Annotated in this window: 46 protein-coding genes, 1 tRNA gene and 2 pseudogenes; 10 read left to right on the forward strand and 39 right to left on the reverse strand. The window is 69.3% G+C overall.

Annotated features, from left to right (window positions below; genetic code table 11):
- Nucleotides 1-85 precede the first annotated feature (85 nt).
- A complete protein-coding gene (locus JK364_RS38470) occupies nucleotides 86-979 on the reverse strand; it encodes an RNA polymerase sigma factor SigF (RefSeq protein ID WP_230993171.1) in 894 nt (297 codons plus the stop codon).
- A 98-nt stretch (nucleotides 980-1,077) separates the two neighbouring features.
- Nucleotides 1,078-2,403, reverse strand: a complete 1,326-nt coding sequence (locus JK364_RS38475) for an MFS transporter (RefSeq protein ID WP_443732270.1) — start codon at nucleotides 2,401-2,403, stop codon at nucleotides 1,078-1,080.
- 119 nt (nucleotides 2,404-2,522) lie between these two features.
- On the opposite strand from JK364_RS38475, the gene JK364_RS38480 reads away from it, so the two are divergent.
- The 4 genes from JK364_RS38480 to JK364_RS57715 all read left to right on the forward strand — a co-directional run bounded on the left by JK364_RS38480 (nucleotide 2,523) and on the right by JK364_RS57715 (nucleotide 8,948).
- Nucleotides 2,523-2,912 carry an ArsR/SmtB family transcription factor gene (locus JK364_RS38480; protein ID WP_201856060.1) on the forward strand — a complete coding sequence of 130 codons (390 nt, stop codon included), beginning with the start codon at nucleotides 2,523-2,525 and terminating at the stop codon, nucleotides 2,910-2,912.
- Between the two features lie 123 nt (nucleotides 2,913-3,035).
- On the forward strand, nucleotides 3,036-3,698 hold the full coding sequence (locus JK364_RS38485) for a DUF4232 domain-containing protein (protein WP_201856061.1): 663 nt from the start codon (nucleotides 3,036-3,038) through the stop codon (nucleotides 3,696-3,698).
- 1,133 nt (nucleotides 3,699-4,831) lie between these two features.
- Entirely contained in the window at nucleotides 4,832-7,273 is a 2,442-nt protein-coding gene (locus JK364_RS38490) for a tetratricopeptide repeat protein (protein ID WP_201856062.1), read from the forward strand.
- A gap of 373 nt (nucleotides 7,274-7,646) precedes the next feature.
- Complete coding sequence (locus tag JK364_RS57715; protein ID WP_201856063.1) at nucleotides 7,647-8,948, forward strand: GNAT family N-acetyltransferase; 1,302 nt, start codon at nucleotides 7,647-7,649, stop codon at nucleotides 8,946-8,948.
- A gap of 144 nt (nucleotides 8,949-9,092) precedes the next feature.
- Here JK364_RS57715 and JK364_RS57180 read toward each other — a convergent pair whose 3' ends face one another.
- From JK364_RS57180 to JK364_RS38570, 16 genes are all read right to left on the reverse strand, one after another.
- Entirely contained in the window at nucleotides 9,093-9,221 is a 129-nt protein-coding gene (locus JK364_RS57180) for a hypothetical protein (RefSeq protein WP_269146353.1), read from the reverse strand.
- Nucleotides 9,222-9,535: 314 nt separating this feature from the next.
- The gene (locus tag JK364_RS38500; RefSeq protein WP_307841505.1) at nucleotides 9,536-10,465 is read right to left on the reverse strand and encodes a 3-deoxy-manno-octulosonate cytidylyltransferase; all 930 of its coding nucleotides are present in this window, start codon (nucleotides 10,463-10,465) and stop codon (nucleotides 9,536-9,538) included.
- Between the two features lie 35 nt (nucleotides 10,466-10,500).
- Entirely contained in the window at nucleotides 10,501-11,052 is a 552-nt protein-coding gene (locus JK364_RS38505) for an NUDIX hydrolase (protein WP_201856064.1), read from the reverse strand.
- 5 nt (nucleotides 11,053-11,057) lie between these two features.
- Nucleotides 11,058-12,179, reverse strand: a complete 1,122-nt coding sequence (locus JK364_RS38510; protein WP_201856065.1) for an adenosylhomocysteinase — start codon at nucleotides 12,177-12,179, stop codon at nucleotides 11,058-11,060.
- Between the two features lie 31 nt (nucleotides 12,180-12,210).
- Complete coding sequence (locus JK364_RS38515) at nucleotides 12,211-13,209, reverse strand: NAD-dependent epimerase/dehydratase family protein (RefSeq protein ID WP_307841506.1); 999 nt, start codon at nucleotides 13,207-13,209, stop codon at nucleotides 12,211-12,213.
- Between the two features lie 35 nt (nucleotides 13,210-13,244).
- Nucleotides 13,245-14,081: an aminoglycoside phosphotransferase/kinase family protein gene (locus tag JK364_RS38520; RefSeq protein WP_201856066.1), complete on the reverse strand. Its 837-nt coding sequence runs from the start codon at nucleotides 14,079-14,081 to the stop codon at nucleotides 13,245-13,247.
- Complete coding sequence (locus JK364_RS38525) at nucleotides 14,078-14,734, reverse strand: histidine phosphatase family protein (RefSeq protein WP_201856067.1); 657 nt, start codon at nucleotides 14,732-14,734, stop codon at nucleotides 14,078-14,080. Before JK364_RS38525 ends, JK364_RS38520 begins: the two co-directional genes overlap by 4 nt.
- The gene (locus JK364_RS38530; protein ID WP_201856068.1) at nucleotides 14,731-15,492 is read right to left on the reverse strand and encodes a phosphotransferase; all 762 of its coding nucleotides are present in this window, start codon (nucleotides 15,490-15,492) and stop codon (nucleotides 14,731-14,733) included. Before JK364_RS38530 ends, JK364_RS38525 begins: the two co-directional genes overlap by 4 nt.
- Complete coding sequence (locus JK364_RS38535) at nucleotides 15,489-16,340, reverse strand: class I SAM-dependent methyltransferase (protein ID WP_201856069.1); 852 nt, start codon at nucleotides 16,338-16,340, stop codon at nucleotides 15,489-15,491. The genes JK364_RS38530 and JK364_RS38535 overlap by 4 nt, the downstream gene beginning before the upstream one ends.
- Before the next feature lie 31 nt (nucleotides 16,341-16,371).
- The gene (locus JK364_RS38540; RefSeq protein ID WP_201856070.1) at nucleotides 16,372-16,881 is read right to left on the reverse strand and encodes a P-loop NTPase family protein; all 510 of its coding nucleotides are present in this window, start codon (nucleotides 16,879-16,881) and stop codon (nucleotides 16,372-16,374) included.
- Between the two features lie 96 nt (nucleotides 16,882-16,977).
- The gene (locus JK364_RS38545) at nucleotides 16,978-18,030 is read right to left on the reverse strand and encodes a glycosyltransferase family protein (RefSeq protein WP_201856071.1); all 1,053 of its coding nucleotides are present in this window, start codon (nucleotides 18,028-18,030) and stop codon (nucleotides 16,978-16,980) included.
- A complete protein-coding gene (locus tag JK364_RS38550) occupies nucleotides 18,027-19,745 on the reverse strand; it encodes a carbamoyltransferase family protein (RefSeq protein WP_201856072.1) in 1,719 nt (572 codons plus the stop codon). The genes JK364_RS38545 and JK364_RS38550 overlap by 4 nt, the downstream gene beginning before the upstream one ends.
- Before the next feature lie 8 nt (nucleotides 19,746-19,753).
- Nucleotides 19,754-20,704, reverse strand: coding sequence for a thymidylate synthase (locus JK364_RS38555; RefSeq protein WP_201856073.1), 951 nt, complete (start codon nucleotides 20,702-20,704; stop codon nucleotides 19,754-19,756).
- The gene (locus JK364_RS38560; RefSeq protein WP_201856074.1) at nucleotides 20,701-22,548 is read right to left on the reverse strand and encodes a CDP-glycerol glycerophosphotransferase family protein; all 1,848 of its coding nucleotides are present in this window, start codon (nucleotides 22,546-22,548) and stop codon (nucleotides 20,701-20,703) included. Before JK364_RS38560 ends, JK364_RS38555 begins: the two co-directional genes overlap by 4 nt.
- Complete coding sequence (locus tag JK364_RS38565) at nucleotides 22,545-23,252, reverse strand: HAD family hydrolase (protein ID WP_201856075.1); 708 nt, start codon at nucleotides 23,250-23,252, stop codon at nucleotides 22,545-22,547. The genes JK364_RS38560 and JK364_RS38565 overlap by 4 nt, the downstream gene beginning before the upstream one ends.
- Before the next feature lie 174 nt (nucleotides 23,253-23,426).
- On the reverse strand, nucleotides 23,427-23,945 hold the full coding sequence (locus JK364_RS38570; RefSeq protein WP_201856076.1) for an ATP-binding protein: 519 nt from the start codon (nucleotides 23,943-23,945) through the stop codon (nucleotides 23,427-23,429).
- Nucleotides 23,946-24,076: 131 nt separating this feature from the next.
- On the opposite strand from JK364_RS38570, the gene JK364_RS38575 reads away from it, so the two are divergent.
- On the forward strand, nucleotides 24,077-25,324 hold the full coding sequence (locus JK364_RS38575; RefSeq protein WP_201856077.1) for a helix-turn-helix domain-containing protein: 1,248 nt from the start codon (nucleotides 24,077-24,079) through the stop codon (nucleotides 25,322-25,324).
- Between the two features lie 50 nt (nucleotides 25,325-25,374).
- On the opposite strand, the gene cutA is transcribed toward JK364_RS38575, so the two are convergent.
- Complete coding sequence (cutA, locus tag JK364_RS38580) at nucleotides 25,375-25,701, reverse strand: divalent-cation tolerance protein CutA (RefSeq protein WP_201856078.1); 327 nt, start codon at nucleotides 25,699-25,701, stop codon at nucleotides 25,375-25,377.
- 229 nt (nucleotides 25,702-25,930) lie between these two features.
- Between cutA and JK364_RS38585 the strand changes: the two are divergent.
- A pseudogene (locus JK364_RS38585) lies at nucleotides 25,931-26,325 on the forward strand (NUDIX hydrolase); the annotation flags it as partial.
- The gene (locus JK364_RS38590; protein WP_201856079.1) at nucleotides 26,322-26,735 is read left to right on the forward strand and encodes an NUDIX hydrolase; all 414 of its coding nucleotides are present in this window, start codon (nucleotides 26,322-26,324) and stop codon (nucleotides 26,733-26,735) included. The pseudogene JK364_RS38585 and the gene JK364_RS38590, both read left to right, overlap by 4 nt.
- A gap of 99 nt (nucleotides 26,736-26,834) precedes the next feature.
- Here JK364_RS38590 and JK364_RS38595 read toward each other — a convergent pair whose 3' ends face one another.
- From JK364_RS38595 to JK364_RS38620, 6 genes are all read right to left on the reverse strand, one after another.
- The gene (locus JK364_RS38595) at nucleotides 26,835-27,356 is read right to left on the reverse strand and encodes a hypothetical protein (RefSeq protein WP_201856080.1); all 522 of its coding nucleotides are present in this window, start codon (nucleotides 27,354-27,356) and stop codon (nucleotides 26,835-26,837) included.
- A gap of 155 nt (nucleotides 27,357-27,511) precedes the next feature.
- Nucleotides 27,512-29,221, reverse strand: a complete 1,710-nt coding sequence (locus JK364_RS38600) for a relaxase/mobilization nuclease domain-containing protein (RefSeq protein ID WP_230993163.1) — start codon at nucleotides 29,219-29,221, stop codon at nucleotides 27,512-27,514.
- Nucleotides 29,218-29,646, reverse strand: a complete 429-nt coding sequence (locus tag JK364_RS57185; protein ID WP_307841507.1) for a MobC family plasmid mobilization relaxosome protein — start codon at nucleotides 29,644-29,646, stop codon at nucleotides 29,218-29,220. Before JK364_RS57185 ends, JK364_RS38600 begins: the two co-directional genes overlap by 4 nt.
- 422 nt (nucleotides 29,647-30,068) lie before the next feature.
- Nucleotides 30,069-30,884 carry a DUF2637 domain-containing protein gene (locus JK364_RS38610; RefSeq protein ID WP_201856082.1) on the reverse strand — a complete coding sequence of 272 codons (816 nt, stop codon included), beginning with the start codon at nucleotides 30,882-30,884 and terminating at the stop codon, nucleotides 30,069-30,071.
- A gap of 402 nt (nucleotides 30,885-31,286) precedes the next feature.
- Nucleotides 31,287-32,573 carry a DUF3631 domain-containing protein gene (locus JK364_RS38615; RefSeq protein ID WP_201856083.1) on the reverse strand — a complete coding sequence of 429 codons (1,287 nt, stop codon included), beginning with the start codon at nucleotides 32,571-32,573 and terminating at the stop codon, nucleotides 31,287-31,289.
- Nucleotides 32,574-32,806: 233 nt separating this feature from the next.
- Complete coding sequence (locus tag JK364_RS38620; protein WP_201856084.1) at nucleotides 32,807-33,046, reverse strand: hypothetical protein; 240 nt, start codon at nucleotides 33,044-33,046, stop codon at nucleotides 32,807-32,809.
- 97 nt (nucleotides 33,047-33,143) lie between these two features.
- On the opposite strand from JK364_RS38620, the gene JK364_RS38625 reads away from it, so the two are divergent.
- Nucleotides 33,144-33,824 carry a helix-turn-helix domain-containing protein gene (locus JK364_RS38625; RefSeq protein WP_201856085.1) on the forward strand — a complete coding sequence of 227 codons (681 nt, stop codon included), beginning with the start codon at nucleotides 33,144-33,146 and terminating at the stop codon, nucleotides 33,822-33,824.
- Nucleotides 33,821-35,443: a tyrosine-type recombinase/integrase gene (locus JK364_RS38630; protein ID WP_201856086.1), complete on the forward strand. Its 1,623-nt coding sequence runs from the start codon at nucleotides 33,821-33,823 to the stop codon at nucleotides 35,441-35,443. The genes JK364_RS38625 and JK364_RS38630 overlap by 4 nt, the downstream gene beginning before the upstream one ends.
- 93 nt (nucleotides 35,444-35,536) lie before the next feature.
- Here the strand turns inward: JK364_RS38630 and JK364_RS38635 are convergent, their stop codons facing one another.
- From JK364_RS38635 to bldG, 12 genes are all read right to left on the reverse strand, one after another.
- The gene (locus JK364_RS38635; RefSeq protein ID WP_201856087.1) at nucleotides 35,537-36,910 is read right to left on the reverse strand and encodes a hypothetical protein; all 1,374 of its coding nucleotides are present in this window, start codon (nucleotides 36,908-36,910) and stop codon (nucleotides 35,537-35,539) included.
- A 284-nt stretch (nucleotides 36,911-37,194) separates the two neighbouring features.
- A tRNA-Thr gene (locus JK364_RS38640) sits at nucleotides 37,195-37,268 on the reverse strand.
- Nucleotides 37,269-37,371: 103 nt separating this feature from the next.
- On the reverse strand, nucleotides 37,372-38,916 hold the full coding sequence (locus tag JK364_RS38645) for an alpha/beta hydrolase (RefSeq protein WP_201856088.1): 1,545 nt from the start codon (nucleotides 38,914-38,916) through the stop codon (nucleotides 37,372-37,374).
- Between the two features lie 178 nt (nucleotides 38,917-39,094).
- Nucleotides 39,095-40,321, reverse strand: coding sequence for a DNA polymerase III subunit delta' (locus JK364_RS38650; RefSeq protein WP_201856089.1), 1,227 nt, complete (start codon nucleotides 40,319-40,321; stop codon nucleotides 39,095-39,097).
- Nucleotides 40,322-40,567: 246 nt separating this feature from the next.
- Nucleotides 40,568-43,912 (reverse strand): dTMP kinase, encoded by a 3,345-nt coding sequence (gene tmk, locus JK364_RS38655; protein WP_201856090.1) that lies wholly within the window; start codon nucleotides 43,910-43,912, stop codon nucleotides 40,568-40,570.
- Nucleotides 43,913-44,033: 121 nt separating this feature from the next.
- Entirely contained in the window at nucleotides 44,034-46,931 is a 2,898-nt protein-coding gene (topA, locus tag JK364_RS38660; protein WP_201856091.1) for a type I DNA topoisomerase, read from the reverse strand.
- A 209-nt stretch (nucleotides 46,932-47,140) separates the two neighbouring features.
- Nucleotides 47,141-47,338, reverse strand: coding sequence for a hypothetical protein (locus JK364_RS38665; protein ID WP_201856092.1), 198 nt, complete (start codon nucleotides 47,336-47,338; stop codon nucleotides 47,141-47,143).
- A gap of 219 nt (nucleotides 47,339-47,557) precedes the next feature.
- Nucleotides 47,558-49,192: a DUF7059 domain-containing protein gene (locus tag JK364_RS38670; protein ID WP_230993164.1), complete on the reverse strand. Its 1,635-nt coding sequence runs from the start codon at nucleotides 49,190-49,192 to the stop codon at nucleotides 47,558-47,560.
- Between the two features lie 152 nt (nucleotides 49,193-49,344).
- Nucleotides 49,345-49,917: a small secreted protein gene (locus JK364_RS38675; RefSeq protein WP_244202836.1), complete on the reverse strand. Its 573-nt coding sequence runs from the start codon at nucleotides 49,915-49,917 to the stop codon at nucleotides 49,345-49,347.
- Between the two features lie 249 nt (nucleotides 49,918-50,166).
- Nucleotides 50,167-52,605, reverse strand: a complete 2,439-nt coding sequence (locus JK364_RS38680; protein ID WP_201856094.1) for a sodium-translocating pyrophosphatase — start codon at nucleotides 52,603-52,605, stop codon at nucleotides 50,167-50,169.
- A 727-nt stretch (nucleotides 52,606-53,332) separates the two neighbouring features.
- Nucleotides 53,333-53,761 carry an ATP-binding protein gene (locus JK364_RS38685; RefSeq protein WP_020870239.1) on the reverse strand — a complete coding sequence of 143 codons (429 nt, stop codon included), beginning with the start codon at nucleotides 53,759-53,761 and terminating at the stop codon, nucleotides 53,333-53,335.
- A gap of 92 nt (nucleotides 53,762-53,853) precedes the next feature.
- Nucleotides 53,854-54,195 carry an anti-sigma factor antagonist BldG gene (gene bldG / locus JK364_RS38690; RefSeq protein ID WP_014061729.1) on the reverse strand — a complete coding sequence of 114 codons (342 nt, stop codon included), beginning with the start codon at nucleotides 54,193-54,195 and terminating at the stop codon, nucleotides 53,854-53,856.
- 54 nt (nucleotides 54,196-54,249) lie between these two features.
- Between bldG and sftH the strand changes: the two genes are divergently transcribed.
- Nucleotides 54,250-56,706 (forward strand): DEAD/DEAH box helicase, encoded by a 2,457-nt coding sequence (gene sftH, locus JK364_RS38695; protein ID WP_201856095.1) that lies wholly within the window; start codon nucleotides 54,250-54,252, stop codon nucleotides 56,704-56,706.
- 111 nt (nucleotides 56,707-56,817) lie between these two features.
- Here sftH and JK364_RS38700 read toward each other — a convergent pair.
- Both JK364_RS38700 and JK364_RS38705 read right to left on the reverse strand, forming a co-directional pair.
- Nucleotides 56,818-57,144 (reverse strand): annotated as a pseudogene (locus JK364_RS38700) (Rv3654c family TadE-like protein); the annotation flags it as partial.
- The gene (locus JK364_RS38705; protein ID WP_201856096.1) at nucleotides 57,141-57,617 is read right to left on the reverse strand and encodes a TadE family type IV pilus minor pilin; all 477 of its coding nucleotides are present in this window, start codon (nucleotides 57,615-57,617) and stop codon (nucleotides 57,141-57,143) included. The gene JK364_RS38705 and the pseudogene JK364_RS38700, both read right to left, overlap by 4 nt.
- Nucleotides 57,618-57,671: the final 54 nt, after the last annotated feature.

Raw genomic sequence — 57,671 nt, forward strand, 5'->3', positions numbered from 1 at the left:
GAGAATTCTCCGGCCGGGCCCCTTCGGTCGTGTTCTGTGCAGTGCGGCGGCAGTGCCCTCTCGTACGCGGGCCTGCCTCGCGGGCCTACTCCTCGGTGAGCATTCCGCGCCGCAGTCGGCCGAGCGCGCGGCTGAGCAGCCGGGAGACATGCATCTGGGAGACGCCGAGCTCGGTGCCGATCTCCGACTGCGTCATCTCCTCGCCGAACCGCATCTGCAGAATGCGGCGGTCCCGCTCACCGAGCTGCTCCACCAGCGGCTTGAGCGCGTGCAGGTTCTCCACGGCCTCCATGGCCGGGTCGACGTCGCCGAACCGGTCCGCGTACGTGGTCACGCGGGTGGCGCCGCCCTCCTGGTCCGCGGGCGCGTCCAGCGAGGTGGTGAGATAGCCGTTGCTGGCCACCAGTCCGTCGACGACCTCGTCCTCGCTCAGCCGCAGATGCTCCGCGAGCTCGGCCGTGGTGGGCGACCGGTCCAGCCGCTGGAAAAGCTCCTCGTTCGCCTTGGCGAGGTCGATCCGCAACTCCTGGAGCCGGCGGGGGACATGCACCGCCCAGCTGGTGTCGCGGAAGAACCGCTTGATCTCGCCGACGATATACGGAACGGCGAAGGTCGTGAACTCCACCTCACGGCTCAGGTCGAACCGGTCGATCGCCTTGATCAGCCCTATGGTGCCGACCTGGACGATGTCCTCCATCTCCACCGAGCGGTTGTGGAACCGCCGGGCGGCGTACCGGACCAGCGACAGATTGAGCTCGATGAGGGTGTTCCGCACGTACTGGTACTCGTGCGTCCCCTCCTCCAGCTCCGTCAGCCGGTCCAGAAACGTCTTGGTCAGCACCCGCGCGTCCTTGGGCGCCACCTTCGCCGGATCGTCCACCGTGGGCAGATCGACGGGGCCGGCGGTCTGAACTCCATCAACTGCAATGTCATTTACGCGAACGTCATGTGCCTGCTCAGCTTCCGCTGTTGTCAGCATCGACATCGTCGCGGGTGCCGTGTCGTTCACCGTCGCACTCCCTGTATCGGCTGCATGCTTAGGCTGATTGGGGTCCCGCCTACCCACCCTCCATGTCCTCATGCCTCTTTCCTCTGGACGGACGGCAGGCCGATGAGCACCACCAGGCCTCCGACGAGGGCCAACGCCATGAGCACGGCTCCGAAGACGGTCGCCCCCGCCGTCAGCCCCACCGCGTCGCTGAGGTAACCCACCGTTACCGGCAGTACGCCCGCGGGCACATAGCCGCCGACGTTGAGCGCCGCGTTGGCCTCCGCCAGACGGCTCGGCGGAACACTGGAGTTGAGCAGCGACAACCCGCCGAGCTGCCCCATCCCCTGCCCCGCCCCGGCCAGCAGCGCGGCGGCGACGAGCAGCGGCACGGAGGAGGCGCGGACGGCGGCGATGAGCGCGCCCATGCCGATCGTCGTACTGACGGCACCGGCGAGGAGGATCGTCCGCCGGTCCAGCCGCTGGACCGCGAACTGCGCACCGGTCGCGGTGAGGAACATCACGAAGGCCATGGCCCCCGCGACCACGGGGCTGGTGGTGTCCAGCAACCCCGAGAGCAGCGACGGCCCGAGGGAGAGCACGAACGAGGTGGCGGTGATGCCGGGCGCGAAGACGGCGATCCCCATGAGGAGTTCCCCGCCGCTCCCCCGAGGCACCCCGGGAATCCGCACCCAGGCGCCACCCGCGGACGCGGACCGTGCGGGCGCGACGGACCGTGCGGGCGCGACGGACCGCGGAGACGCGACGGACCGTGCAGGCGCGACGGACGAACCACGCACCGGCACCGGCATCCGCACCACGACCAGGACCGCCGCCACCAGCAGCACCGCCTCCAGGGCGAACACCCCCTCGCCCAACACCCCCGCGAGCAACGGCCCAAGACCGGCCCCGAACACCATCGCGCAGGAGGCCAGCAGCGCCGCCAGCCGCCGCCGCGCCGGCCCGGCCACATCGGTCACCGCCGCCATTCCGGCGGAGACGACGGCACCGACCGCGATCCCGCTGAACAGCCGCGCCACGATCAGCGCCGCCACGCTCGACGCACTCGACGTGCTCGACGCGCTCGACGCGCTCGCGAAGATCGCGCACGCCGCCAGCGCGAGCCCGAGCGCGGGCAGCAGCACGGGCTTCCGCCCCACCCGGTCCGAGACCACGCCCGAGACCAGCAGCGAACCGATCAGCCCGACGATGTAGCAGGCGAAGATCACCGTCAGGGTGCCCTTGGAGAACCCGATCTCGCGCTGCCACCGCACATACAGCGGCGTGGCCGCGTTCGACAGGACGAACACCGCGGTCACCGGCCACGCGGCGGTCCACACCCACCGGGTGGCGACGCCGCCCGCCCCTCCGTCGGCCTCCCGCTCACCCGAGACCGCCCCCGCCCGACTCCCCACCACGACAGCTCCTCCCGACAAACACGCAGTACGACTTGAGTCGAACTTAGCATGCAGTACGATTGGACTCGTACAAAGAGCCGCGCACCGAGGACCCACAGCACCTACAGGACCCACCCATGACCCCCCAAACCACCGAAGAAGACACACGCCCCGCCATCAAGGCACTCCCCGAACCCCCCGACCTCCCGCCCCCGCTCCCGGAGCCGGCCGTGGAGGAAATCCGCCTGGAGACGGTCCTGGCGGCGCTGAGCGATCCCCTCCGCCTCCGCATCGTGTGCAAACTCCTCCTCGAATCGGAGCAGTTCGATCACACCTGCGGCTGGTTCGGCCTCGACCGCCCCAAGTCCTCCCTCACCCACCACTTCAAGGCCCTCCGCGAGGCAGGCATCACCCGTCAGCGCCAATACGGCCTGGAGCGCCGCAGCCACGTCCGCGTCGCCGACCTCAACACCCGCTTCCCCGGCCTCCTGGACCTCGTGGCCGACTGGACCCCACCCGAGCGGTGACGGCGGGCGTTAGCCGGGCGTTAGCGGATCGGCAGCGGTCGTTAAGAGAACGCCAGCAGCGGCCGACACCATGGATGGTGCGTGAGCAGGAACCGCACACACCAGAAGCCCATGGGGGTCGTCATGTCGCACCACATTCTCAACCGCCGTATCCGTAAGGCCGGTGCGGCCGCGCTGATCGCCGCCGCCTCGGCCGTCGCCCTCACCGCCTGCGGGAGCAACGACTCCTCGTCCGACGCCAAGGGGAGCTCCTCCTCGAAGTCGTCGCAGTCGGACGCCTCCATCCACAGCCAGGCGGGCAACAAGACCGACAAGCAGGCAACGACCCTGGGCTCGGGCGCCAACAAGGCCCAGGCGACCTCCGAATGCCAGCCGGGCACACTGCGCGGAACCCTGGACGACGCCGGCACCTCCCAGGCGGGGATGAACCACCGGGGCACCTTCCTGAAGGTGACGAACACCGGCGACGAGACCTGCGTGATCAGCGGCTACGCCGGGGTCGCCCTGGAGGGCGCCGGCCACACCGCCATCAAGACCACCGCCCGCCACGGCAGCACCTACTTCGCCACCGACCCGGGCACCCACCCGATCACCCTCGCCCCGGGCAAGAGCGCCTGGGCCGACCTGGTGTGGACCACCACCGGCGCCGGAACCGCCCACGCGAAGTACCTGCAGATCTCCCCGACCGGCAGCAACTCCCACAGCACGGTCGCCTTCAACCAGGACCTCGACAACGGCACCCTCTCCCTGACCGCCTGGTCCACCAAGCCCCCCATCAACAGCTGAACCCCCGAAAACCCAAAGAAGCCCAGCCCGGACACGGTCCGGGCTGGGCTTCTCACTGAGCCGCCTAAGGGAATCGAACCCTTGACCTACGCATTACGAGGGCCTGCAAGATCGTGACGGGTGGTGCCGAGTGATCACGGCAGGTCCTGTTTTATCTGGTCAGAGGCTTGCCGGTCTGGCTGGCGTGACGCCCCATCCAGCGGGCGCTGCGCCGTCCGCTCACGTATCGCTCACGCAATCCTGCCCTTCGCAAAGCTGGGAGTCGCGCTGCGCTGCTTCTGCATCTTCTCGATCCGGCGGCATGGAGTCTCCGCCTTGTGCTTTTCGCGCCGCAGTTCCTCTTACGCGTAGGCCAACTGCCCCGCGAGGCGATCTTGGTCCGCCACCGCACCTTCCGCCTTGCCGACCTGGCTCCAGCGCCGCGTACAGTTCCCGCCTCGACATACTGAACGTGACGTACCTGGACCGGATGTTCGATGGCCGTAGCAAGCCAACTTTCCTCAAACGCCAGCGCCCCGTGATGCGCACCCTGTAGAACGCAGGTCGAGTGCCCAAAACTCGCCTTCAGGGGACAGCGTGACGGATATGACACGGCGTGCATTTGCAGCAGCCCTCACTGTGGTCATCGCAGCAGGAGTTGGAGTAGTCACCAACATTGCGACAGACCAAGCAGCTTGGGGGTGGTGGACAGCCCTGACCGTGCTCGTGGCCCTAGGAGCGGGGCTCCAGCTCTACCTGAATGCCGTATCCCCACCTGGTGACGATCGTGCCGTACGGGCACAAGGCGCAGGCTCCGTCGCCGTCGGAGGCTCAACGCAAGGGCCAATCAGCACGCAGGCAACCGGCTACAGCTCCAACTCCGGACAGAGAGACCTTCAGCAGTCGGGCACTGTGGCTGCGGGACCTGGCGCAGTGGCCATCGGGGGCGACGCCGGCGACTCCATCAACACGAACGTGAGCGAAGACTGATGAGGAATGGGGGACGCCGCCGTCCAGCAGAAGCAAGCGGAGAAGCAGCGGTGGCAGTGGCGGGAGATAATTCGGGGCCAATAGTAACGAATCCAACATTCATCATAACCGCGCCAGACAGAGAAGGTAATTCTCCCGGTAGACCCCGCTTGCTGCCGCCTGCAGTGAGTGATTTCACCGGGCGCGAGGAGGAGCTGCGCCTCCTGGTAAGAGTCAAAGGGAACCAGGAGGCGCAAGCTACAGTTTTGATTACAGGAAAGCCTGGTGTCGGAAAAACCACCCTGGCAGTTCAGAGCGCCTATCAGCAATGGGCATCTTACGGCGACGGTGATCTATATGCGGATCTCCGCGGAGCAGACAAGAATCCTGCATCACCCAAGGAGATAATGGGTCGCTTCCTCGGAGCATTAGGTGTACCAGAGGAAGAAATCCCGGGGGATCACAATTTACGACAGGACACCTATCGAAGAGTACTTGCAGACAGACCCCTCATTATAATTCTCGACAATGCAGTCGACGAGAGCCAAGTGCGCCCTCTAATACCTCCAGGAGGATCTGCACTTGTATTCATTACCAGTCGAAGTCAACTGAGCGGGCTGGAATCCGTGCAGCGCATGGATCTAGAGGTGTTCCAAACTCCAACTTCACTCGACTTCTTCCAGAAAATAGCCGGTAAGGCCGCCATCGACAAAGACGAGAAGAGCGCAAAAGAGATTGTGCAGGCATGTGGGCACTTGCCACTCGCTTTGCGTATCGCCGCGAACAGAATAGCCTGCAGCAAGGGCATGTCTTTGGCTAACCTTGCCACCGAACTGCGAGACCAACATGAACTACTTGAAGCGCTTGAGGTAGGAGACCTCGCGGTGCGAGCGGCATTCAACCTTTCTTACAGGAGGTTGGGGAAAGGCGCAAAGAATGCCTTCAAGCGACTCTCCGGTGTGCCAGCAGAAGATTTTGGTGCAGGAATATGTTCAGCACTCTTGGATGTTACCGAGCGGCAAGCATCAAAGACGCTGCGAAAGCTTTCTGAGGCGAATCTCATCGAACCTTCGGCAAAGTTCGGACGGTTCAAGTTCCATGACCTGCTGAAGGCGTACTCTCGCGAGCTAGCTGAGGCCGACTCCCCGCACAAGAGTGCTGCCGCCACAGGCCGCATGCTGGACTGGCTGCAGAATTCATCACTGACGGCCCACTTCGTCTTAATAGGTCAGCTAGACAAACTTCAGAGGGAATGCGAGTTTGTCGCAAAAATCGAGTCCATCGACTCAGCCACCGACTGGATCCAAGATGAGCTATCGAACGCAATCACGGCTATCGAAATTAGCGCTACAAGGACGCCAGAAAAGGCCACCGCATTCGCGCTTTCGCTTACCGCACTCTGCGAATTCGTTGGAAACTTGCAGCTTTGGGATGACGCGCTCAAGTCTGGCCTAAAGGCTGCAACCCTCCTCAGGGACCCTGAGCAGCAAGTTCTACTCATGATGCAAAAAGTGAATCTTGGACGCCATCGAAGAGATTTCCAGGAGTCACTTGATCTGTCCGAAGAAGTGTACAGGAAAGCGAAATCAATCAAGAAGGCGCGACTTACTGGGCAAGCAGCAAAGCTGCTTGGCACCGCAAGAATGGATTGCGGGAAATATGAAGATGCGATGCCGCTAATCGAAGAGAGCTTGGAAATCTTCAAGGAACTCGGAAGGGAAGATGAGGTAGGACAGGCTCTATACAATCTCGGCGCGATCCACAGAGCCGCAGGAAACATAACCAATGCGATAGATTGCTTCAAACAGGATTTTAGGATCTGTACAGAGGTTGGGGATGAGTTCGGTGCTGCCGAGACCGCCAACACCCTGGCACTAGCCTACGCAGACGTGGGAGAATTCGACGCGGCAGAGAAGTTGCAACAATTGGCCCTAGAAAGCTACGAGAAGCTCGGCAATCCACACAAAATCAGCATGGTGTGCAATGACCTAGGTGTCACCCTTAGGCGCCAAGGGAAATACGAGGAGGGACTTGAACTCCATCTGCGGGATCTTGAACTATCCATCAATGTGGGTAACCAATCAGGAGAAGCGGTAGCGCAAGCAAATATCGCAGAAACATTGCATGCGCTAGGGCGCCTCGATGAGGCTGAGCCTCGCTTCTCGAAAGCGATATCGACTCTAGAGAAACTTGGTGACGAACAGAGATTGGCTCGCACTCTGGTCTGCCAGATTCCAGTACTTTTCGATCTTGGGAAGGTTGACTCTGCGGAGAAATGCCGCCAAAGAGCTACGGACATCCTGATCCGCTACGGACAGCTGACGGACTTGGCTGAAATGCATAACGTGCTCGCCAACGAATACTTCGAGATCGGAGAATATGAAACGTCTTTGGTGAACGTAGAGGAAGCACTCAAAATCAGCCAGACTTTCAGCAATCCATTTCTGCGCGCAGTCTCTCTGCGATTCGGAGTGCGGAGCAGTGCGAAGCTAAATCGGCCAGACGAGGTACGGCGGTACTCGAAAGATATTCAATTACTGTGCAGCGACCATCCCGGCCTCGGGCAGCTTCTGCAAAACGCCACACAGCAACGGTACGGAGTATCACAACAAGGTCAATTGAGTTAGATTTAGACCGTTGACGAAAGTTGACGCGCGGATGACGCGAGGATTCGACTTAAGCCACCAGACGCAGCAGCGGGTCTCAAGAACGCTGAGCTTGCAGCCCACGAGTCTCTGATCCATGTGGTCGGATCACCATGCCGGATCGGCTTGTGCCAAGCCGTTCGAGGGAACTCTCGCGGTCGTGAAGTTCACGAGGGCTCTTCAAAACTGGGAAGGCCAAGCGGGCCCTGGTCGACGGCTCACCACAGGTCTACGCACCACCGCCAACGACGCCAAGCTTCGTACGGGCAGCATAGGTGTGGCATGTTCCCGCTGGCCGCAGCCATCGCACGCAGGGCGCGAGGAAACGCAAGTAGTTGGACGAGGAGCAGAGCACGTGACCGAGCGAACCATCTACCTCGACCCCGACCCACGCGACTGGCGCTCCCGGAAGATCCGCGTCCGCGCCTCTCGCTGGTACGCCACGGTCGGCCTCGACCGCGATGGGTATGTCGACGCCGCGGCCTCGCTGGGACACACCCCCGAGTTGCCCGCCGCCTACACAGAAGCCGTCGACAGGGCGCGTGACGCGTCTATCGACCGCATCTGGTACGACGGCTACCCGGGCAGTTTCTCGTATAGGAACGGCCCGCGTTGGGTCGACCTGTTCGTCCAGTTCCCACATGTCGAGGCCGCGGTCGACGCTATGCGCTTAGCAGAGCTCGACCGCGACTACAGCAGGCTTCATGCGCTCGCCGACCGGCTGACGCTCCCCGTCGATGGCTGGCTTGCTCCCGGCGAGCGGGAGTTGGTCCGCGGCGTTGACTTCGACTCGCAGTCCGGCACCTTCCTGAGGTTCCTGCGCGGCAAGGCCAAAGGGCGCGGAGTACGCCTCAACGGCCGGGCGACCGCCGGGAGTGTGTGGGTTCGCCCGACGCTGTCGCTCGTCGAGAAGCAGCGACGGGAGATGTTTCCCGAGCAACACCCTGGGTGGGAGGACCGCTGGACCGGGTACACCGAGTCGGACGATGCGCCCATCCGTCCCTGGGTGGGCGGCCGAGGCCAAGATCTCAGTTACGGCGCAACCCCCGTTCAGTTCCGCGCTGTAGAGACGCCAGGGAGCGGCGATTGCCCTTGTGGCACAAATCTGCGGGAGCCTTTGGACAGTGGTAAGGAACACACCGCTCACCACGCGGCATGGGCGTTCGGCATTCGGGCACCCAAGAACCTGGATTGGTGGGGTGAACTGGCCGTCGTCACGACGCAGTCACCGATCGCATGGCGGAAGCTGGCCTACCAGGTAGCGCGCATGCCCCAGAAGGAGAACCACTACGACTTCCGCTCATGGTCCCACCTTGGCGAGCCTGAGGTGACCCCGGACAACCTACGGGCGTACCTCTTGAAGGCGAACGGGTACGTCATCGGCTACCTCGCCGCCCATGACGCCAGCGAGCACCGCAGCTGGGATCTGATCGACGCGTCACGGTACGGCGACCAGGACGACACCCTGCGCCCGCGCATCATCCTGATCTGGGTGGCGGACTCCTACCGCCGCCAGGGCGTCGGTGCCACGCTCGTACAGGCACTCGCCAACGACTTCGGGTGCCAGGTCGCCGATGTGTCCTGGTCGAGCCCGATCAGTGACGCGGGCCGACGCCTCGCACGCCAGGTCTCACCCGAGGGCATCTGGGTCAGCTGACCCATCCCGGCAGGCTTCCGTGTCGCCGATCAGCGTGCGGTATTGAAGAGAGGCGCTGTCCGCCGAAGGGCTTCTGCCCCTCGTGGGCCGCGCCGGCCCCTGATACCCGAAGCGAACGGACGGCACATCAACCCCGACGGATGCCTATTCCTCGATCGTCATCAGCTGTCCCTCCGGCGAGGTCAGGCGGGGATTGTGTGCGGCACGCCGGGTGGCGAGCGCACGCCGCGCCGCACAGCGCGCCTCCCGCCGGATCAGGTAGTCGGTCGCCACGCCAGGCGGTCGAGGTAGTACAGCCAGCGGGCGACGCGTACGCTGATCAGCGACCAGATCGCGAGCTCGGGCGCGGAGACGAGCCGTCCTTCCGCCTCGGCCACAGTGCACGCGAAGCCGGGCGGGTGTTCCAGGAGACGCCGATGGGAGACCTCCCGGCCGACCGCGCCGGTGTGCGCGGCGGCCAGGCGGTGATTCCACTCCTCCCAGTCCGTGGGGAACTGGTGGACGAGGATCCGTACATTGATGTCGGAGGGCCTGCAAAACCATGTCGAATGGTGCTGGCTCGTGTCACAGAATCCCGTCGCCCCAGGTCAGGGGGTGCACCCAAGACCCAACATGCCAGCCAGTCCACCCTGTGCCGCCCCATCCGCTCGCGCATAGCTCACAAAGGCGCGAGATCGGTCGCGGGTCTCGGATGAGGATCTGATCTCGTCACACGGTGCAGAACGCCCAGCGGTACCACGCGTGTCGACAGCTCCGCCGTACTGATCGAGGAGGCGCTCGGCCCGCGCCAGATCCTCCGGGGTGTCTACCGCTACACCGTCGTCCAGGACCGGAACCATGTGTACGGCGTGGCCATGCTCGACGAAGCGCAGCATCTCCACTCCCTCGGCGCGCTCCAGGGGCCCCTGCTGGAGTTGTAGGAAGTGCTGGAGAGCTAGGCCGGTGAAGCCGTAAAGACCCAGTTGGCGCAGGTACTTCGGGCGGTCGCCTTTGGGGTAGGGGATGGGCTGGCGCGAGAACATCAGAGCCTTGCTTTGGGCCGAGACAACGACCTTGACGACGTTGTGGTCGAGGACGGCGCCCGGGTCGTGCAGCTCGGCATATGCGTTCACCGCGAGCGTGCCCGGCGGCTTGTAGTCCAGGGCCTCGGAGATGTCGTCGATGGCGGTCGGCGAGATGAACGGCTCGTCGCCCTGGACGTTGATGTACGCCTCGGCCGGCAGGCGCTCGGCGACCTCCGCGACGCGATCGGTGCCGGTGAGGTGCTCTCCGGTACGGATGCACTCGATGCCCAGTTGACGGCACGCCGCTTCGATGCGTTCGTCGTCGGTCGCCACGACAGCTCCCTCGAGACGTTTGGCCTCCAGGCAACGCTGGTGGACATGCCAGAGCAGCGGCTTGTCGCCGAGGACGGCCAGTGGTTTGCCGGGGAAGCGCGAAGCACCCCAGCGGCAGGGTATGACGGCGATGTGTCGGCGCGGTTTGGCACCGGTCGGCTGGGCTGTGGTGACGGCCACGGCGTCCTCCTGGTGGTCGGGTCGGAGTGGGTACTTCAGGTGAGCAGGGCGAGCTTGGCGCGGACGGTGGGTGAAGCGGCACTCGGGAACGGCCGCCATTCGTAGCCGTCGACCTCCTCTTCTTGGAGCGTCACCGCGTACTCTGCGCCGAGGTGGAAGGCCCAGCGGAAGTCCACGTGGTGGTGGGTCGGCTCGTCCTTCGAGGGGTTCGCGTCGATGGTGTGCACGTCGATGTCGAGGGGAACGTCCTCGTAGCCGGAGAGGGGGACGACGGCGCTGGGCGGGATGCCGGCCTCCTCGTGCAGTTCGCGCAGGGCGGCGTCGCGCAGGTGCCGGTCAGCCGGTTCGTTGTGCCCGCCGGGCGCCAGCAGTTTCCCGGACGCTTTGTGCACGATGTGCAGTACGCGCCGGTCGCCGTCGATGAGGATGGCGCTGCAGGTCACGTGGGCGGGGTACGTCTTGCGGCTCGTGGGGGCGTCCGTGCCGGCGAGCGCGGCGAACAGCAGGGTGAGAGAATCGCGTTCGTCCGGGTGGCGGGCGAGGTACGCCTCGGTGACAGAGCGGACGTGGTCGACGGAGGGAGGCATCGGGGTCACCTTTCGAAGTGGCGGAGCCAGGTTCTGGCGATGGTGTCGCGGTCGGCCGCCGGCATCTCGTGCAGTCCGGGCTGGAAGCGGTCGTGGCTGAGTGCGGCGGTGGCGGCGCGTATCTCGGCCTGCACGAGGTGGATGTAGGTGCCGACGGCGGCGCCGTGCACGAAGTTGACGGCACCCCCGTCGGCGAGAACGTAGAAGTAGTGGCCGGTGACCTCGTATCGGGTCAACTGGGGTCCGACGGGCTGGCGTTCGTAGAGGTCGTCAAGGCTGCTGAGTTCGAGCTCGTCCTCGGAGGAGGTCACCGATCCGAGGTACGCGCCGTTGCGCAGGGCGGCGAAATCCTCGTGCCGGAGGGCAAGATTGCCGGTGGCGCACAGGACGAGTTCCGCGTCGTGGACGGCCTCGGTGGTGGACGCGCTGGTGCGGAAGCCGAGGGCGTGCGCCTGCACCCGCTTGACCGCGTCGTGGTCGTACACGGTGACGCGCAGGTCCTGGGCGCGCAGGGTCTGGGCGATGGCGCGCCCGATCTTTCCGAAGCCGATGACGCAGGCGCTGCGGCTCGTGAGGATGTCCCCGCGGGCGCGGACGAGGGCGTCGGTGGAGAACACGATGGACCGGCCGACGAGGTGGTCCTCGCAGTCCTTGAGCGGGGAGCGGGCCACGGACACGACCGGGCACGGCAGGGACCCGAGGGCCGCGTACCGCTGGTGTCCGTTCTCGGTGTCTTCGACGACCCCGAGGACGCGGCCGGAGAACTTGTTCACGAGGGTGTCGAGGCTGGCCGCGAAGTACCCGCCGATGTCGACCAGGACGACGTCCTGGCCGCCGGCCGTGTCCTCCAGGTAGTGCAGGGCCTGGGTCTCGTCGGTGAAACGCTCCCGGGTCAGGTCGTGGACCGGCAGGCTGCGGCGGACGGTGTCGAGGGTCGGCTGGTGGATCGACCGGGGCTTGGGGAGGACGGCGCCGATCGTGGACACCGCGGTCATGGCGCGCAAGAACGCAGGTCGTTCCGGGAGCAGGTGCGTGATGACCAGCGTCGTGATCGCCTGGCTGGCGGGGAACTGCGCGGTGATCCTCCGGAAGAAGGCGTCCAGCCGCGCTCGCTCGGGGGTTTCCATGAGCACTCCTCTCGGATTCCGAGGCGTAGGGCTACGCGGCCCGGCTGTAGTCCGGTACCGGCGCGGCCAGGGCCTGCATGTGGGCGCGCAGTCCGCTGTGGAGGTCGACGCGCGGCTGCCAGCCGAGGACTTCTCCGGCGCGGCCGGGATCGGCACGGGTCAGGAGGACGTCCCCGTTGCGCACGTGGTCCTGCTGGAGCTGGATCTCGCGGCCGGTGAGGCTGTTGGCGATGTTGATCACGTCCAGCAGCGATGCGTTCGATCCGCCGCCGACGTTGATGGCGCCGTGCGCGGTCGGAACGACGGCGGCGGCGATCGTGGCGGCGACCACGTCGTCGATGTAGGTGAAGTCGCGGCGCTGATGGCCGTCTCCGTACAGACGCAGGGGCTGTCCGGTCAGGGCGGCGTACAGGGCGCGGTGGGTGAACATGTCAGCGCGCTGCCGGGGGCCGTAGACGGTGAAGTACCGCAAGGCGACGACGCTGGGGCCGACGGGGCGCTCGGCGTAGGCGAGGCAGAGCTGCTCCTCGGCCAGCTTGGTCACGGCGTACGGGGAGGCAGGATTGGGACGGTCGGTCTCGAGGCTCGCGTCGCCGTCGGTCGGACCGTAGACGCTGGAGGAGGAGGCGACTACCAGTCGGGGGACGCCGATCCGGGTGGAGGCTTCGAGGACGCGGTGGGTGGCCAGCACGTTGGACGCGAGGTAGTCGCCGAACTGCGGTCCCCAGGAGGGCCGTACACCGGGGATGCCGGCGAGGTGGAAGACCGCGTCGGCGTCGATCAGGAGCGGGTCGATCGCGCAGTGGAGGAGGTCGGCCGTGACGTGGTGGTATCCCGGGCGTCCTCGCAGCGCTGCGAGGTTGGCGGCGGCCGTCGGGTCGGTGGACGGGTCTCGGCGGTCCACGCCGATCACGGTGGTGCCGGCCTGGACGAGGGCGTGGGCGAGGTGTGAGCCGATGAATCCGGCGGAGCCGGTCACCAACGCCCGTCGGGGGGCAGCGTTGGTCGGGGGCTGCTCGTGCTGTGGCACCGGGATCTCCAGAGAGGTGTCGTCGAAGGGGTAAGTCAGGTGAGCCGGGACAGGACGGTTCTGCCGTGCCCGCTGAGGGCGGCGTCGTTCTCCTGGTGGCTCTTGACCAGGGCTGTGGCCGCCTCGATGGCGCCGAAGGACTCCAAGAGGCGTCGTTCGGTGTCGTTCGGCGGGCACCCGTAGCCGTCGAAGAAGGCGGTGCGGAGGTGGGGTGCGGCCTGCCAGCGTCGGAATTCGAGCCGGGCGAAGTCACGGACCCGGGCGTCGCGTCGCATGTGCTCGAAGTCGCAGATGCCGAAGGTGTCGCCGAGTAGCCAGTTGCGCGGCTGATAGTCGAGATGGCAGATCGCGCTGTCCATGTGGCTGGCGCCCAGGATCACCGCGTGGTGCTTCAGCAGGTTCTCCTCGGCCGCGTCGAGCAGGTCGGCGTGGACGGCCCGGTCGATCCACCGCTGGAACCGCTCGGCGAGTGCGGCGCCGACGGCACCGCCTTGGGGCATGGCGGTGGCTCGGTGCAGCCTGCCGAGCACGTACCCGGCCTCGTAGTGGGCCAGTTCCTCCTCGGGTGAGCCCGGAGCGACGGTGTCCGCGCGGTCGCCTGTGAGCGCGGTGAGCAGCAGGGTGCGGGTGGCGTCGTCCCAGCCGACCAACTCCGGCGCGTGACCAGTCAGATGGATGCCCCACGCCCCGTAGGCGTGGAGTTCTCCGGCGTACCGGTCTCGCTCCGCGTGCTGTTTCGCGATGAAGCGACGCCCGTCGCCGGCGACCAGGCGTACGACGCGGGGCGGGAGCGCGGGGTCCGCTGCGATCTCGACTGCGCCGAGGAGGCGGTGCGCCAGTCGTATGCGGGGGTCGTCCGAGGTCGCGATCACGGGGTCGGCTCCGGCGTGAGGAGACTGAGGTGCTCGGTGTCGTTATGCCGGTCGAGCATCCAGCGGGTCTGGCCCAGGCGGTTGCGGTGGTGCTGCCAGCGGGTGATGGAGGCGTGGTTGTGGGTGAATCCGGCCGGCGAGCCGATCGGGATGCCGAGCAGCAGGGTGTGTGCGGTGATCACCGTCTCCCCATGGGCCGCGAAGACGACGCGCTTGCCGTGGTTCTCCTCGATAAGCTGGCTCAGGTTCCTGCTGGCGCGCTGCAAGAACCCGTTCCAGGTGTCAGAGCCGTCGGCCCAGGGCGTGTCGGGGTGCGCGTGCGGCCCGCCGTCGACGGCCGTCTTCACCGCGTCCCAGGGCTGGCCGTCAGCGTCGCCGTGGACCGGGCCGTCGAGTCGGTCGTCGTGGTGCACGGGGATCTGGAGCGTCTGGGCGATGATCTCGCAGGTCTGGACGAGGCGGATCCGCGGGCCGGTGTAGATCACGTCGAAGGGCTTCTTCAGGTGCTCGGTGGCCAGGCGGCGTGCGGCCTGTTCGGCTTGGGCGTACCCGAGGTTGGTCAGGCCGGTGCAGGTGCGCGGGCCCCCGACGAGGCCGTCGGCGTTGCACTGGGCCTGGCCGTGCCGGACGAAGACGAGTTCGGTGGTGATCATGAGGCTCCTCGGTGGCTGAAACGGAGGGGCAGGCTGCAGCGGTAGCCGTTGCGGCCGACGTACGGGGCGGTGAGCACGGCGTGCAGGCCCAGGAAGCTGTCGAGCTGGCCCCGGTCCGTCGTGCCCAGCCGGGCGTCGTGGCGTCGGGCTGCCGCGTTGTACGCGAGCAGGGCGGTGGTGACGGCTTGGTCCGTGAGCGGTCCGTAGGTCAGGTGAAGCGTCGCGATGAGCTTGGCGAGGTCGTAGCCCATCGGGGCGAGGGACAGGTCGTCGGTGTCGACGGCGACGATGTGCTGCGTGCTGGTGATGATGAAGTTCCGCGGGTTGCTGTCCTTGTAGAAGGCGCAAGGTCCCTCGGTGGTCGCTTCCAGAAGGCCGAGCATCGCGTGCAGTGCCGTCTTGTTCGGTAGGTAGCCCTGCTCGTGGCGTCGCCGTAGGGCGACCTTCCGGGGCCCGAGGTAGTCGTCGAACGCCGTGCCGTCCTGGAAGTGATGCGGGGTGTCCCGCGACGCGGAGTGCAGGTCGCTGGCCCAGGCGGCACCGTGGGCGTGGCCGAGCAGTTCCGCCACGCGCGGGAGGTCCTCGGGGCGTACGGAGCGGCCCTCGATCCGTTCGAACGTCAGGGACTGCGGTCCGGCGGTGTGGAGGGCCGGCTGCCACAGCGGCTTGGCGTGTGCGGTGAGCCACCGGTAGTGGCGCACCGCCCCCGCCGCACGCTCCGGTTTCACGTAGTGCTTGGTGAACGGGGCGGGGCTCATGCCGGCCCTCCTCCTTCCTTCGGCTGGGCGACGACGAAGGTGATGCGGGACCGGGTGGTCAGCGGCTGGTCGGGAAGGAACTCGTGCAGGGTCGCCGCCAAGGCCCCAGGGTTGCCGTACAGGCCGGGCGCGAGGTCGTACTTGGGGTTGGTGGCCAGGTACTGTGCCGTGTGGTCGTGGCCGTCGAAGGTGAAAACGTGCTCCTCGTCCAGGACGGCGATCACGTCGAGCGAGGAGGCGGCCAGGTCGGCGAGGTTGCCGCTGTGGGCTGCGGTGTAGAGGCTTTCGTGCTGGGCGGCACGCGGATCGAGGCCGGCGGAAGCGACCAGCTGGTCCATCTCCTGGTAGCTGTCGAGGCCCTTGGTGACGAGCACGGCCAGACCCCCGGGGGCGAGGACCCTGGCGATCTGCGCGACGACGTCCTCGGGGTGCGGCGAGTGGTAAAGGCAGAACGCAGCCACGACGACATCGCTCGACCTGTCGGGCAGGGGGAGGTCGTGGAAGTCGCCTTCGACGAAGTCCACCGTGCTGTCGGGCAGGTCCTTAGCGCGCTCGCGAGCCTGGGCGAGCAAGGAGGGGGCGGCGTCCAGGCTGACGACGCGCTGCGGCCGGAGCTGCTCGGCGATGACGAGGCTGCTCGTGCCGCGACCGCAGCCGATGTCGAGCACCACGCCGAGCCGGTCCGGCTTCCCGTGGTGGGTCTGCACCAGGCTGACGATCGCCTCGGGCACGGGGCGGCCGGCGGTCTTGGCGCGCATCAGGGCGCTGGTCCGCCCGGCCAGCCGCGAGGCGTGTCCGTACAGCTCCCGTTGTCGGGCGGGGTCCAGGAACGGGTTGGGCTCGTTCATGCCGCACCCCCTGACCGGGGGCGCGGACCGGTCAGGACTGCTCGGCGGCGACCTTCCGCAGCCAGCGGCGCGTCTGACGCCGGTTGGCCAGCAGCACCACGTCCGCGCCGGAGCCGAACTCCTCGATCTTCGCCATCACGCGGGGCCGCATCTTGCGCCGGTACGTGGCGACGTACTTGATCACGCCCCAGTGGATGCGGTTGTGCACCCCGTTGCCCTTGTGCCCGGCCCCATGCCGGATCTGCCGGGAGAAGATCCCGTACAGCGCCGCCACGGTCGACACGTCCATCAGGACCACCGTGTCGCAGGCTTCGAGCCGTACCGGCAGCGTCGAGTTGTAGTTGCCGTCGATCACCCACCGCGGCTGCGCGACCAGCTCGCGCTGCACGTCGGTGAACTTGTCCATGGGCAACGCGTTCCACTCGTCGTCGTAGAACGCGGCGTCCAGGTGCGTCACCGGGGCGTCGAGGAACCTGCCCAGTTCGCGGGCCACGTGGGATTTGCCGCTGCCTCCGCAGCCGACGATGGCGACCTTCTTCATGGTGCTCCAGCGTAGAGAGGTTCGGGTGTCCGGCGGACCCATCCTCCGGGACGCGCCCGGAGGATCCGCGCGCCGTGGTCGATCGAGCGGTCTGCATCAGGCAGCTCCCCGCTCGGTCGCCGTGGTCTGAAGGAGGCCGTGCAGGACGGACTCCAGGGTGTTGACCTGCTGGCTCAGGCCGAACAGGCGCAGGCGGTCCACACACGCGGCGATCAGGGCTGCGTGCTGCTCGGTGCCGGCGATCTCGCGCAGGTAGGAGAGGCGTTCGAGCACGTCGCTGCCGGAGCACACGACCAGCTCCTTCGGGACGAACCGGTCGGCGAAGCGGATGTCCGCCGGGGCCAGCGGCAGGCAGCCGGCGAGCACGGCCTCGAAGATGCGCTGGGTCATCTGCCCGACGGCGGCGTACCGCTCGGGCAGCATGAGCACCGTGGCCAGGGACCGGCCGTAGATGCCGGCGGCGGCCTCGAACGGGATCCGGCCCGCGAAGCGGACGTACGGCCAGCGGCCGGTCTTCGTCCACTTCCCGGCGACCAGGTGCTCGACGCGGGCGGCAGCCGGGGCGAAGAAGCGGTCGAAGGATTCGTCCCGGTCGTATTGGTTGCCCACGTAGCCGAGCGCGAGATCCCGAGGCCGCGCCGCGAGGGTGAGGGGATCGGCCTGGGCGAGGAGGTCCTCGGTGACGGGGAAGAGCAGCGAGTGCGCTCCGGGGGTCGGCGCGAGTGCGGCCTCGCAGACGCGGGTGTGGGCCGTGCGGCGCCACACGCTCTCGGCTCGCAGGGTGCGGTCCTTGTCCCAGATGACGGTGGGCGTCTGGTGCCGGGCCGTGTAGTGGTTGATGAGCTGGGCCTGCCGGTGGAGGTCGCAGGTGTGCCCCTCGCAGCCACACACGGTGGTGTTGCGGCCGGGGATCGCCCAGCGCCACTCCAGGAACAGAGCGTCGATCCTGGGCAGGCCGTCGTCGAAGGTGTACGCGCCGCCGAGGTCGTCACCGGCTTCGAGGCGGTCGCGGTCGGCCTGGAGGAAGACGATCTCGTGACCGCGGGCAAGGAGGGCGTCGACGAAGGGGCGGCGGTGGCTGCGGCCTCCGTCGGGGGTGTCGGTGACGCCGTTGCCGAGGAAGCCCCAGAAGCTGTATCCGATCTTCATTTGGTGATCCACCGCCCTTCGAGGAGCAGGGCGTCGGTTCCGGAGTTCGCCAGGCAGTCCAGGGCCATCTCGGGTGTCCCGCAGATCGGCTTGCCCTTGACGTTGAGGGAGGTGTTGATCAGCACGGGTACGCCGGTCCGGCGGCCGAAGGCGGTCAGCACCGCGTGCATGAACGGGTTCTGCGACCGGGTGACGGTCTGCAGGCGGGAGGTGCCGTTGGCGTGCACGATGGCCGGCACGCGCTCGCGCGTTGTGTCCGTCACGCCGGAGGCCATGGACATGTACGGAGCCGGCTGGCCGAGGGTGAAGAACTCGGCGGCGCGCTCGGCCGGGACCATGGGGGCGAAGGGCCGGAACGGTTCGCGGAACTTCACGGTGGCGTTGAGCCGCTCGACGACGCCGGGCTCCAGCGGGGAGGCGAGGATCGAGCGGTTGCCCAGGGCGCGCGGCCCGGCTTCGACGGCTCCCTGGAAGAGTCCGGCGATCGTGCCGTGGGCTAGCTGGTCGGCGAGGAACTCGGCGGTCTCGATGCCCAGGGTTTTTTGGCGGAGGCCGGGCCAGGGGGTGAGGTCGAGGGGCTGGTCCTCGTAGGAGGGGCCGAGGTAACAGTGACGGGCGATGCCGGCGACCGGGCGAGGCGTACGCCCATCGACGTGCACGGCGAGGGCTGCCCCGATCGCGGTTCCGGCGTCACCCGGTGCCGGCGGGACGAACACCTCGTCGAAGATGCCAGCCTCGATGATCTTCCCGATGCTCACGCAGTTCGTGGCGACACCGCCTCCCACGCACAGGCGCCGGGAGCCGGTGAGCACACGGGCGCGGCGGGCGAGGTGGACCATCACCCGCTCGGTCCGCTCCTGGAGGGCAGCCGCCAGGTCTCGGTGGACGTCGGTGAGCGGTTCGCTCGGGTGCCGCTCGGGGCAGGTCTCGGCGACGAAGCGCTGGGATGTCCTCGGGTATCCCGACGTGAGGGTGCGCGTCGGAAAGTAGCCGGGGTGGATGCGGAAGCCCGTGGCCGTCGTCCGGACGGCAGTGGTGAACAGGTGGCGGAAGCGGGCGGGGTCACCGAGGGCGGCCAGCGCCATGACGGTGCCCTCCTCGTCGCCCCGCCGCCAGCCCAGGTGCTCGGTGACGGCGCCGTACACGTACCCGAGGGAGGCCGGGTCGTTGATCGCCTCCAGGGGCCGGACGCGGGGGCGCGGAATGCCGTGACCGTGGGCGATGGTGGTGGTCTGCCGCTCGCCGAGGCTGTCGACCACGAGTACGGCGGCTTCCTCCCAGCCGGAGGCGGCGAAGGCCGTGAGCTGGTGGGCGCGGTGGTGCAGAACCGGTGTGACGCGAGCCGAGGGGAACTGGCTGCCGAGGACACGCAGCCGCCGCCGGGTCCGCAGGGCGACCTTGGCGAACCCGTGGGCGCGGGCCAGGCTCCGGTCGTGCGTCGTCGGCGAGAGCGCCATGCGCAGGGCGGCGGGCGACTCGGCGAGGTAGCGGACGGGCTGGAAGTTGTAGGCGACGGCGTCCACGTCGGCGGCGCTCAGCTTGGCCTGGTCGAGGAGCCATCCCACGGCGCGGGCCGGGTAGAGCTTGGTGTGCTTCTGCTCGGAGAGGCGCTCCTCCTCGACGAAGCCGACGAGTTCACCGTCCACGAGAAGGGCGGCCGAGGAGTCGTGGGTGTACGAGCACAGGCCGAGGACGACGGAGGGGGTGCGCTTCATGGCGGCGGTCACCTTGCCCCGGCCGTCGCGGCGCGCTTGGCCGAGCGACGCTCCAGCTCTCCGTACCAGGCGGTGAGGGCCTGGCCGAGGGGCCCGTCGATCGTGTCGGCCGCCCGCCATGCCTGCTCGTGCTTGCCGTCCTTCCACAGCCGGTAGCTGCGCAGCGTCTCGGCCATCGTGTCCCAGCCGGGATGGCCGGTCACGTCGCGGGCCTCGACCTGGTCGAGCAGGCCGGAGAAGCCCGTCCAGGGCGTTCGCAGGTCGGGCATGATCTCGCTCGCCGAGAGCGAGGTCAGCGCGTCGGCCTGCTCGATGTGCTTGTCGTAGATGTGTAGCGAGCCGATGTGCAGGTGGAACTCGCCGAGTTCCGCGTCGAGCCACCCGGCGACCAGCTCGTGCAGCACGGTGTAGAAGAACACGTCGTACGGCATGCCGATCCATACGTCCTGGCCGCGCATCATGGTCGCCATGTGCAGGCGGCCGGCTCGCAGGTGGAACCGGAACCCGAGGGTGCAGGGCACGTCCTTGTGCCCGGCGGCGTCCTGGGCCGGGTCGTAGAGCTGGATCAGGGCTCGCCGGGAGTCGGGGTCGGCCTGGATGATCTCCACGACGCGGGCGAGTTGGTCGACCTTGCCGGCCCAGTTCCGCATCCTGGGTCCGTACGCCCCCAGGAGGACGCCGTCGTCGGCGAACTGCCTCAACCGGTTGTTGTAGTCGAAGATCCACGGGGCGTCGGATCCAGACAGGTGCCAGACCGTCTCGGCGACGGCGAAGGCCGGATTCACGATGCGGGCGGGCGGGGCGTAGAGCAGGCGGGCACGCGGCTGGGTGAGCAGCAGGTGCACGTCGCGGACTTCGCGGGTGGCCATGCCCCGGGGGCTGATCTTCTCGCCGGATTTGGCCAGCGTGACGGCGCCGGAGAACAGCTCGGCCATGCTGTCGGCCGTGAGGGATGTCATCGGACGGATGCTCCTTCGTCCTGGGGCGACGCAGAGGCGCCCGCATCTTGGTGGATGGAATTGCACGACCCGTTGGCGGATGCGGCACGATCGGTGATGAGGCGAGCGATCCGAGCCGCGCTGTCGCCACGCCACCGGCACACCGCGTCCAGGGCCGTCTGCGGGATGGGCGTACGCGGTTCACGCAGTGCGGAAAGCGCTTCGGCGACGCCACCGGCGTCAAGGCAGCGGGTCGCGAGACCGTGACCGGCCAGGTCCAGCGTGCGTTCACCCGGCGGGCCGATTTCGAGGACCGGGACCCCGAGCAGCGCGGCTTCGATCCCGCACGTCGAGTACGCGCTCGCCAGGGCGTCAGCGCCGGCGAGGCAGCCTCGCGCACCGACCCGGGGATCGGCCACGGCAACGAGCGGCCCGCCATCCCGCTTCAAAAGACAGGTGAAGGCATCGGCACCCTGCGCCGGGTGTGGAGCTATGACGAGACCCCAGTCGCCGTCCGCCTCACCAAGGCCGTCCAGGAGAAAGTCCGCCTGGGACTTGAGGTGATCCGGGCTGAACGGCTGGCAGGCCCACACCGCTATCCGGGCGGGCGCGCGGCGGCTACCCGGAGCCAGCAGCTTCTCCAGGTACCGCCGCTGTGCCTCGCGGCCCAGACCGGCGAGTACGTCGAAGCGGGGCTGTCCGAGTACGTGCACCTCAGCGTCGGGGTGGCGCACCCACGCTCGTCCCAGAGTGAGGTCTCGTTCGCCCATGACGATGATGTCGCGGCTGTGCAGGGCCGGCCAGGCTGCCGATTCCGCCGTCCACGCCCCGTGCTGGACGTGGACCGAGTTCGCGCCGTGTCGTTCGGCGACGTGCGCGGCCAGCACGCCGAGGGGGCTGGTGTCGTTACTCAGGAGGACGGTGTGCGGCCGGGTTGTCGACAGCATGTCGTCGAGCCAACTCTCCGCCCGCACCAGGGTCCGCCACGACGGCTGCGTGCAGCCCCCGCTGGTTTCGAGCAGCACGGACAAGAGTCGGACAAGCCGGGCGAGTTGAATGCCGTGGCCTCTCACGTGGACGACGTGCTCGTCGTCGGGCAGGTGTAGGCCCTCGGCGGTGCCGGAGAGGGTGAAGAGGTCACTCGGCGCCGAGCGCAGTTCGATGCCTGTGATCGATCCCGCAGTGCACCGCTCTGCGGGATCGGTGGCGAGATCAAGCAGGAGGTTCTTCTGTTCATCGCGCGCCAGTTCGGTGAGAACCGGCATCAGCGTGGCAGCGTGGCGGGAGGTCCAGGACAGCGCGAGGACGTCCTGCCGTCCGAGGTTCGAGGGGAGTGGGCTCGACTCCGTGTTTGCCGTGCCCGTCCGGGCGCGGTTGCGTAGCTGGGCGGAGCGGGTCGGGTTGTGCGGTGCCGCGGCCCCGAGCAGGTACGCGATGCCGGACCAGGTCACGGTGTAGGCCAGGTACTCCCGCGAGCTGCTCGAACGCAGTCCCACGAGTCCCTCGTACGGGGTCAGAGCGAGGGGCCCCGGCGCCGAAGCGAATGGCTCCCAGGCGTTCAGCGCCAGGAGCTTGCGCACGATCTCGGCAACGAAGCGCCGCACGGGAACATGCTGGACGTGGAGCCACCCGGCTCCGCCAGGAGTGGAGGCGAGCGAGGCGCCATAGCGATCCAGGGAAGCCATGACGTCCTCGACGCAAGCGCGCAGCACCTGCCGGTCGACGGCCGTGGCTTCCAGTTCCGCGGTGTGGATGTGGTCGGTTCTTGCGTGCGCCAGGGCGCCGCTACCGACGAGAGCCCACGTTGGCTTCCTGGCGAAGGCGGAGCGGACCAGAACCAGACCACCAGTCGTGCGGGCACTCACACCATGCTCCCCTCGACAAGCTGCTCGGCGGGGCGGAGAAGGCGCAGCAGTTCCTTGGGCGAAGCGGCAGTCTCGGGTGCGGGCGAGGTGGGCTGCCCGTATCCCCATCCAGCGTGGATGTAGGCGACCCCGGCGCGGGCGGCCGATTCCTCGTCTACCGTCATGTCCCCCACGTACACGGCCGCGGCGGGATCGACTCCGAGGTCGACCAGGGCGAGGAGGAGCGGGTCTGGGGCCGGCTTCGTCCGGCCCGCCCCCGCGGGGGTACGGATGGTCGCGAAGGGACATCCGAGGCGCGCGAGGAGCGGTGCCGCGCGATCGACGTGCTTCGACGTCACCACACCCAGCCGCCAGTCGGCGGCCACGAAGGCGTGGAGCGTCTCGACGATGCCGGTGAATTCCTGCGCGAGGTGCGCGGCGTCGATGGATTCCGTTTCGTATGTCCGGCGGACTGCCTCGGCGTCGGTCACACCCAGTCGCTGCATGATGTCGCCGAATTCGCGCCCCAGGTGGCGCTCGTAGTCGTGAAACGGAAGGGTGATGCCGTGCAGCTCTTGGACCTTCCGCCACGCCTTCCGCATCACCGGACGGGTGTCGAGCAGGACGCCGTCGAGGTCAAGGAGAAGAGCGTGCGACGCGTTGTCGCTGGCTGGGATGCTGGGTGCGGGCGGAGCTGGTGGCGATTCCGGAGCGGGAACGGTCATGATCGTCCTTCTCGTCAGGGGGCACGTGCATTCGGGTGCTGCGGAGTTGGGCAGCCCGGGACTGGCGCTTCGAAGGGTGTGGGGCGCGGGGCCACCTTGGGCGGCCCCTGCTGGCAACCGGCCAGTCGCCGTCCGCCTGCGTCTCTCGACCCAGGCCGGGGGCAACCACGGGGCTCAACACGTCGGGTCCGAGCTTGGTCGCGTCGTGCGGCGACATCGGGGTGCCTCCGTAAGTGTGGGGATGACCGCGTAGGTAGTTCGGCCGCTGTCCGCCACACCCCACCGAAGCGACATACGCTCGACGAGGTGCAGCCCTCGACCACCGTGATCGCTGACACCAGCACGTCGTCGCCTGGCCGGGGCGGTGCTGTCGTCGGTGACCCAGATCCGAAGCTCGTGGTTGTCGTGCCACAGTCGCAGCCGGACATCCCCAGAGCCGTGGGTGATCGCGTTGGTCACCAACTCCGAGACAACGAGCCGGGCGTTTTCTGCCGGGGCGTCCGGCAACGACCACCCCCTCAGCACGGTGGCCGTGGTTCGTCGCGCCTGGGCGACGTGTACAGCCGTCGGCTCCATGACCATCTCGAAGACGCGAGACATCAGCGGACACCCAGCGGGTGCGGTGCCGGCGACGGTGGCACCGCCGCCATCACCCCCAGGTCGGGGTGGCGTTGCTGTCCGGTGCGTGGTCATGCGCCTATCGCACCGCGGCTTCGTGATCCGGACCAGGGGAAACCTGAGGGGGGAAATCTTTGTCAAGGGGGGAAAAGAGGGGGGGAGTTGGGGACAGCATTGGATTTCCCCCACCGATAGAGGTCAGACTCATGGCAGAAGATCCGTTTGCTGAGCTACTCCGTCACCTGCGGCGCAACGCGAACCGAACACAGGACGAGCAGGCACATGCGATCAACGCCGCTTCCGGCCGGGCAACGATGACCCGCCGAGAGATCGGTCGGTACGAAAAAGGTGACAACGTCCCCACGGACCACACACTGGGGAACATCGCTCTGGCCTGCGGCGTCCCGCTGGAGCCGCTACTGCGCGAGGCGAAGGCCGCCCGAGCCAGGCGGCGAAAGAGGAACACGGTTGAAGGGGAGGATCTGGACGACGTGAAGCGCCGAACGCTACTGGGAGGCGCCGTCGTCGGCGCGGCTACGGCCGCTGAGCCGTGGGGCCGACTCGCCTACGCACTTAGCAAGGGTTCCAGGATCGACCCCGAGTCGGCGGGCGTTCTCATCGATCATGCGGCCCGGTTGCATGTGGACGAGCTGAGCGAGAGCGCACGCAGCCTACAGGCTCGGGTCGAGTCGCACTTGGACGCGATCACCGCGGCCCTTCCCCGTGCCGGTACCCATGAGCGAGCGCTGACCATCGCGGCGGGAGAAACCGCAGCTCTTGCCGGGTGGATTGCCTGGGATCTTGGGGAGCACGATAAGGCCGCTGCCTATTACGGAGTGACCTCGGACTGCGCGAAGAAGGCCGGGCACCCCCCTCTGCGCGCCCTGGCGCTGGGCTACGCGAGCTACGGCGCCCCCAGCCCTACGAAGGCGCTGGAGATGCTGTCACAGGCAGCTCAGGATGTGCGAGGGCGTGGCAACGCAACCGCTGCAGCGTGGGCCCTGGGACGGTACGCGGAGGAAGCGGCTCAGTCAGGGGATGACGCCGGCGCTCTCCGAGCCCTGGAGCAGGCGAAGTTCGCTTACGACTTCGCCGACCATACAAGTGAGCAGGCGTGGGTCCGTTTCGTGACGCCGTACCGGATGGACTCCCTAACACTCTCGGTGTACGGCGAACTCAAGCGTCAGGAGCTGACGGCCACAGCCGACTCCGCGGTCGAGCGCCTCGGTGGGGAACTGCCCGACTCCGGAGTGGTCGTCCTCGGGGACCTGGCGTCGGCACTTCTGCGCGGCGGCGACGTAGACCGCGGGGCCTACGTCGCGCACCAGTTCGCAGCGGCGGCGGAGTCCAAGCCCAACACCATGGGACGTCAGCGGGCGCAGGCCATCGCTGCCGGACTTCCTGACACGGAGCACGACCTGGCCAGCCACCTGCTGACGTTCGCGTCGTCGTGAACCGTCGCGCCGTGCACACTCGCCAAGGGCGAGGCGCTGGGCGGCGTGCCCTACTGCGGGCGCGCCTCGTCGACCACCCAGGCCAGGTATGCCTCCGACCCTCCGGTCACAGGCAGCGTGACCCACTGGGGGACGTCATACGGGTGCTTCTCGTGTAGCCACGCTTCCAGTGCTGGGAGGCGGTCCGACGACGTCATGTACGAGATTCGCCACTCTTGAGCTGCTTCGACCTTCCCCTTCCACCAGTAGAAGGCGGTGATGGGGGCATCGATGTGAACGCCCGCCGCTAGCTTGCTCTCCACGGCGCCTCGGGCGAGAGTCTTCGCCTGATCTTCGTCGTCACTGGTTGTCTGCGCGATCACGATCTCGTGGTCCATGCGGCTACCTCTCCAGCTCGGGTACCGCGACCCTATCCAGATGTCCGACGCAGGCCAGCGGGTGGTAGTTGCCGGGAGATCGGGCGAACTCACCTTCCGCACTGATCACCTCCGCAGTACGCCGCGATCCCACAAGGGGAGCGCCGCTTCGGCATGACTGTGCAGGTGTTATCGCCCAACAGGTTGCGTAGCGGCTTCGTGCGCCGCTCGCGCCTTCGCCCCAGCGGATTCGACGCCGCAAGGGGCGCAGGCGCTGCGGGTGGCCATCGCGGTCGTCGTCCGCGACAGCGATGTCCTTCTGGTGTGCCGACGGGACGACGATGGTGCTGGAATCACGTGGCAGTTCCCGGTCGGCGTCATCAAGCCGGGAGGCAAGGCGGAGACCACCACTGTCCGGGAGACCTTGGACGAGACAGGTGTCCACTGCGCGGTCCGGCAGCACCTCGGGAACCGGCTCCACCCCGTGACCGGCGTGTTGTGCGAGTACCTGGTCGGCGAGGCCACCAACAGCGACGCGGCCGAGAACATCGACGTCATGTGGGTCCCAGAAACGCAGTGCCCCGATTCATCCCCGTCGATACGATCTTCCCACTCATCCTGGCTGTCCTGGAGGAGCAGACGTGACGCAGCAGAATACGGACGGGCGTCCGGGCATCGCCGCAGCCATTGTGGTGAACGAGGGGCGTGTACTGATGGTGCGCCGCCGGGTCAGCGAGGGACAGCTCTCTTGGCAGTTTCCGGCCGGAGAGGTCGAGCCCGGCGAGACCCGTGAGGACGCCGCTGTGCGGGAGACTCAGGAAGAGACCGGGCTGGCCATGGGGGCGGTGAAGCTGCTCGGTGAACGGGTCCACCCGAAGACGGGCCGACTGATATCGTACACCGCTTGCGACGTGTTGCGCGGCACCGCTCACGTCGCGGACACCGAGGAGCTGGCCGAACTGGCCTGGGTCGCCCACGACGCGATCCCGGAGTACGTGCCGTACGGGCTGTTCGAGGCGGTGCAGGACTACCTCGACACAGCCCTCACGACCTGACTGCCCTGGGCCGCGACCATGTTCGCCCTGCCGCTGTGCTGCGACATGCTGAGGAAGACCATCAGGTGCTACAGACCGGGCGCCCTCGCGCAAGTACCTTCAGCCGCCGCGCTTCGCGCGAAGGCGTTCGTTCTCCTTCTCTAATTCCTTAACCCTTCGTTCGAGCTCGGCTCGAGTTGGCGCCTTCGGGGGCGGCGGCGGTGCCGGTGCGGGCTCAGGTGGCTCTGCCAGCAGTCCGACGGGTTCGTAAGCCACGATCGTTGACCGCTCTTCCCTGCACTCAGGGCATCGCCTGCTGGACGCCCCAGCGGAGACAGGGTCGGTGTACGAGCAGTGCGTCTCTGTCTCGATGATGTGGCCGCAGTACAACCGGACACGCCACCGCATGATCTCGTGGTCCTGCTTCTTGAAGGACTGGAGCAGTTTCCATGCTCCCTCGAACGCCTGGCGCCGACGCTCCGCCATCGCCGGGTCTGCAAGGCATTTGGCGTTGTCCTCATCAACCTGTCGCCGAACCCACTGGCTGATCTCCTCGGTCTGCTTCTGACGGCGGTGGTCCGCGCGGGTGAGTTCGTATTCCTCCAGCGGAACGCTGCTGCTCCGGTATTCGACTTCGCGCATGACGGGCAGCGTAGTCACGGCGTACCGAACCGCCATGGAGAAGAACGGTCCTGGTCAACCATCTTGCGGTTTCTGAGCCGAGATGACGGGAGAAGCCCAGACGTGACCATCGGAAGGAGAAGACGAACCGGCTCGAAGGCCAGGCCCCGACCTCCCTACAGCCGTGGGCGTTCGGCCCGGTTCGCGGTTTCCGTCAGCGTGGCCGTCTGCATCGGGTACGCCCCGATACCGATTGCAGATATCCGCGTGGAGCGGCGGCGAGCGGCTTCAGCGCGGGGATTGGGTGCGGGGTTCCGGCTGGTGTGCTGGATGCGGGTGATCAGGACGCGCGCGGGTTGGCGGGCAGTGGACAGTTCGCGTTGGGCCGCGGCCTCCTTGAGGAGCTGGAGGGGTTGGTGGCCGCCGGCTTCGGCGTCGGCGAGGACGGTGGCGAGGGCCGACCAGGCGGAGTCCGTGAGGATGCGGTCGGCGTGGTCGGGCACGGCGGCTCGTACGTCGTGGGCGAGGGCGCGGCGCGCCTGTTCCGTCGGCTGACGGGCGGCGAGGCTGTCGAGGACAGGTGCGAGGGCCTGGGTGGCGGCGATCTGGAGGTGGTGGAGGGTCTGGCGGGTGGCTTCGGTCTGTTGCGCATGGTTCTTCGCTTCGTGCCAGCGGGCGGCGACGATCGTGGCCCAGACAAAGGCGGTGAGCAGGGCGGCCAAGGCGCTGCCGTCGGGGCCGGTGACGGTGTGGGCGATGTCGCGGGCCGCTTTGCGCAGGGTGTGCGCGGCCTGGTTCTCGGCGCGGATCTGGGAGCGCTGGGCGCGGGCGAACGCCCTTGATGCGGCTCGCAGTTCTGTGTGGAGGTGGGTGGGGGCTTGCTGGGCAGTGGCTTCGATGAGTTCGCCGAGCGCGGTGATGTGGGCCTGGGCGTGGGTGTCGTCGGTCATGCCGGTGTGGAGGGTGTCGAGGGCGTCGGTGGCCTGGTGCCAGGGGGTGGCGGGATGGTTGCGGCGGGCGGTGGGGTGCTCCTCCGGCGCGGTGGTTTCCAGGCGGGCCTGGAGCTTGGGCAGGCTGAGATCGGGGGCGATCTTTCCGCCGGGGTGGAAGATCTGTTCGCCGTCCTTGTTGAGGTCGTCGGGACGGCCGACGGAGTAGCCGAGGAGGTCTCCGGACGGTCCACGGCGGGGCTTGACCGCGATGCCATCGGCTTCGAGGTAGGCGAGGAGTTCCTCCGTGCTGCTCGCGTGAGGTATCGCGGTGCGGATGTGGTCCTGGAGCCAGTCGCGGCTGGTCTGCTCCCAGCCGAGGCGTTCGGCCTTGTGCATCTCAGCCTGTGTGGGCCGGCGGGCGGCGGTGCGGTCCCCCTTCTTCAGTTGGCGCAGGCCGTAGTCCTTCTCGATCTGACGGCAAGCGTCGCCGACGCGGATGCCGCTGTCGTGGAGTTTGGGGCGGCGGCCGTCCTCGCGGACCGTGGTGGCGAGGACGTGGATGTGGTCGTCGGCGTGGCGGACAGCTATCCAGCGGCAGCCGAGGTCGTCGCCCGCCGGGGCGATGCCAGCAGCTTCGACGATGCGCTGAGCGATGTCGGCCCATTCGGTGTCGGAGAGGTGGCGGTCTTCGGGGGCGGTGCGGACGGGGCAGTGCCAGACGTGGTCGGTGACCTTCTTGCCGAACTCGCTGTTCCGAAGGTGAACGGGCTCGTCGAGGTGGTGGGCGAGCTGGGTGAGGGTGGCGTTCTCGTCGCGGCCGGGGTCGGGCATGCCGAGCATGGCGAAGCCGGCGACGATGTGCGGGTCGATGTGCTCGTCGTGGTGGCCGGGACCGTAGAGGTAGGCGAGCAGACCGCGGGTGTTGGCCCCGGCCGGTTTGATGGCGGCGATCATGCGGACAGGTCCTTTGTCGGGTCGGCGGGTTCGCGCAGGGCGTCTGCGATCAGATGCAGAAGGTGTTGCAGCTCTGCGAGGTGCCGACGGATGTCGGGCGGAGTGAGATCGCTGTTGAGCGCCCGGGCCATCTGGTTGACGTTGATGCCTATGCGGTTGAGGTTGCGCAGCACCTGCGAGCGGAACTCGTGAAGGCGGCGGCGGTCCTCAGACAGCGGGAGATTCGCAGTGAACCGCCCGTCCAGGAACGCAAGGACTATGTCGGCTGCGAAGCCGGATTCGCCTGCGTAGCCGTGCTCCGAGGCGGTCTCCCGTAGCCGGGCTCGTTCGTCGCCGAGGAAGCGCAGGGGGCCGACACGCTCCATGCGCTTGTCGCCGGTGAAGCGGCGGATCGCGGGCTGAGCACGTGAGGCGTCGCTTGCCACTGCGGGACGGAGGGCGGCCTGCTGCGCATCGTGGAGTACATCCGGTTCGGGACTGCCCTCCGCCCCGAACCCACGGTCCGGCGCCCCCTGGCGCTGGTCCGTCTCCGCCACCCCTGGGGCGGAGTCCCCCGAAGGCCGGCCTTGAGTCGGACTCGGGGTACTACTGGCTCCGCCAGGGGCAGGCTGTCCAAAGGCGTGACGTAGGCGCTTCAGCAGCGTCGGCGGCTTCGTGAGTTGCGAGGAGCCGTCCGAAGGATCTTCGGTTCGTCGCGAGTCGTTCATGGGATAAGGGCCTCCAGAGTTTGGGCGACAGACGCCTGTGTGCTGGGGTGACGCCACCGTCCACAGCTGTGGACAGGGAGTGCGTGTCGAGAGCAGAGGTCGTCTGGCCGGTGGAGCGCGCAGCCCCACCGGCCAGACAGTCAGCCGCTGTCCGGCGAGGGGCGGGGGCCGGGTTCTTCTCGGAGGATGGTCATCACCTCGGTCAGACGCTTGCCGCTGACCGTGTGTCCCTCGGCTCGTATGGCCTGCTCGACACTCTCCCGCGTCAGCGGGCTCCTCCCGGCTGTGGCGTTTCGTCCGATCGTCACGAGCTGCTCGACCGTTGCGCTGGCCGGGCGCCCACTGCGCTTCCTGATCGCCGGTTGCGGGTGAGGGGCCAGCGGCTGGGCGGAAGGGAGTTCCGGCCGCTCAGCGGTTTCGCCGAGACGGATGGAACCGCCAACCGTGGCTTCCGGTTCCTGGACGAACGCGGCATGCGCTTCTTCGCCGGGCTGGTCGACGAGCTGGTGGATCTGTCTCATCAGGACGCCGAAGGCGAGTAGGGCAGCGGCTGGGGGGACGGCTGCGACCACGTAGTTGAGCAGCGGCACGGGTCCGGCGTGATCGGTACCGCTGACTCCCGCCACGTTGAGGGCGATGGAGCCCACCGAGCCAGTAGCCGTGAGTGCGATGGCCCAGCCGTCGGTGACCTGGCGCAGCCCCGCGCGGAGCATCAGAAGCTCTCCGGCGACGATGAACGCGTCCAGCGTCGCCGGCCAAGCCCACTGGCGGGTGGGTGAGCCTCCGAGCCCATGCTGCCCGGCGACCTCAGCGAGGTGCGCGTAGGACAGCCAGAACCCGCCGACGGTGAGGATCACGATCACGACTCCGGCGACTGCGAGCGCCAACCGCTCGGTGGTCTGCTTGGTCGTCGCGCACCCCCTTTGGTCAAGCTGATGGCGCTGGGTGGGGGTCATGGGGTGGGTCAAGCGGAGTACTCCTCAAGTGGTGTCGGACGATCCGTCTTGCCGTCTTGGCCGTTGCAAGCGCAGGTCAGAGCCGGTACGGCAGCCGCCTCCGTCTGCCGCACCCGCAGGACGCGGCAGTTGGCTGCCACGCTCGCGGGATGCATCCATCCGCTGCCGACCGGGGCGACGTTGCCGTGCGATGCCGTCCCGGCCGACTGGGCTCCGGCCTGCGGCGATACGGCGGGGACGCCCGGGACGGCACGAGACGGCTCGCGGCGCCGTCCCAGCGGAGACAAGGCGGTTACGGTGATCGCGCTGCCGTCTTGCCCTCGGTCGCCGTCTTGCCTCTACGCCTTCTGAGCTGCGGAATCACGGCAGGGACGGCAGGGACGGCCACTGGGGAGGCGGGACTCAGCCCGAAACGGGGCTGGCCTCGGCGTTCACTGAGTGAACGGTGGGGCAGTAGCGCCGCCAAGCGTCGAGGAACTTGAACCGCGTGTAGCCCTTGCGCTGGGTTCCATCGGCGAGGCGAACGTTGCCCGGCCTGATGCCGAACTCGCGGAGCAGCGCGGCCAGGTCCTTGGCGTTCAGCCCACTGCGTCCCCACTCTGCCCAGGGGCTCTCGGCGTCCTGGCGGAGCTGGTGGAGCAGCTCGTCCGTGGTCAGGCTGTCGGGCTCACGCTGGACGACGAACGCCCTGCGGATGTCGGCGAGGATGCGGGCTCCGCCGGGCTGGTCCTCCTCTGCCTCGATCTCGGCGGCGACCATCCGGGTACACGCCGTCCGGGCGAGCCGAGGCCAGGCACCGGCGGCCAGGTCCGCGACGATGATCAACGGCTCCCAGGTGTCCGCGGCCCGGTCCTCCACCGGCATGTCCGGCTCCAGATCCGCTGCCTCATCAAGCAGCGGCCGGACCCACGTGGCGATCTGGTCGCGCAGGTCGTGCAGGACCGGGATGTCGCGGCGGGAACGGAAGGGCTTGACACGCTCGCCCTCCGCCCGGCGGCGCATGCGGATCACCACGGCCCGGTCCATGATCGTGTCGGGCAGGTCACCGATGCCCGCGAGCGCCGCCATGGCGAAGGTGGCGAATCGGTGCGGCGTGTGGTCGGCGCCCACGACCCGGGTGACGTACCGGTTGCGCTGGTGGCCGGCGTTGAGCAGGCCGCGCATCTCCTCGTTCTTCTCCGCCTGCTTGGGCGTGCCGAAGATCGTGTCCGCCTCGTCCACCAAGAGCGTGGGCGGCTCCTCCGTGATCGAGCGGAAAACCGCCGCCAGGGTGGTGTTGATGGTGAGCATCGGCTGGTGGACCGTCTCTGTGAGCACGTCCAGCAGGCGTGACTTGCCGCACCGTTTCGCAGGGCCGACCACCGCCAGCCGCGGCGCGTGCTGCCAGGCGGGCTGGAGGTGCGTTGCTGCCACCCAGAGGGTGACCGCGTCCAGGGCTTCCGCAGACGGGAGGATGACGAACTTAGCTATCTGCGCGCGAAGTTCCTCCAGCAGAGCCGATCCGGCGGTGGGCTCGGGGTCCGGCGTGGCCGCCTCGGCCAGCTGGTCCACGGGGGTGGCGTCCGACCCGCTCTCCTCGGCGGGCATCTGCGGGTCGCCGGTGAGATGACCGGGGCGGCCAGGAATGGCACCCGGGGGCCATGCGCCGCTGGAGAGAGCGGAATAGGGCTCGGGTTCCGAGTGTTCCACGGGGCAGCTCCTCGTCTGGCGGTGGCGGGCTTGCACGCCCTGACCGCCGGGTTGGTTCTTGACGGGCCGTTCGGGGTTGCTGGGGCCTCCGGCGTTGCACCGCCGGGGGCCCATTCCCTTCTCGCGGGCACCAGGCCATCGCGAGGGAACACGGACCGTACGTCCACGCCCGGCGACAGTCCAGCGTTTCTGTGTCAGCTCAGCGCAGAACGGCCTGCTACGCAGCCGCCCCTTCATGCCGCCAGCCCGAGGAGCTCCAGCAGGTCTGCGGTCACGACCCGGTAGGCATTGCCGAGTCGCAGCACCTTGCACGGGTAGACGCCCCTCTTCGCCAACTCATACCCCTTGCTCCGCCCGAGCCCCAGAGCTCGATTACTTGTATCCAGGTCAATGGCCACGGGGAGGCGCAGCAGCTCCTCCCGGCTCATTCCCTTCGAGCCCTTCGGCTGTTCGGCCGTCGCGTCCTCGCGCATGCGGTGAAGCCCCTTTCGGTACAGCCGTCGGCGAACGTGGCCATCACGTCCGGCTCCAGGCGTCTACCAACCAGGATGCTCAAGCTAATGTGTCTTCATGACACAACTCAAGGCGGATGCTGATGAGGACGACTTCCCCGAGTGGGCGGACCGGGTCAAGGCCAACGTGGCCGGCGAAGTCCGGCGGAGAAGGAAGGAGATGGGATGGAGTGCACAGGACCTGGCCGACCAGTGCGAACGGTTTGGGCATCCCATCCCGCGCAACGTGATCGCCAACATGGAGTCCGGCCGCCGGGCCAACCTCCCGCTGGTGGACGTGATGGTCTTGGCCGCCGCCCTGGAGACGTACCCGGTCTGCCTGATCTTCCCGGTCGGCTACGTCGAGCAGACCCAGGAACTCCCCTTCCAGGACCTCGTGCCGATCTGGGACGCCCTGCGCCGCTTCACCGGCGAGCAGGAGGTACCCATCTACGACGCGGGCCTGGTCCCCGACTTCGAGCGTCACGCCAGCCTCGTCCGCACCGCTCTAGCAGCACTCGAAGAGGAAGAGCGGGCAGGATTCGCGGCCCGGACAGCCACCGGCCGCGCCCAGCAGGACGAAGCCGAGCGCAAACGGAGCGAGTACGCCGACCAGGCCATATCCGCCAAGTACACCCTCCGCTACCTCCGCCGCGACCTGCGCGACAAGGGAGCCACGCCCCCCGGCCTGCCCCCAGCACTGGACGATGTCGACGCGCCCGACCCCGATACCGACACCACCTCGGAGGACCGCCTTTGAAGGGCTCCACCTACCGCCGCTGTTCCTGCCGCGACCCGAAGACCGGCAAGGAACTCGGCGCCTCCTGCCCGAAGCGCAACAGCAGGAACCACTGCACGTACTCCGTACGCCAGGAGCTGCCGCCCCGCGAAGACGGCAGCCGACGGTCGTTCGCCCGTGGCGGGTACAGCAGCCTCAAGGCCGCCCAGGCCGATCTCGACCACGTACGTGCCCTCATGGGGCTCGCTGAGGCCGACGACCCCGAGGGTGTCCAGCTGATCGCGGAGATGCTGGCCGAGGTCAGCGGCGAGAAGCTGCCCCTGCCGGACGTGGAGGAGACCCGGCGACGACTGAAGGCTGGCCAGGACCTCGTTGGCAGCCTCACCGTGGCCGAGTGGCTGGACCGCTGGCTCGCCGGCAAACGCATACGCAAGTCGGGCATCAACCGGTACGAGACCGACGTCCGCGTGCACCTCAAGCCCCACATCGGCGACCGTCGCCTCGACCGGTTGCGCGTGAGCCACCTCAGCGAGATGTTCACCAGGATCACCGACATCAACGCCGAGGTCCTGGAGCAGAACGCCCAGCGACGTGAAGCGGTCGAAGAGTTGGCGACCGTGCCGTGGAAGGGCGTCGAGAACAGGGCTCGCCGCAAGGCGATGAAAGCTGCGATCGATGCAATGCCGCCCTTCCGCCGCGTCACCGGGCCGTCCACTCGGCAGCACATCAAGGCCACGCTCCGCACCGCTCTGAATGACGCGATCGGACAGCAGATCATCACGTTCAACCCGGCGGCCCACGTCGAGATCGACCCGGTCCGCAAGCCGAAGGCCCTGGTATGGACGGACGAGCGCCTCGCCCGGTGGCAGCAGACCGGCGAGAAGCCCTCCCCCGTCATGGTGTGGACACCCGAACAGACCGGCGCCTTCCTGGACTTCGTCGCCGAGGACCGGCTGTACGCCATGTGGCACCTGATCGCCTTCCGCGGCCTACGGCGCGGCGAGGCGTGCGGGCAGCCGTGGTCGGAGACCAACCTCGACCGGCACTCGCTCACGGTCACGGGGCAGCTCGTGCAGGACGGGTGGGAGGTCGAGGCATCCGAGCCGAAGACGGACAGCGGCTTCCGCGTCGTAGCCCTGGACGATGACACTGTCGGCGTCCTGGAGCGGCACCGCAAGCAGCAGGAGGCAGAGCGCGAGGAGTGGGGAACGGCCTGGGTCGAGACGGGCCTGGTCTTCACCCAGGAGGACGGCTCCTGGCTCCACCCGGGCAAGGTCACCGACCTCTTCGAGCGCCTCGTTCTCGCCTCCGACCTCCCGCCGATCCGGCTGCACGACCTCCGCCACGGCGCGGCCACGCTCATGCTCGCCGCCGGTATCGACGTCAAGATCGTGTCGGACACCCTCGGGCACAGCGACACCCGGATCACGCGGGACATCTACCAGAGCGTCCTGCCCCACGTCGGCAAGAGCGCCGCCGAGGCCACGGCCAAGCTGGTCCCGCTCCAGCGCAAGTCCGAAGCGGAGAAGGCCGCGCATGAGGCGGAGAAGGCACGGAAGAAATCCAAGCGTGCCAAGAAGGCCCAGCTTGGGGCCAAGAGGAAAAACGCGAAGACCAAGCGGAAGAAGCCCAAGAAGTAGGGGCCAAACGGCCCCCAGAGCCTCGACCGCCCCCATCGGACAAAGCCCACCAGGAGGGCCAACTGTGTTCCTCGACTCACCTACGCAACTGCTTCAACGGCGTCGGCGACGGGCGCTGTTGCGCGCAGACTGAGGCTGTTCCTTGCCGGTGAGCACACCGGCCGTGAGCAGCCGACCTTCACGGACACTCCGCATGACCTGCTGCCGCACCATCTCCGTACTCGCTCCGGCAGTACCGATCATGCCCGTCTCCACCAGCCGGGTGAACATGGTGTTGTCCAAGTAGCTTGGTACGTTGGAGTAACCAAAGCGCAGCGCTCCGCCCCGGCCATCCCTCAGCCTTGGGTCATCCCTCAGACGCTGGAAGTGCTGGCGGGAGAAGTACATTCCCTGCACCATGACGTTTGCCTGCGGGATCAGCCCTTCAGGCGGGCACAACTTGATCCAGCTCGGATCGGGACTCAGCCTGTGGTCGTCAGTCGGTCGTCGGAGACGGGCAGCGTAGGCGTCCACGTCTTGCATGCGCCTCAGTTCGTCGGCCAATTTGCCGTCGCTGTCCGGGTAGTAGTAACCGCCCACCCTGTCCAGCTTCTTGTACTGGACGAGGATGAGGCTTCCGCGGCTCTGGTGGTAATAGAGGAGGTCAGCACCGGAGTTTCTTTCAGCGGCTGTGCGGTTCACGTTGGCGATCAACAGCGACTGCTCGTCCTGCCGGAAGTGCCGCCAGGCGACATGCCCGGTTAGCTCACCGATCCAGCCCAGGAATATCTCAGCATCTCTGCCGATGTGGTGATCCTCGATCGCGATATCGTGCTGCGAGGCTGCTCGGCCCGCGCCTGCTGAAGTCGTAGCCGTCCGGCTCAGGAGGTCGAGATACGCTGGCGGCGGCCTGTCGTCGTACAGTTCCTCAGCAGGCGGATCCCACCGGGCGAGCTGGGGGATGCTCATCCCCGCCATACGCCCGATTCCCAGCACTGCGTCGCGCTGGGTCGCCAGGGCTTGCCCCGCTTTCGAGCGCACGGTATAGCCGTCGAAAGCCGCTCTAAGTTGGCCGATCACACGGTCTACGTCAGGTTGCAACTCGACCAATGCGGCAAGCAGAGCCTTGCCCGTCGCCTCTGTCTGCTGACCTTCCTCAACTAGGTGCACGCGATGCCGTGCGGTTAGCAACGCAATGAGTTCGTTCAAGGTCACCGGCTCTGGAAGCAGAGTGACATGGGAAATCTCCAGCTTCTGCTGCAAGTCAGCAACCTGGCGCAGTCGCTTTGTGTGACCGAGTCTGGTCACCTGCATGACGCCGTACCTATCAGGAGTCGCGACCAGGGTGATGTGGCTACCCTTGGTCCAAAACTCCCTGAGGCGCGTGGTCGTCCATGTCCACTCACGACGTCCGGAAGCCGGGAACAAGTCCTCTTGCCATTCAAGATGTGCCTTCTCGGCCTCTGTGCACCTGATGATCGCGACCATGCCGATCATTCTGTCTTGTGGACTTACCGGCTGTTGGCGTTCGGGCAAGGACAGGCCCCATGCGGGCCGAGGGCCAGCTCGGTACGGACCGGACGGTCAACTCACGGCTTGTCCACCAGTCGGGGCTGGCCAAGCGTAAGAGGCCCAAGAAGTAGGCCCCTGAAGGCCCGCCGCTCACGCATCGCTCACGCAGGCAAAGTCACGGCACCCCGGCCGTATGACATGCCATGCCCCGAGCAACAGAGAACCCCAGGTCACGGCTATGTGACCTGGGATTCTAGCTGAGCCGCCTAAGGGAATCGAACCCTTGACCTACGCATTACGAGTGCGTCGCTCTGGCCAACTGAGCTAAGGCGGCATGCCGCGGAGCCAGATTGGCAGCAGCAGCGCCGCCAAGTCTACACAGTTTCGAGGGGTGCTCCGTACGGGGCCGGGTGGGGCCTGGGCTGGGGCGGGGCTGGTCAGCGGCAGCGGGTGTGGGGGGCCGGTGGGCGGCCGGTGAGGAGGTAGGTGTTGATCGCGTTGTCGATGCAGCCGCTGCCGCGGCCGTAGGCCGTATGGCCGTCGCCGTCGTAGGTGAGGAGGGTGGCGGAGGAGAGCTGGGTGGCGAGGGCGCGGGCCCAGGGGTAGGGGGTGGCCGGGTCGCGGGTGGTGCCGACGACGACGATGGGGGCGGCGCCCCTGGCGTGCAGGGCATGGGCTGTACCGGTCGGGCGGACGGGCCAGTAGGCGCAGTTCAGGGCCGCCCAGGCGAGGGCCTTGCCGAAGACGGGGGATGCCTTCTGGAAGTCGGGGATGGACTTCCTGACCTCGGCAGGGGTGCGGAAGGCCGGTGGGAGGTCGAGGCAGTTGACGGCGGGGTTGGCGTACATGAGGTTGGCGTACGAACCGTCGGTGTCGCGCTCGTAGTAGAGGTCGGCCAGGTTGAGCAGACCGCCGCCGTGGCCGCCCATCGCGGAGCGGAGGGCGGTGCGCAGCTGGGGCCAGGCCGTCTCGTCGTACATGGCGGAGATCACGCCGATCGTCGCGAGGGGCTCGCCCAGGGCTCGGGACTCGCCGGTGCGGGCCGGGTGGGAGTCGAGGCGGGCGAAGAAGGCGCCGAGCCGGTCGCGGGCGGCGGCCACGGAGCCGGTGCCGAGGGGGCAGCCGGTGCGGCGCACGCAGTCCTTGGCGAAGGCGGTGAAGGCGGTTTCGAAACCGGCGGTCTGGTCGCGGTTGATGCGCCGGGAGGACAGCGTCGGGTCGAGCGCGCCGTCGAGGACGAGACGGCCGACGCGGTGGGGGTAGAGGTCGGCGTAGGTCGCGCCGAGGAAGGTGCCGTAGGAGGCGCCGACGTAATGCAGCTTCCGGTCGCCCAGCGCGGCGCGCAGCACATCCATGTCGCGGGCCGCCTCGACCGTCGAGACATGGCCGAGGATCCGGCCGGAGCGGGTCGCGCAGCCGCGGGCGAACTTCTTGTAGGCGGCGACGAGGCGGTCGGTCTCACCGCGGCCGTCGGGCGTCTGGTCGGTCTGGGTGAAGGTGTCCATCTGCTTGTCGCTCAGACAGGTGACGGGCTCGCTCTCGGCCACGCCGCGCGGGTCCATCGCCACCATGTCGTAGCGGGCGCGCACCCGGGCCGGGTAGCCCACGGCCGCGAAGCTCTGCAGATAGCCGACCGCGGAGCCGCCGGGGCCGCCGGGGTTCACCAGCAGCGAGCCGAGGCGGCGGCCGGTGCCGGTGGCCTTCTTACGGGAGACCGCGAGCCTCAGGTCCCGGCCGGTGCCGGGTCTCGCGTAGTCGAGCGGGGCCTTGAGCGTGGCGCATTCGAAGTCCGCGCCGCCGCAGGGGCGCCAGTTCAGCGTCTGCTCGTAGTACGGCTTGAGGGCGGCGGGGACGGCCCTCTTCGACAGCGACGCGGCGCGCGGCGCGGAGGCGTCGGCCGAGCAGCCGGAGGACAGCAGGGCGGCGGCCGTAAGGGCGGCGCCGAGGGGCCGGAGCGGGCGGCTGCTGTGTCGGGTGTGCATGGACTGATCCCTCGGTTCGCGGTCGAGTCGCGGGATCGCGCCGGCCGGATCACATGGATCACCCTGTACTGGTTCCACCCTGTACTGGTTCCTATGGGATAGGACCGGTTCGCCCCCTTACGGAGAGTATCCATCCGGACACGCTCCATGCGTCCGGCGACGAACCCGTACGGGTGACTCAGCCCGCCCGCAGCGCCATGGTCATCGCCTCGACCGCCAGCAGCGGCGCCACATTGCGGTCCAGCGCCTGACGACAGGCCGTGATCGCCTCTATCCGGCGCAGCGTCCGCTCGGGCTTCGAACCCGACGCGAGCCGCTCCAGCGCGTCCCGTACGTCGGTGTTGGCGAGCGCGACCTGGGAGCCGAGCTGGAGGGCCAGCACATCCCGGTAGAAGGCGGTCAGATCGGTGAGCGCGAGGTCGAGGCTGTCCCGCTGGGTGCGGGTGGCTCGGCGCTTCTGGCGGTCCTGGAGGTCCTTCATGGCCCCCGCCGTACCGCGCGGCAGCCGCCCGCCCGTACCGGCGGCGGCGCCCAATGCCGCGCGCAGCTCCTCGGTCTCCTTGGCGTCGACCTCCTCCGCCACCTGCTTGGCGTCCTCGGCCGCCGCGTCGACCAGCTCCTGGGCCGCCTTGAGGCAGCCGCCCACGTCGTCGACGCGCAGCGGGAGCTTCAGGACGGCGGCACGGCGGGCGCGGGCCCGCTCATCGGTCGCCAGACGGCGGGCGCGGCCGATATGCCCCTGGGTGGCGCGGGCGGCGGAGGCGGCGACCTCGGGGTCGATGCCGTCGCGCCGGACGAGGATGTCCGCCACGGCGTCCACCGGGGGCGTACGGAGGGTGAGGAGGCGGCAGCGGGAGCGGATCGTGGGCAGCACATCCTCCAGCGAGGGCGCGCACAGCAGCCATACGGTGCGCGGCGCGGGCTCCTCGACGGCCTTGAGGAGCACATTGCCCGCGCCCTCGGTAAGGCGGTCGGCGTCCTCCATGACGATCACCTGCCACCGGCCCCCGGCAGGCGAGAGCTGGGCCCGGCGGACAAGCTCACGGGTCTCCTTGACGCCGATGGTGAGCATGTCCGTACGGACCACCTCCACATCGGCGTGGGTGCCGACCAGGGCGGTGTGACAGCCGTCGCAGAAGCCGCAGCCGGGGATGCCGCCGAGCGCCCGGTCCGGGCTGACGCACTGCAGCGCGGCGGCGAAGGCGCGGGCGACGGTGGCCCGGCCCGAGCCGGGCGGGCCGGTGAACAGCCAGGCGTGGGTCATCTTGGACGACGCCACGGGCTCCCCTACGGGGCCGCCGCCCGCCTCACTGGCCGCCGTGACCAGGGCGTCCGCGTCCCGCGCGGCAGCCGACAGCTGGGCCGCCACTCGGTCCTGCCCGACCAGGTCGTCCCACACCGCCATGGCTGCCTCCGCCGCTCGTCCCTACGGCACCCCATTGTGGTCCACCCCACCGACACCCGGACGCGCCACCCACCGCTGACGCCGCCCGGCCACCCACCGCTGACGCCGCCCGGCCGGCCACCGCTGACGCCGCCCGGCCGGCCTCCGGTGGCCGCCGCCCGGCCGGCGGGCCTCCGGCGGTCACCCGCCATCGTCGCCCGTCCAACAGCCGGGCGCGGCCATCCGCAGCGGCGCCCGGCCGTACCGTCAGCGGCGGCGGCCGTCCTCGTCATCGCGGGGGCCGAGCAGTTCGTCGGCCAGGGACGGGAGGTCGTCCAGGGGGGTCTCCTCGGCCCACTCGGGGCGGCGGCGCCGGCGCGGCGGTTCCGCCTCGCCCTGCGGCTGGCCCTGGCCCTGCCCGTACTGCGGCATCTCGCGCGTGCGCTCGTTCCCCTGGTCGTGTTCCTGCCCCTGGCCCTGGCCCTCGTCCGGGCGGAACAGCCACGGCGGGACCCGGTCCGCCGGATCGGCGGAGCGCTCGTCCCGTACAGGCGGCAGGACGGCCGTCTCGTCGGCCGCGTTCGTGCGCGGCTCGGCGGGCGGCTGGGGCAGGACGGTCGTCTCCTCGGCGTCCGGGCCGCCCCGGCGCTCCGGGCCGTCCTGAGGCCGTACGGGCGGCAGCACAGCGGTCTCGTCGGCGTCCGGGCCGTTCTGCGGCGGCACGGGCGGCGTGGGAGGCGTGGGAGGCACGGGGGGCAGCACCGCGGTCTCATCGGCCGCCGACCCGGTGCCGGGGCGGCCGGACTCGCCGCCGTGCCCCGCCCGTGGGTCGAACCTCGGCGTCTGGACCGTCTCCGTCGTGTCCGGGTGCGGGTTCGGGTGCGGGTGCGGGTGCGGATGCGGGTGCGGATGCGGGTCGTCCGCGCCGGAACCCGCCGCGCCCCGGGCGCCGCCGGTGCCCCGGGGGCCGTCCTCGTCCTCGGGCGGCGGGGCCGGGGCCTCGGTCTCCACGGTCGGCGCGTCCGCCCCGGAGGACGCCGCGTCGGCCGCCAGCCGTGCCTGCTCCGCCCGCAGCAGCGCCTCCTCGGCCTTGCGCTGCTCCTCCTGGCGGCGTGCCTCGGCCTCGGCCCTGCGCAGCGCGTCCGCCTCCGCCTGGAGGCGGCGCCGCTCCTCCTCGGCGGCGCGGGCGCGGTCCTCGGCCTCGATGCGCTTGCGGTCCTCCTCGGCCCTGCGGCGCGCGTCCTCGGCCCGCTGACGGGCCGCCTCCGCCTGCCGCTCGGCCTCGCGCTGGCGGGCCTCCTCCAGCTCGCGCCGCTTGCGCTCCTCCTCCTCGGCACGGGCCTTGGCGAGCGCCTCCTGCCGCTCGCGCTCCAGCCGCTCCTCCTCGGCCTTGCGGGCGGCCTCTTCCTCGGCCCGGCGACGGGCCTCCTCCTCGGCGGCCTTACGGGCCTCCTCCTGGGCCTTCACCTCCGCCTCGGACAGCGGCAGCATCTGGTCCAGGCGGTGGCGCACCACGGAGGTGACCGCCTCCGGCAGCTGCCCGGCGTCGACGACGATGTAGCGGGCCGGGTCGGCGGCGGCGAGGGCCAGGAATCCGGCCCGTACGCGCTGGTGGAACTCGGCGGGCTCGGACTCCAGCCGGTCCGGGGCCTCGGTGAAGCGTTCGCGCGCGGTCTCCGGCGAGACGTCCAGCAGCACCGTCAGATGCGGCACCAGGCCGTTCGTCGCCCAGCGCGAGATGCGGGCGATCTCGGTCGCGGCGAGGTCGCGCCCCGCGCCCTGGTAGGCGACGGACGAGTCGATGTAGCGGTCGGAGATGACGACCGCGCCGCGCTCCAGAGCGGGGCGGACGACGGTGTCGACGTGCTCGGCGCGGTCCGCCGCGTACAGCAGCGCCTCGGCGCGGTGCGAGATCCCGGCGGACGAGACGTCGAGCAGGATCGAGCGCAGCCGCTTGCCGATCGCGGTCGCGCCCGGCTCACGGGTCACCACGACCTCGTGCCCCTTGGCCCTGATCCACTCGGCCAGCGCCTCCACCTGCGTGGACTTGCCCGAGCCATCGCCACCCTCGACGGCGATGAAGAAGCCGGTGGCGGCCGGTCCCTCGTCCGCGCCGCCCCTGCCGAGCAGCGCCTCGCGCAGATCGCGCCGCAGCGGCACGCCCTGCCGGTCGTCGGTCCGGCCGAGGACCAGCGCGGCGACGGGCAGCAGCAGCGCGCCCACCAGCATCAGGGTGAAGGCCGCGCCGCCGTGGGCGAAGACGAAGTCACCGCTGCCGAGCCGGTGCGGTCCGATGACGGCGGCGAGCAGCGGTGCGGCGACCGCGCCGAGCCCGACGCCGACGCGGACGACGGCCTGCACGTGCTCGGTCATCCGGGGCCGGCGGGTCTCCTCGGACTCCTGGTCCAGCAGGGAGTGGCCGGTGTGGGCGGCGACACCCGCCGACACGCCCGCGATCAGGGCGATCAGCACAACGGTGGTGGTGTCGTGCACCAGGCCCACCGTGAGCAGCGCGAGCCCGGTCAGCGCGACCGACAGCGCCAGCAGCCGGCGCCGCGACAGACCCGGGAGGACCTTGGGGGCCCAGCGGATGCCCATCGCCGGACCGCCGGTCAGGACGAGGACGAGCAGGGCGAAGCCGACCGGCCCGCCGCCGAGGTCCATGGCCTGCAGCGGGGCGACGCCCACGGCCGCGGCGATCGCGCCCGCCACCCCGGCGCAGGCGAGCACCAGCAGCGGAACGGCTCCGGTGCGGCCCTTGTCGGCGCCGCTCCCGGAGGCGGCGCGGGGGCGGCGCAGCCCCTCCAGGGGGGAGCGGGTGCGGCTGGTCTGCGCGCCGGGCAGTTCGACGAAGGTGAGGATCGAGATCGACGCGGCGAAGAGCCCGGCGCCGACGTACGAGCCGAGGGCGGCCTGGTGGGTGTGGAACCACTCCACGCCGGTGCCCAGCAGCCTGCCGATGAGCGTGACGACGAGCAGCACGGCGGCCGCGATCGGCAGCGTCAGGAAGTTCGTACGGAGCGAGAGCCGGCGCAGCGCGTCCAGGTGGTCGGGCAGCGGCCGCACGGCGGCGCCCTCGGCGGGCGGCGCCGGGAGCAGCGAGGGGGCCGCGCCGTCCTTGGCCACGGTCCAGAAGCGCTCCACGACGCCGACGACGAAGGTGGTGATGAGCAGCCAGGCGACGGCGTCGGCCGGGGCCCAGTCGATCCACAGCGGCGCGATGAGGAGCAGCACCAGCCGCAGACCGTCCGCGCCGACCATGGTCCAGCGGCGGTCCAGCGGACCGGAGGGGCCGATCAGCGCGGCGAGCGGCCCGAGGAGCACCGCGCCGAACAGCACGGTCGCGAAGAGCCGTACGCCGAGCACCACCGCCACCGCGAAGGCCGCGCCGCGATACCCGCCGCCGAAGGAGTCGGCCGCCACCGACGCCTGGAGCGTCAGCAGCACCAGCACCAGCACGGCGAGCACGTCCCCGGCACCGCCGACGAGTTGAGCGCTCCACAGCCGTCGCAGCGGCTGATAGCGCAGCAGGGCTCGTACGGCCCGCTCGCGGGAGTCCGCGGCAAGGGCACCGGAAGTGGCGGTCACGTCCGTTGGCTGCTCTCGCGTCATCCCGCCAGCCTATCCGGATCACAAGAATCCTCGGCCCCCCGGCCGAACAAACGGGCGGTGAGCCGTGGATGGCGTGCGGATTGCTCCGCCTTCCTCCGCTTTCCCGCCCGCCGTCGGCCGGCTATTCGGCGTTGGCCGACGACCTCTCGGCCGCCGTCTTCTTGGCGGCGGTCTTCGCGGTCGTCTTCTTGGCGGCCGTCTTCTTCGCGGTCGTCTTCGTCGCCGCGGTCTTCTTGGCGGCCGTCTTCTTCGCCGTCGTCTTCTTGGCCGCGGGCTTCTTCGCCGCCGTCTTCTTGGCGGTCTTCTTGGCCGGGCCCTTGGCGCGCTTCTCGGCGAGCAGCTCGAAGCCGCGCTCGGGCGTGATGGTCTCCACGTCGTCGTCGCGGCGCAGCGTCGCGTTGGTCTCGCCGTCCGTGACGTACGGGCCGAAGCGGCCGTCCTTGACCACCACGGGACGCTCGCTGACCGGGTCGGTGCCCAGCTCCTTCAGCGGCGGCTTGGCCGCGGCCCGGCCACGCTGCTTGGGCTGGGCGTAGATCGCCAGCGCCTGCTCGAGCGTGATGGTGAAGAGCTGCTCCTCGGTCTCGAGCGACCGCGAGTCCGTGCCCTTCTTCAGGTACGGGCCGTAGCGGCCGTTCTGCGCGGTGATCTCCACGCCCTCGGGGTCGGTGCCGACCACGCGCGGCAGCGACATCAGCTTGAGCGCGTCCTCCAGCGTCACCGTGTCCAGGGACATCGACTTCAGCAGGGAGGCCGTGCGCGGCTTGATGGCGTTCTTACCGCTCTTGGGGGTGTCCTCGGGGAGCACCTCGGTGACGTACGGGCCGTAGCGGCCGTCCTTGGCGACGATCATGCGACCGGTCTCGGGGTCGGGACCCAGCTCGAACTCACCGCTCGGCTTGGCGAGCAGCTCGTCCGCGAGCTCCACGGTCAGCTCGTCCGGCGGCAGGTCGTCGGGGACGTCGGCGCGGCGGCCGGTGCCGCCCTCGACCTCCGTCGGGCGCTCGACGTACGGCCCGTAGCGGCCGACCCGCAGCACGATGCCGTCACCCACGGGGAAGGACGAGATCTCCCGGGCGTCGATCGCGCCCAGGTCGGTGACCAGCTCCTTGAGGCCGCCGAGGTGGTCGCCGTCGCCGTTCCCGGCCTCGGCGGCGCCGGCCTGGGCGCCCTCGCCGAAGTAGAAGCGCTTCAGCCACGGCACGGCCTCGGCCTCGCCGCGCGCGATGCGGTCGAGGTCGTCCTCCATCTTGGCGGTGAAGTCGTAGTCGACCAGCCGGCCGAAGTGCTTCTCCAGCAGGTTGACCACGGCGAAGCTCAGGAAGGAGGGCACGAGCGCGGTGCCCTTCTTGAAGACGTAGCCGCGGTCGAGGATGGTGCCCAGGATCGTGGCGTAGGTCGACGGACGGCCGATCTCGCGCTCTTCCAGCTCCTTGACCAGCGACGCCTCGGTGTAGCGGGCCGGGGGCTTGGTCGCGTGGCCGTCGGCGGTGATCTCCTCGGCGGTGAGCCGGTCGCCCTCGGTGACCTGCGGCAGCCGGCGCTCGCGGTCGTCGAGCTCGGCGTTCGGGTCGTCGGCGCCCTCCACATAGGCCTTCATGAAGCCGTGGAAGGTGATCGTCTTACCGGAGGCGGAGAACTCGGCGTCCCGGCCGTCGCTCGCCTGCCCGCCGATCTTGACGGTGACCGAGTTGCCGACCGCGTCCTTCATCTGGGACGCGACGGTCCGCTTCCAGATCAGCTCATAGAGCCGGAACTGGTCGCCACTGAGGCCGGTCTCCGCCGGGGTGCGGAAACGGTCTCCCGAGGGGCGGATGGCCTCGTGCGCCTCCTGGGCGTTCTTGACCTTGCCCGCGTAGGTGCGCGGCTTGTCGGGCAGGTAGTCGGCCCCGTACAGCTGGGTGACCTGCGCCCGGGCCGCCGCCACCGCCGTGTCCGACAGGACGGTGGAGTCCGTACGCATATAGGTGATGTAGCCGTTTTCGTACAGCTTCTGCGCGACCTGCATGGTGGCCTTGGCGCCGAAGCCCAGCTTGCGGCTGGCCTCCTGCTGCAGGGTCGTGGTGCGGAACGGCGCGTACGGCGAGCGGCGGTACGGCTTGGACTCGACCGAGCGCACCGTGAAGGCGGTGCCGACGAGGGCCGTGGCCAGCGAGCGGGCGCCCGCCTCGTCCAGGTGCAGGACGTTGAGCCCGCCCTCCCGTCGCCCACCACCGCCCTCAATCGAGGCTTCGCGCTGTCCATTCTTGAGCTGCCCGAGCGAGGTGAAATCGCGCCCCTGGGCGACCCGGAGGCCGTCGACGGCCGTAAGGCGGGCACCGAAGGTGCCGGGGTCGCTGACGTCACCGGCCCGGCCGGTGGCGAAGGTGCCGGTGAGGTCCCAGTACTCGGCGGAGCGGAAGGCGATGCGATCGCGCTCGCGCTCGACGACGAGACGGGTGGCGACCGACTGGACCCGGCCCGCGGACAGGCCGCGCATGACCTTCTTCCACAGGACCGGCGAGACCTCGTAGCCGTAGAGGCGGTCGAGGATGCGGCGGGTCTCCTGGGCGTCGACCAGGCGCTGGTTCAGCTCGCGCGGGTTGGCCACGGCGGCCCGGATGGCGTCCTTGGTGATCTCGTGGAAGACCATCCGGCGCACCGGGACCTTGGGCTTGAGGACCTCCTGGAGGTGCCAGGCGATGGCCTCGCCCTCGCGGTCCTCATCGGTGGCCAGGAAGAGCTCGTCGGAGTCGGCGAGCAGCTCCTTGAGCTTCTTGACCTGGCTCTTCTTATCAGCGTTGACCACGTAGACGGGCTGGAAGTCGTGCTCGACGTCCACGCCGAGGCGCCGGACCTCGCCGGTGTACTTGTCGGGGACCTCGGCCGCACCGTTCGGCAGGTCCCGGATGTGCCCGACGCTGGCCTCGACCACGTATCCCGGGCCGAGGTAGCCCTTGATCGTCTTCGCCTTGGCAGGCGACTCCACGATGACGAGTCGGCGGCCGCCCTGTGCGGTCTCGCTGGTGGTCGGGGACAACTTGGCTCTTCTCTCCGGTCGACTCTCGGTGAACGGGCAGTGCCGTGCGGGTAACGCTCACGGCCTCCCTCTGCGGTGACGCTGCGGAGTGTGACGGTACATCCCGCCCCCGTGTCAAACGGAAAAAGCCCGCAACGCCACTCGAACGGTAACCCGACAACCGTCCTGTCTGCCGCCCGGACCGGCACGAGGCAGCGTGGAAGGCCCTGTCAGGCGTAACCCAGGCACCAGATTCCGCCGCCGAGCGCGGCGACGCCGAAGAGAAGGGAGAGCGCCGCGGAAGCGACAGGACTCACACCGTGCGCGACGGGCGCACGCAGCCTCAGGCGCGCCACCGTCCACAGCAGCAGCGCGGCGCCGAACAACACGAATGCCGTTCCGGCGAAGATCGCAGGTCCGCTCTCCATGGCGGGAGCGTGGCACGCCCGGGAGGCGTGAGCGCGAACCCCGGGTGAACGGCGCGCGTCACCTTGCCAGGCCCCGTCCGCACCCGCCCCGGGGCGGCCCCTTCGGCGCCCCCGCGACAGCTTCCTGCCATACGGGGGCGCGGGGTGAAGCGCTGTACCACCGGCGCACGCCCCCAGCACACGCGCGGCGCACTTCTCGTCGTGGCGTCCCCTGTGCCGTCATGACATCCCTATGCCGTCGTCGCCCACCGCTTGCAGAAAGCCCTGCTCGACCAGGAGCCGGATCGACTCCGGGGTGCGGTCGCGCAGCACCACCGGGTCCTCCCCGAGCAGCTGGGCGATGGCGTCGAGGATCCGGCCCGCGCTCAGTGTGCCGTCGCACACACCCGCGAAGCCCGCCCCGACCGTGTCCACCTTCGTCGCGCGCCGCATCCCCCGGTGCTGCCTGAGCACCACATGCTCGGGATCCTCGGCCCCGGGCGGGCCCACCTGCTCCTGGACGACCTCGTCGGCCAGCCGGAAGTGGGCGGTCAGCAGCGCCGCGTCGTCATGCGTGCGCAGGAAGTCCTGCCGGTCGAAGTGGGCCATGACCTCGGCCCCCAGCGGCTGCTCGACCGGATGGGGCCACTCCTCCACGGTCACCGAGGGCCGGTCGGCGCCGGACTTGCGCAGGGTGATCCAGCCGAAGCCGACGGCCGTGGTCTTGCGCGCCTCGAACTCGTCCAGCCACGCGTCGTAGCGCGCCGCGTACGCCTCGGGACCGGCCCGGTGCTCACCGGCGTCGCGCAGCCACAGCTCGGCGTACTGCGTGACGTCCTGCACCTCGCGCTGCACGATCCACGCGTCACAGCCGGGCGGAACCCAGGAGGCCAGCCGCTCGCGCCAGTCCTCCCCCTCGACGTGCTGCCAGTTCGCCAGCAGCTGACACCAGCCGCCGTCGGCGAGGTGCCCGGCGGACCGCTGGACGAGGGTGCGGCACAGATCGTCCCCGGACATCCCGCCCTCCCGGTAGACCAGCTCGCTGCCCTCCGGGGAGCGCGGGGAGATCACAAAGGGCGGGTTGGAGACGATCAGGTCGTACGTCTCGTCCCGGACGGGCTCGAACAGCGACCCCTCCCGCAGATCCGGCTCCGGCGCCCCGGACAGGGCGAGGGTCAGCCGGGCGATGGCCAGGGCGCGCGGATTGCGGTCCGTGGCGGTCACGCGGGAGGCGTGGCGGCCCGCGTGCAGCGCCTGGATGCCGGAACCGGTGCCGAGGTCGAGGACCCGGTCCACGGGCGCGGGGACGGTGAGACCGGCGAGCGTGGTGGACGCGCCGCCGACCCCGAGGACGAGCCGGGAGCGGTCCGCACGGCCACGCGCGCCGCCCGGGCCGCCGATCCCTGCCGCGCCGCCGACGGCGCAGCCCAGGTCGGAGACGATCCACCAGTCCTGGCCCTCGGGCCCGCCGTAAGGCCGCACGTCCACGCTCGCGCGCACCTCGTCGCCGTCGCGCACCAGCCAGCCGTCGGCAAGGCAGTCCTCGGCGGGGAGGGCCGCGGCCGCCCGCCCGTACGCCACGGGGCGCTGCAGCAGGAAGAGCCGCACCAGAGTCTCCAGCGGGCCGCTGCCGCCCCGGGTGGCGCGCAGCGCCGGGACGGTCTCCCCGCGCGCCAGGGCCGTGTAGGCGGACGGGCCGAACAGGTCCAGCAGACCGTCGGCGGTGAAGGAGGCGGCCGACAGCGCCTCGCGCAGCCGGGCGGTGCGCTCGGGGTCGGCGGTGGGAAGGCGGAACGAGGACTCGTGCGTACTCACGCCCCCATTGTCACGGCAACCACCGACAGCGGGCGACGGCAATCGGCATCGGGACGACATCGCCCGCGCCGACCGGGGTGACGGGCCGACAAAGGGCGCTCCAGAGGGCGCCGTTGGCCCCCTGGCGGCAGATCTCCCGGGCGGTCCCCGTAAGGGGACCACGGGGACCGCCCGGCGGGACTACGAGGGCTGCGAGAGCCGGCGAGGGCCGGCTAGGACTGCGTCGTGGCGCCGCCGGCCGTCTTCGGCTTCTGGCAGCCGGGCTGCTTGGCCATCGCCGAGCCGACCTTGCCCTCCTGGAGCTTCTGCAGGGCCTGGTCACCCGACTTGCTGAGCTTGTCGAGCTCATCGGCGACGCCCGCGAGCCCCTGGGCGAACTTGGACTTGTCCGAGGTGTCCAGCTTGTCGATGGCCGACTTCAGCTTCGTGTACGACCCCGAGGTGGCGTTGAGCTCCTTGACCGCCTGCTTCTGGGTCTTGTCGCCGCTGTCCACGGGCGGCGGGCCCGCCTTGTTCACGGCCTTGGCGAGTGCCCCGTAGGACTCGGAGATCTCCTGGAACGCCTTGGAGTCGGTCTGCTGCAGCTTCTTGGAGTCCTGCTCGTCGGCGGCACCCTGGATCGCGGTATTGGCGCCCTGGATCTTCTTCAGCTGAGGCTGCACCTCGTCACAGACCGACTTGGCCCAGTCGTTGACCTTCTTGTCGTCGTCGCCGCCCCCGCAGCCGGTCAGCGCCAGTACGAGTGCCGCACCGCCGGACAGTGCAGCCACAAGCTTCTTGTTCACCGGATTGGTCCCTTCCATGGCTCTCGGCCCCGGAACATACACGTCCATCCGGCCAAGCCCACCGGGAGAGCGTCCCGTATGAATATCTTTAGGGGTATTTGCACCACGCTCATTGTGGACATGGCCTCATCGAGCGGATGGCACACGGCGGACAGGGAGTGGACAGGGAACGGGCGGACGATGTGCCGTCGCACACCGCCCGCCCGCATGTCGCGGGGGCTTTCCCGGCCCCCTCAGCCCCTTCCGGGGTCAGGACACCACCGCCGCGTCGGCTGACTTCGCCACGCGCTCGGAGTTGTCTTCGTCACCTACGGCGATTCCGCGCCGCTTGGAGATGTAGACGGCGGTCACGATGATCACGACGGCGATCACCGCGACGGCCGCGCGCAGCCCCGGGCTGGCGTTGTCCCCGTAGGAGAACTTGACCACCGCGGGGGCGATCAGCAGTGCCACCAGGTTCATCACCTTCAGCAGCGGGTTGATCGCGGGACCGGCGGTGTCCTTGAAGGGATCGCCGACCGTGTCGCCGATCACCGTCGCGGCATGGGCCTCGCTCCCCTTGCCGCCGTGGTGACCGTCCTCGACCAGCTTCTTGGCGTTGTCCCAGGCGCCGCCGGAGTTGGCGAGGAAGACAGCCATCAGCGTGCCGGTGCCGATCGCGCCCGCCAGGAACGAGCCGAGCGCGCCGACCCCGAAGGTGAAGCCGACGGCGATCGGCGCCATGACGGCGAGCAGACCCGGTGTGGCCAGCTCGCGCAGCGCGTCCTTGGTGCAGATGTCGACGACCCGGCCGTACTCCGGCTTCTCGGTGTAGTTCATGATCCCGGGCTTCTCGCGGAACTGCCGCCGCACCTCGAAGACCACCGCACCGGCCGACCGCGACACCGCGTTGATCGCCAGCCCGGAGAAGAGGAAGACGACGGCGGCGCCGAGGACGAGGCCCACGAGGTTGTTGGGCTGCGAGATGTCCAGGTTCAGATTCATCTCCCCGGCCACGGAGGTGTGCACATCGCTCACCGCCTGGGCGATGGCGTCGCGGTACGAGCCGAAGAGCGCGGCCGCGGCGAGCACCGCCGTCGCGATGGCGATGCCCTTGGTGATCGCCTTGGTGGTGTTGCCGACCGCGTCCAGGTCGGTGAGCACCTGCGCACCCGCGCCCTCGACATCGCCGGACATCTCGGCGATGCCCTGGGCGTTGTCGGAGACCGGGCCGAAGGTGTCCATGGCGACGATCACACCGACCGTGGTGAGCAGACCGGTACCGGCGAGCGCCACGGCGAACAGCGCCAGCATGATCGAACTGCCGCCGAGCAGGAACGCGCCGTAGACACTCAGCCCGATCAGCACCGCCGAGTAGACGGCGGACTCCAGACCCAGCGAGATACCGGAGAGCACCACCGTGGCCGGGCCGGTCAGCGAGGTCTTGCCGACGTCCCGCACCGGACGCCGGGTGGTCTCGGTGAAGTAGCCCGTGAGCTGCTGGATGAGCGCGGCCAGCACGATGCCGACGGCGACCGCGACGAGCGCGAGCACCCGCGGGTCACCGCTGTGGCCGAGGATCTCCCGGCTGGTGACGCCGTCGAGGTCCGCGTAGCTGGACGGCAGATAGGCGAAGACCGCGATCGCCACCAGCGCCATCGAGATCAGGGCGGAGATGAAGAAGCCCCGGTTGATGGCACTCATCCCGCTGCGGTCGGAGCGGCGCGGGGCCACGGCGAAGATCCCGATCATGGCGGTGACCACGCCGATGGCCGGGACGAGCAGCGGGAAGGCCAGCCCGGAGTCGCCGAAGGCCGTCTTGCCGAGGATCAGCGCGGCCACCAGGGTGACGGCGTACGACTCGAAGAGGTCGGCCGCCATACCGGCGCAGTCCCCGACGTTGTCGCCAACGTTGTCCGCGATGGTCGCGGCGTTGCGCGGGTCGTCCTCGGGAATGCCCTTCTCGACCTTGCCGACGAGGTCGGCGCCGACATCGGCGGCCTTGGTGAAGATGCCACCGCCGACCCTCATGAACATCGCGATCAGCGCGGCGCCGAGCCCAAAGCCCTCCAGCACCTTGGGCGCGTCGGCCGCGTAGACCAGCACCACGCAGGAGGCGCCCAGCAGTCCGAGGCCGACGGTGAACATGCCCACCACACCGCCGGTACGAAATGCGATCTTCATTGCCTTGTGCGAGACGGCCGTGAGATCCACGCTCGGCTTACCGGGCGAGGAAGCGGCCGAATCGCCATTGACGGGGGTGGTGGGGGGCTCGGGGGTGGCCTCACGGGCGGCGGCCGCGACGCGCACATTGCTGCGCACCGCGAGCCACATCCCGATATAGCCGGTCGCCGCCGAGAATGACGCACCGATCAGAAAGAACACCGAACGCCCGATGCGCTGCGGCCAGTCGTCCGCCGGCAACAGCATGAGCAGGAAGAACACCACCACGGCGAATCCACCGAGGGTGCGGAGCTGCCGGGCCAGATAGGCATTGGCGCCTTCCTGAACGGCTTCGGCGATCTTCTTCATACTGTCCGTGCCCTCGCCGGCCGCGAGGACTTGTCGTACCAGCACCACCGCGACCGCGAGCGCCGCGATCGCGACGGCGGCGATCACCAGCACGATCACACGGTTGTCGTCGGTCAGCTCTGCGGCGGCCAGGGTTGGGGTGAGGTCCAGCTGATGAGGGGTGAGAGGCCCCGCCATTCGTCCTCCTTGACGTTTGGCACATGGGCGCGCAGCAGTTCTGCGACCGCAGAAGAGCCGCCGCGCTCAGGCGTCCTGAGCTCGAGATGTGGACGGATTGTAGGGAGCGTCACACGATCAAAACAGGGCGCCGGAATGGGAATTCCCCCGCACCAGCGAAGATCAATAGGTTTGGCGGTACGAATTCCTTCGGAAGAAGGAAGGTCGACAATTCGGTGACGGATGTAAAGTGATCTCCATAAATGATCTATATAGGTGATCTCAATGGCGATCTTGCGGCGGTTGCGCCGCACTGATAAAAGCGCTGTTCAGAGCGTACGCCCGAGATCGAAAATGCGCGCGCCGAGAGATGCGCCGTGGGGTGCGCCCGGGGTGCGCCGGGACGATGCCACCGAGCGGGCGCGGGCACGCCGACAGCCGGACCGGCGATCTTGAAACGGCCGGTCCGGTGGTCCGGAAGATCGGGCGAGGGATGGCGGGCAGATGCCCATCGAGGGGCCCGATTCGGCGGCCAGGCGCAAGTTCAGGCCCGCGCCGGGCCCCGGGAGCGAGGCAAGCGGCCCGGCCCACCGGGGGCAGGGCTCAACCCGGCGAGGGCAGGACTCGAGCTGGCGAGGGCACGACTCGACCCGCTGAGGGCAGGGCTCGACCCGCTGAGAGCACGACTCGACCCGGTACGGGCGGAACCCGAACCGGTGGGCCAGGCCGCCAAAGGCCTTGGCTTGGGCTAGGACACCAGAGGCTGAGGCGAGGTCGGCCAGCTCATCCGGATCACTCCACCGGTCTCGCTGGTCGTCACCTCGACATCGTCGACGAGCCCGCTGATGACGGCGAGACCCATCTCGTCCTCACCCTCGGCCTCGTCGTCCGCCTCCGGGTGGGAGCCGGGCGCCAGGGCGGCCGAGGTCGGGGATTCGTCACCGACCTCGATGGAGAACTTCTTCTCCTCCTCGGTCAGGATCACCCGCACCGGCGCCTCCACCCCATTGCTCAGGTGGAGCCCGACCGCACGTGTGCAAGCCTCGCCGACCGCGAGCCGCACCTCGTCGAGCACGGCCTCATCCACCCCCGCCCGGCGCGCCACGGCCGCCGCGACAAGACGAGCGGTCCTGACGTGCTCGGGCAGCGCGCTGAAGCGGAGTTCGACGGTGGCCATGCCATCCCCCTCGGGCGTATGGGCGTGCGTATGGGGAGGGCCGGGCGAGCGCCGCCCGGAACCCCCTTCTGTGTCTTCCTTCGGCGATCTTGTCAGTCGGTCGCCGCGACAGCGTCCTCGACCGAGGTGTGAATCGGGAACACCTTGGTCAGGCCGGTGATGCGGAAGATCTTCAGAATGCGCTCCTGGTTGCAGACCAGGCGCAGCGAGCCCTCGTGGGCCCGCACTCGCTTGAGCCCGCCGACGAGCACGCCGAGTCCGGTGGAGTCGAGAAAGTCGACGCCCTCCATGTCGACGACCAGGTGGTAGTTGCCGTCGTTGACAAGCTCGACCAGCTGCTCGCGCAGCTTGGGCGCGGTGTATACATCAATCTCGCCACCGACCTCGACGACCGTGCGGTCGTCGACGGTCCGAGTCGACAGGGACAGGTCCACGGATCCTCCAGCACCTTGCATCGAGCGGTCGCCCCCCATGGATCGGCAGCCGCGATGGCATTCAATCACTTACCAGCAGGCGTGCACGACGCCTTGAGACCATTGTCCGTCAGACCAGTGACACACTCGGTGTCGATGGCCGACAACCAAATCCCGCGGCAGGCGGGCATACGCCCCTCACCCCGGGCCGTCCTCGGTCGGCTGAGCACCGGGGCGAGCCGGAGCACGCGCATCACTCATACGGAGCACTTGCCCCCACGCCCGGGAACCCATGCCGACTGGCCCTCGGCGATCCGGCCAGAGGTGATCAACGCCATTCGCGCGGTCGGCATCGAGCGCCCCTGGGCCCACCAGGCCCGCACGGCCGAACACGCGCTGCGCGGCGAATCCGTGGTCGTGGCCACCGGAACCGCCTCCGGCAAGTCCCTCGCCTATCTGGCCCCCGTCCTCAGCACCCTGCTGGACGGCTCGGAGGAGCCCAACGGCCGGGGGGCGACCGCCCTGTACCTCTCCCCCACCAAGGCGCTGGCAGCCGACCAGCGGCGCTCGGTGGCCGGCCTCACCGCCCCGCTGGGCTCCGGCATCCGGGCGGCGGTCTACGACGGCGACACGCCGGTCGAGGAGCGCGAGTGGGTCCGGCAGTACGCGAACTACGTCCTCACCAACCCCGACATGCTCCACCGGGGCATCCTGCCCGGCCATCCCAGATGGTCCTCCTTCCTGCGCGCCCTGCGCTATGTGGTGATCGACGAGTGCCACACCTACCGGGGCGTCTTCGGCTCCCATGTGGCCCAGGTGATGCGCAGGCTGCGCCGCGTCTGCGCCCGCTACGGCTCCTCGCCCGTGTTCCTGCTCGCCTCGGCCACCGCCTCCGATCCGGCGGTCGCCGCGGGCCGGCTGACCGGCGTGCCCGTGGCGGAGATCACCGAGGACGGCTCGCCCCGCGGCGAGGTCGTCTTCGCCCTCTGGGAGCCGCCGCTGACCGAACTCCACGGCGAGCAGGGCGCCCCGGTGCGGCGCACGGCCACGGCCGAGTCGGCGGACCTGCTCACCGACCTGGCCGTCCAGGGCGTCCGTACGGTCACCTTCGTACGCTCCCGGCGGGGCGCGGAGCTCATCGCGCTCATCGCCCAGGAGCGGCTCGCGGAGGTGGACCGCTCGCTGCCGGACCGGATCGCCGCCTATCGCGGCGGCTATCTCCCCGAGGAGCGCCGCGCCCTGGAGAAGGCCCTGCACTCCGGTGAGCTGCTGGGGCTCGCCGCGACCACCGCCCTGGAGCTGGGGATGGACATCGCCGGGCTGGACGCCGTGGTCGTGGCGGGCTATCCCGGCACCCGCGCCTCCCTGTGGCAGCAGGCGGGGCGGGCGGGGCGCACCGGCGAAGGGGCCCTCGCGATCCTGGTCGCCCGGGACGACCCGCTGGACACCTATCTCGTCCACCACCCGGACGCCCTCTTCCGGCAGCCGGTGGAGTCCACCGTCCTGGACCCGGACAACCCTTACGTCCTCGCGCCGCACCTGTGCGCGGCCGCGGCCGAGCTTCCGCTCACCGAGCCCGACCTGGAGCTCTTCGGGCCCGCCACCGAGGAGCTGATGCCGCAGCTGGAGCAGCGCAAGCTGCTGCGCCGCCGGGCGAAGGCCTGGCACTGGACCCGCCGTGAGCGCGCCGCCGACCTCACCGACATCCGCGGGGCGGGCGGCAGCCCGGTCCAGGTCGTGGAGGCGGCCACCGGGCGGCTGCTGGGCACCGTGGAAGCCGCGGCGGCCCACACCACCGTCCATGAGGGCGCCGTCCACCTCCACCAGGGCCGGAGCTATCTCGTCAAACAGCTCGACCTCGACGACTCGGTCGCCCTGGTGGAGGAGGCCACTCCGCCCTACTCGACCACGGCCCGCGACACCACGGCGATCTCCATCCTGGAGACCACCACCGAGATCCCCTGGGGGGACGCGCGGCTGTGCTTCGGTTCGGTCGAGGTCACCAACCAGGTGGTCTCCTTCCTGCGCCGCAAGCTGATCACCGGTGAGGTACTCGGCGAGTCCAAGCTGGACCTTCCGCCGCGCACCCTGCGCACCCGGGCGGTGTGGTGGACGGTGACCGACGACCAGCTCGAGGAGGCCCGGGTACACCCCCAGGCCCTCGGCGGCGCCCTGCACGCCGCCGAGCACGCCTCGATCGGCATCCTGCCGCTCTTCGCCACCTGCGACCGCTGGGACATCGGCGGGGTGTCCATCCCGCTGCACCCCGACACGCTGCTGCCGACCGTCTTCGTCTACGACGGGCACCCGGGTGGCGCGGGCTTCGCCGAGCGCGCCTTCCACACGGCCGCCCGCTGGCTGGCGGCCACCCGCGAGGCCATCGCCGTCTGCGAGTGCGAGGCGGGATGCCCGTCCTGCATCCAGTCGCCCAAGTGCGGCAACGGCAATGACCCGCTGGACAAGAAGGCCGCCATCCGCCTGCTGACGACCCTGCTCGCCGGCGCCCCGGAGCAGCCGCCGACCACCGAGTGACCGCTCCCCGCCGCTCGGTGGGGACGGCGGTCCGGTGACGGGAGTGCCCGCGGGCCCCGCCCGTGCCCGGACGCGGAGGGCGAACGGGCCGGTGCGCACCTCCGCCGTGAGATCCGCGATCTCACCGCTCAGGGCGCATCGCACCACGCGCGCCCCCTGTGCGGAGGCCACCTGCCGGGCGAGACCGCATGCCGTACGCGCCCCCTCCAGGCCGTGGTCCGCCGCCGCGAGCGCCGCCAGATCGGCGGCGCCGCCCGCCCGATGGCGCGCCACCATGGCCTGCCCGGCCGCCAGTACGGCCGCGAACACCACGCACAGCGCCGTCGCGGCCAGCGCGGTCCAGACGGTGGCCGACCCCCGGTCGTCCGCCCTCACGTGACCGCCTCCCGGGCTCACGCGACCGCCTCCCAGACTCACGGGACCGCCTCCCGGGCTCACGGGACCGCCTCCCGGGCCGCACCGCCCGCGACGGCCGCGCCGACCCCACTCATCGCGCCGACCCTGCCCGTCGCGTCGCCCGCGTCCACCGCGCCGCCCGCGTCCACCGTGTCCTCGGCGAGCGCGGCGGCCTCGCCGCGCAGATTCACCGCCAGCAGACCGGGACCGGCGGCGTGGGCACGGACCCGCACCCGCACCAGGTCCCCCTCCCGCCACAGCTCGACCCGCGCTCCATCGGGCGCGGCCGAGCGGGCGGCCGCCATCGCGTCCGCCTTCGGCTCCGAACGCGCCGCCGCCCTCGCCCCGGCTCTGGCCGCGTCCACGCACTGAAGCTGCGCGGACGCGGCCATCAGCCCCCAGATCAGCATCAGGGCGAACAGCGCCAGCACCGGCAGCGCGACGGCCGCCTCCGCCGTTACGTAGCCGCCGTCCCGCGCAGGGCCCCGGGCCCCCGGAACGCCCGTCCTGGGCACGCTCCGGGCCTTCGGGACGCCGCAGCCCCTCCGGATGCCGCCGCGGGCCCTCCG

The sequence above is a fragment of the Streptomyces endocoffeicus genome, from assembly GCF_016741935.1.
GTDB lineage: Bacteria > Actinomycetota > Actinomycetes > Streptomycetales > Streptomycetaceae > Streptomyces > Streptomyces endocoffeicus.

Coding starts and splice junctions, on each gene's coding strand:
- JK364_RS38645 (WP_201856088.1), bottom strand. CDS start 38,916: ATGCACACCCGACACAGCAGCCGCCCGCTCCGGCCCCTCGGCGCCGCC.
- JK364_RS38680 (WP_201856094.1), bottom strand. CDS start 52,605: ATGGCGGGGCCTCTCACCCCTCATCAGCTGGACCTCACCCCAACCCTG.
- JK364_RS38620 (WP_201856084.1), bottom strand. CDS start 33,046: ATGCGCGAGGACGCGACGGCCGAACAGCCGAAGGGCTCGAAGGGAATG.
- JK364_RS38625 (WP_201856085.1), top strand. CDS start 33,144: ATGACACAACTCAAGGCGGATGCTGATGAGGACGACTTCCCCGAGTGG.
- JK364_RS38570 (WP_201856076.1), bottom strand. CDS start 23,945: ATGACCACGCACCGGACAGCAACGCCACCCCGACCTGGGGGTGATGGC.
- JK364_RS38595 (WP_201856080.1), bottom strand. CDS start 27,356: ATGCGCGAAGTCGAATACCGGAGCAGCAGCGTTCCGCTGGAGGAATAC.
- JK364_RS38540 (WP_201856070.1), bottom strand. CDS start 16,881: ATGAAGAAGGTCGCCATCGTCGGCTGCGGAGGCAGCGGCAAATCCCAC.
- JK364_RS38525 (WP_201856067.1), bottom strand. CDS start 14,734: ATGATCACCACCGAACTCGTCTTCGTCCGGCACGGCCAGGCCCAGTGC.
- JK364_RS38470 (WP_230993171.1), bottom strand. CDS start 979: ATGCTGACAACAGCGGAAGCTGAGCAGGCACATGACGTTCGCGTAAAT.
- JK364_RS38485 (WP_201856061.1), top strand. CDS start 3,036: ATGTCGCACCACATTCTCAACCGCCGTATCCGTAAGGCCGGTGCGGCC.
- JK364_RS38505 (WP_201856064.1), bottom strand. CDS start 11,052: ATGCCTCCCTCCGTCGACCACGTCCGCTCTGTCACCGAGGCGTACCTC.
- JK364_RS38575 (WP_201856077.1), top strand. CDS start 24,077: ATGGCAGAAGATCCGTTTGCTGAGCTACTCCGTCACCTGCGGCGCAAC.
- JK364_RS38480 (WP_201856060.1), top strand. CDS start 2,523: ATGACCCCCCAAACCACCGAAGAAGACACACGCCCCGCCATCAAGGCA.
- JK364_RS38565 (WP_201856075.1), bottom strand. CDS start 23,252: ATGACCGTTCCCGCTCCGGAATCGCCACCAGCTCCGCCCGCACCCAGC.
- JK364_RS38685 (WP_020870239.1), bottom strand. CDS start 53,761: ATGGCCACCGTCGAACTCCGCTTCAGCGCGCTGCCCGAGCACGTCAGG.
- JK364_RS38600 (WP_230993163.1), bottom strand. CDS start 29,221: ATGATCGCCGCCATCAAACCGGCCGGGGCCAACACCCGCGGTCTGCTC.
- JK364_RS38635 (WP_201856087.1), bottom strand. CDS start 36,910: ATGGTCGCGATCATCAGGTGCACAGAGGCCGAGAAGGCACATCTTGAA.
- tmk (WP_201856090.1), bottom strand. CDS start 43,912: ATGACGCGAGAGCAGCCAACGGACGTGACCGCCACTTCCGGTGCCCTT.
- JK364_RS38530 (WP_201856068.1), bottom strand. CDS start 15,492: ATGAGCCCCGCCCCGTTCACCAAGCACTACGTGAAACCGGAGCGTGCG.
- JK364_RS38510 (WP_201856065.1), bottom strand. CDS start 12,179: ATGGAAACCCCCGAGCGAGCGCGGCTGGACGCCTTCTTCCGGAGGATC.
- JK364_RS38665 (WP_201856092.1), bottom strand. CDS start 47,338: ATGGAGAGCGGACCTGCGATCTTCGCCGGAACGGCATTCGTGTTGTTC.
- cutA (WP_201856078.1), bottom strand. CDS start 25,701: ATGGACCACGAGATCGTGATCGCGCAGACAACCAGTGACGACGAAGAT.
- JK364_RS38670 (WP_230993164.1), bottom strand. CDS start 49,192: ATGTCGTCCCGATGCCGATTGCCGTCGCCCGCTGTCGGTGGTTGCCGT.
- JK364_RS38535 (WP_201856069.1), bottom strand. CDS start 16,340: ATGAACGAGCCCAACCCGTTCCTGGACCCCGCCCGACAACGGGAGCTG.
- JK364_RS38555 (WP_201856073.1), bottom strand. CDS start 20,704: ATGACATCCCTCACGGCCGACAGCATGGCCGAGCTGTTCTCCGGCGCC.
- JK364_RS38610 (WP_201856082.1), bottom strand. CDS start 30,884: ATGACCCCCACCCAGCGCCATCAGCTTGACCAAAGGGGGTGCGCGACG.
- JK364_RS38545 (WP_201856071.1), bottom strand. CDS start 18,030: ATGAAGATCGGATACAGCTTCTGGGGCTTCCTCGGCAACGGCGTCACC.
- JK364_RS38650 (WP_201856089.1), bottom strand. CDS start 40,321: ATGGCGGTGTGGGACGACCTGGTCGGGCAGGACCGAGTGGCGGCCCAG.
- sftH (WP_201856095.1), top strand. CDS start 54,250: ATGGCATTCAATCACTTACCAGCAGGCGTGCACGACGCCTTGAGACCA.
- JK364_RS38550 (WP_201856072.1), bottom strand. CDS start 19,745: ATGAAGCGCACCCCCTCCGTCGTCCTCGGCCTGTGCTCGTACACCCAC.